Below are 57,671 nucleotides of genomic sequence, written 5' to 3' on the forward strand. Positions count from 1 at the left end.
GAAGAAGCTGACCAAGCAAGAGAACGGCAAATACACACAATTTGGTTTCAACGCAGGCACTTGGGAGTATCCGATCTACACTTACCTGTGGACTAATGGCACTGATATTGCCAATGAAGACGGCACCAAAGCTGAAGGCTTCATGAACAGTGAGAAGACGATTCAAGCGATGGAGAAATATGTAGCGTTGTCCAAGGGTGATGGAAGAGTATCCCCTACACCACAAGATACACAAACCATGGGTGGTGACTCCTCCATGTTCATGACCGACAAATTGGCCATGATGGTTACGGGTCGCTGGATCAAGTCCGATCTGGATAAATCCAACGTAGAATACGGTTCCGCGCTGATTCCTAAGGGTGCTGACGGCGAACGTGCCGGCATTATCGCAGCTGCTGGTTGGGCGATGAACTCCAAGACGAAGCATAAAGCGGAAGCTTTCGAATTGATGAAATGGTTGTCCGGAACGGACGCACAGAAACTGCGCTCCAAGAACGGATTGGTACTTCCTGCTACTGTAGCTGAACTGGATCAAGTAAAAGCTACTGAAGAGAAAGACAAGCCGGTTATCGAAATGATGAATTTTGCACGTAAACCGGTTACCATGCGTTCTGCTAACGGCCCGATTTTCAAAGAGGCCTTCACCCAGGCACTTGAGAAAATCCTGCTAGGTAAGCTGGATGTGAAGAGTGCACTCGACGAAGCGGCTAAAAACGCTGATTCCAAAATCAAATAAATAAGTTTGCGGGTGGAGCACTGATCACGGTGCTTCACCTGCTTTCCATCAAGGAGGCCGTCATGAATAATACCAAATCGGAGCGCGCGGGCTATTGGTTTATCCTACCGTGGCTGCTAGGACTGGTTATTTTCACACTTGGCCCGATGATCTTTTCGCTGATCCTATCCTTCAGCAAATGGGATGTAATCACCGGCGTCGAGTCGATTCAGTTTGTGGGATTCGATAATTTCAAAGCCATTTTTCACGATGAATTGTTCTATCAGTCTTTAAAAGTAACCTTTATCTTCGCACTCGTCTCTGTGCCTCTCTTCCAAGTGGCATCGATTCTAATTGCCTTGCTTCTAAATATGCGTTCACGCGGAATGAAGTTCTTCCGTCTGATCTTCTTTATGCCTTCTGTAATTCCTGCTGTCGCTACCTCCATGATGTGGGTGATGATCTTCAATCCGGAGTACGGGATTCTGAATAAGGCATTGGCTTGGTTCGGTATTCAAGGTCCGGCTTGGCTGCAGGATCCTAGCTATGCGCTGGGCGCCCTGATCGTAATGGGTCTATGGGGCGTGGGTAACACAATTATCATCTATCTGTCGGGTCTGCAAGGGGTACCTGAGGACTTGTACGAGGCGGGTCAACTGGATGGTGCGGGTCCGTTCCGCAAATTCTTCAGTATTACGTTGCCAATGATTACGCCGACTGTATTTTTCAACCTGATTATGGGGATTATCGGCGGGTTCCAATATTTCACCCAAGCTTTCGTTATGACGAATGGTGGACCACTGAACTCGACCCTCTTCTATAATCTTTACCTGTATAACAAAGCATTTATGGAATTTGACATGGGTTATGCGTCCGCGCTCTCCTGGATTCTGTTCCTGATCATTATGATATTCACGCTATTGGTCATCCGCAGCTCGTCCTTCTGGGTTCACTATCAGGGCGATGATCAAAAAGACTAAGGAAGGAGAAGCCAAGATGCAAAAAATACAACCTAGATTCAATCTGTCCCAACTGATTGCGCTGTTACTGTTGCTCGCTGGTTCTGCTATCGTGCTAGTTCCGCTGCTGTGGACGATTTCGACATCACTCAAGACGCCGGCCGAAGTGTTCGGTTCTGCTTTCTGGCCGACTAAATGGCAATGGTCCAACTATGCGGATGCCGTGACGGCGATTCCGTTTTTTAAATTCCTGGGCAATACGCTTATTATCCTTATTCCAGTTATGATCGGTACGGTGTTCACATCGGCGATCAGTGCTTATGGCTTCGCCCGGTTTAACTTCCGTGGCAAAAGAACGCTGTTCCTCGTACTGCTTGCGACAATGATGCTGCCGAGCCAAGTAACCTTGATTCCAACCTTCCTGTTGTTCAAACAAGTAGGGCTCACGAACTCGTTCTTGCCGCTGGTCCTTCCGGCGTTCTTCGGTCAAAATGCATTTAATATCTTCCTTGTACGTCAGTTTATGCGTGGAATTCCGCGTGAGCTCGATGAATCGGCTTATGTGGATGGTGCCAACCGCTGGCAGATTTTCACCCGGATTATGATGCCGCTGTCCAAAGCTCCGCTGGTTGCCGTATCCATCTTCACCTTTATGGGCGTATGGAATGACTTCCAAGGTCCGTTGATTTATCTGAACTCCAATGAGAAATATACACTCGCACTGGGACTTTCCATGTTCAAGGGCTTGTACAACGTAGAATGGAACATGCTCATGGCGGCGACGATTCTCATCATGCTGCCGGCGTTGATCTTGTTCTTTATCGCACAGAAATATTTCATCGAGGGCATTTCTATCTCCTCAGCCGTGAAGGGCTAATGGGGCTAAAGTGTTATCGCATGACCTACAGATAAGGAGATGAGTACCTTAATGGCTAGAACTACTAGCAAGCATCCATTCAATCTATACTATAACGGTGGAGAATACGTCAAAATCTGCGGTACGCAGGACGGCTATTTTCCTGATTTCGGCCACCATGTTGCCAATGAGATGGGCGGCGTCTGGCTGCACCCGATCAAGCTGCTGGATGGCTTCTGGCTGAAGCTTACGGACAAGAAGCGGAATATTTCCGTCTGGTCCCGTGCGGATGGCTTCACAAGCGAACCTTGGGGCAGCCGGTTCCAATATGATCATGGCCTGAGCTACATCCCGGTATCCATGGAGCGTACACAGTTTGCTCCTGAGCATGTAAAAGGGATGACGGCTGCTTATGAAATTAAACACTACGGTGATGAAGAATTGCAGCTTCAGGTGGAACTTCTGTTCCGTACCGATCTGCGCCCGGTGTGGTACTCGGATGAGGTTGGTATTCATGATGGTACTGCGGACGAAGCGACCGTGCTTAACCCGCGTGAAGTGCTCGTGAAGGACTCCAGCCATGAATGGTACACACTGGTTGGTACCGATCTTCCTGGTGATCAAGTTGAGACTCGTCCGGATCTGTATGGACCTGAGTTTACTGCCGGAGCAGGATGCGGTATCGCTTTCCGTACGGAACTGAGACTTGCTCCAGGCGAGCATCGTCGTTTCAATCTGTTTGTCGCTGGGTCCCATACTTCCCGTGAAGAGGTTGAGGAGACTTATCGTCATCTATCGGCTCATTATGCAGGTCTGCTGGCTGAGAAGCGTGAGGTATATAATGCGATTGCAGATCGGGCGAAGCTGACCATTGAAGGCGAAACCGAATGGAATGAAGCTTTTACTTGGGCAAAATGGAACAACCAATGGCTGATCCAAAAGGTGGATGGCATCGGACGCGCCCTGACTGCGGGTGGACCGACGTATCCATGGTGGTTCGGTTGTGATAATACTTATTCCTTGCAAGGGGTACTAGCGATTGGTGATCCACAGCTAGCCAAGGACACACTGAACCTGTTGCTTCAGAAGTCAGAAGAAGTTAACGGCAATGGTCGTTTTATTCACGAAGTGACGACGCTTGGAGCGGTATCGAACAAGGGGAATACACAAGAAACAGCTCATTACATTGCATTCGTATGGGATCTGTTCCGCTGGACCGGGGACGAAGAACTGCTTCGCCGCCACTACGATTATTGTGTCAAGGGTATCGACTGGCTACTGGGCGAAATGGACCCTGATGGCGATCTGTTCCCTTCTGGATACGGCATCATCGAAATTGCCGGATTGAACATGGAACTGATCGACAGTGCAGTGTATACAGCACAGGCGCTGCGGGCTATGACTGAAATGAGCGGGTATTTGCAAGATAGCGAAGCGCAGAACAGATATAGTGAACTGGCCCAACGCTGCGTAGATGCCGTGAACAAGTACTTCTGGCAAGAAGAAGAAGGCTTGTACGCCGATGCTGTCGCTCCAGCTGCTGATGTTGCGCCAAAAGTAGACTACATGGTCTCCTTGGCAGAAGGACAAGGGATTAACGACTACCGTGAATATGTAGACGGACTCTTGGCTGCCTCCGGTGAGGATGCATCTGCTGACCGTGGTTGGTTGCTGAACAAGAACTGGGTTATTGTGACCCCGATGGAAGCTGGCATCGCTGAGCCTGATAAAGCTCGCCGGGCGCTGGACAACATGCGGAATGATACCTTCATTGGAGAATACGGCACGTACTTGTCTGGAATGTATCAACAGGGAACAATGACGATTTCAACAGGTGTGCACGCAGTAGCGGAAGTTGCCAACGGCAATCCGGACGCAGCACTGGATCTGTTGAACCGGATGAAACGCAGCTTCTCACGCGTAATGCCGGGTTCTTTCTCCGAAATGTCACCAGATTACGGTTGTGTAGTGCAGGCTTGGACCATTTATGCTATTGCGGTACCGTTTATACGTCATTTCTTCGGCGTAGAGCCTTTTGCTGCTAATCAAGAATTGACAATCAAACCACAGCTGCCTGCTGCCTGGAACGGCAAAGCTTGCTCGCTCGAACATTTCGTAGTGGCGGATGCAGAATTCGATCTTACTCTGACCCAAAACGATGGAACGCTGAAGGCGGTCATCCATAATGAGGCGGGCTGGAAAGTAACAGTAGATTGGAACGGCGAGACCGTAACTAGCAGTGAGAAACATATTAAACTTGAACTATCCGCAAACTAACCTATAACCTATATAAAGAGAAAAGAACATAGAGCTGGGAGATGGAGAATAATGAAACTGGAAGCTGTTATTTTTGACCTGGATGGTGTCATTACTGATACTGCAGAATACCATTACGTAGCGTGGAAAAAGCTTGGAGAATCCATCGGGATTCCATTCGAGCGTGAATTCAACGAGACCCTTAAGGGCATCAGCCGCGGCGAATCCCTGGAGCGGATTCTGCGTCTGGGCGGTAAGGAAAATTCCTTCACGCCTGAACAAAAGGCCGAGCTGGCCCATCAGAAGAACGAACATTACGTCTCCCTGCTGGTAGATCTTACGCCAGCGGATACTTATCCTGGCATTGCTGAGCTGCTGAAAGAGCTAAAAGAGCAAGGCATTCCGGCTGTTATCGCTTCGGCGAGCAAAAACGCGCCGCAAATCCTGAGTTCCCTTGAGCTGGATAGCTTCTTCCAGTACGTGGTACCACCGGATTCCGTACAGCATGGTAAGCCTGCACCAGATTTGTTCCTGGCTGGAGCAGAGAAGGTTGGCGCGAATCCTGAGTTTTGTATCGGCGTTGAGGATGCTACAGCAGGTGTTGAAGCCATTAAATCAGCTGGCATGAAGGCCGTTGGTATCGGCGAGCGTGAAAGCCTTGAAGCGGCTGGAGCCGATGTAGTGCTTCCGGATACGACAGGTCTGAACCTGGCGTTCCTGAACAAGGTGCTGGAAGGTTAAGGCATAATCCGCAAGCTACCAGCGTTCGTATGATCCTGTGTGGCGGGAGAATTGATATAAGCCAGCGAGTCCTTTGGGACTTGCTGGTTTTTTTGTGGTTTAAAAAGTAGGAGAAGACTCATGTATTATTTTACAAATAATCCTTATTAAGCTGAGAAGAATAAGGAAAATATAGTATTATACTAATAGAGTTATTCTTCTAATGTTCTACAAGATATGGCTTGCTAGAACTATTATAGTGATTAGCTATATAAGTGAAATTAAATATCAAACAGAAATTAGGCGTTATTTTGTTGAATTCTGTTGAAGATTACTCTCTAGAAGGTGAATTTTCTGTTCCCTATAATTTAATTAAAGTCCCTGTCGTATAAAAAGTAAAAAAATGGTTCACTTCCCCGATTAAGAGCATTTTCGCACCTTATTTCGCTTTAATATGGGGAAATAGGTAAATTAAGGTCATTTTTGTATCTTATTTTCTGAAAATTGAGCTAAAATTCCTATTATGGAATATTTAATGTACAATATTGTCGTTAATTCCCACTAACCGGTAGCTGCAGAGTATTTTAGGTACAAAAATGCCTTTAATTACACTTTAGTATAGTCATTAATGCGTTCCATATATTATTTTTAAAATTGGAGGTTTTATTTTGCAAGGAATTTTAATAGTCGTGATCATTGCCGTATTATTATTATTGGGACTTCTCTTGTTCAAATTTATCAGCCCCAACAAGCGCAAATCCAAACCATTTATCATAGAAAAAGTAACGGATTTAAAGTCAGTTACTATTGCTGATATTGATAAGATGGAGGACGGAACGGGATTTGAAATGTACCTCTACAGGCTTTTTTTAGAGTTAGGATATACGGGTGTTTATAAAACCTTAGGAAGCCGTGATTTTGGAGCTGATGTAATTTTCACAGATCGTCTTGGAATCAGAAATGTTGTCCAGGCAAAACGCTATTCTGTAGATCATACTGTGGGTGTCAGTGCTGTCCAAGAGGTCTATTCTAGTATGAGGTATTATAAAGCTAAAAAGGCTATCGTAATTACTAGCTCTAGGTTTACAGAACCGTGCGAGACGCTGGCGGGGATTAATCATGTAAAGCTCCTGGATCGTTCAGATTTGGTAAATATGATCGAAGCCTTCAAAAGAGATGATCTAAGAGAGGCTCGAAACATGATCGAAGCGGAGCCGCGAATGATACTAGAATCTTGGAGTGAGGCTAATAGCACTGAGCTGCATGAAATTCGTAAGGATTATAAGGCTGAGAAACATATTAACAAAGTAATGGGAGAATAGAATTCAATATTGTCCGGGATGGGGAACATGCCACATACATAACAATAAAATGAAGTCGAGAAATAAGAGTATTAAGCTCCGTATCACATTTGAAAAGAGGCGATTATTTCATGGCAAACCGTCGTTCATATCAGATTACCGCAAGCGCTGCACGCAAAGACTGGTCCGAAGTTCCGGCACTTTCGGTAGAACAATACCTTTGGCTGGATAACGGCTATGCGCCTAAGGTTGAAGTCAGATCGTATTACACCCCTGAGCGGCCGTACGTTCAATTCAAGGTAGATGAGGAGCATCCGCTGGTTCGCTATTATCAACCTAATGAGCCTGTGTATACAGATAGCTGTGTCGAATTCTTCGTACAGCCGCTGCCCGGCAGCGACGCCCGGTATTTGAATTTTGAACTGAATGCGGCAGGGACGCTGCTGCTTCAGCTTGGCGAGGGACGAGATCGGAAGTATCTGGAGGGTGCACTGCCTGCGCTCTTTGAGATTCAGACTTCTTATGCAAATAGGGAACAACATCCTGAAGAAAGCGGCTGGGAGCTGGAATTCTCTATTCCTTTTGAGTGGCTGACGGGAATATTCCCAGATTTCACAGCCAGTTCTGGGCAAGTCCTGCGTGGAAACTTCTACAAATGCGGGGATGAGGCAGAGCTTCCTCATTATGGTTGCTGGAACAAGATGGATTCCGTTACGCCAAATTTTCATCTGAGCACGAGCTTTGGAGAATTGATACTGGAATAGGGCTATAGAACAACGGGTACCTTCCTGAAGAGGAAGGTACCCGTTTCTTTTTGTGTGGGGAGTAGTGTAGGTGGCTGTAAGCACCGTCTGTGCTGGGATTTTTATAACGCTGGATTGTATTATGAAGTGTTCTACTAGAACATCGATTAGGCTAAGTTCGGACTTTCCAACGCGCGTGTAACTAATTGGAGTCCCGATATTTGGGGGCAAGGGGTTGAATATAAGCTCACGCGGAGCAGCGGAGGGCCCTACGGGATTCTGGAGAAACGGCAGTGTTCGCCTTTAAAGTCTGATTTCAACCGCTAATCCCTTTCCAATTCAGAAATCAGACTTTAACAGCGATCGTAAGAACCCTTCGAGCCCGTAGCGCCTTCACGTACGAGCATTCAATGAGTCACTATATAAGCACATAAGTGGCCCTCAAAGGACCATGAACCCCGACAACGAGCTGCATTTCAATATCGGCTGAATTGGAAGGCCCAGAGATGAAATTAATGGCTGAGCCCATAGGCTCACCTGCTTCAATTCGCCGGTTGAGATCTGCGGCTGCCTGAGTGGAGCGAAACACGAGCCTTTCTTTTTCAATAATCGCGATATAGTGGGTAGGCAGAAAATGGAGGGAGCGGCCTTGATCGGGGCGGCTCTCTACGACAATTGTACCTGATTCGGCCAATGCATAGTCAGCGAAAACAATAGCCGTATTGGCCGCTTCGGAGCGGAGGAGATTATCCTCCCGTCCTGCGGCTTCTTTCCAGACGAACGAATTCGGGAAGCTTAGCCCGTAATGTAGGAAGCGGTCATCTCCAGATGTGATTACAGCGCCTCCGCCATTCGCGCGAATTAGATCATCCAATGTTGTTTGCAAAATCTCTGGGGCCGATTCAATTAACTGCGTGTGGATAAAATAGCACTGCTCCTTAAGAATCTCTACTAAATCGTCAGTTGTTAAACTGCCATAGCTGTCGGGGATCAACGGTCGCAGATCAGGCCGCTGTACGTTATAGACACGTTCCCGTCCAAGCTTGGCGGCGATTGTATTTAGAAAAGACTCCTTGCCCGATATCGTCATTGCTCAGCACCGCCTTTGCGTTGGTCAAGCCAAGTCCGGAAGCTATCTTGCTGCTTAACCGGCTGACTAAGGTCACGAGCGTTGATCCAGCCGCGGACTAGTCCCGGTCCTCTTATAATTCGTCCATGCCTGCTCAGCAGCTGGCTTGCCGGATTCGCAAACCGCAGAGCTTTGCCGAACAACGTCTGAGAAGACAGGAGACGGCTTGCCGTCTTCATCTGGATTCTTTCCGCACTCCCGGTTCTCTTTTCCTCCACAATTTTCTGGCGGTGCAAGATTAGCTGCTCATGAAGCGGGATTTTAACCGGACACACATCTGTACATGCTGCACACAAGCTGGAGGCAAAAGGAAGCTCTTTGTAGTCACCGTATCCGCCCAGCAGCGGGGTGATTACAGCTCCAATCGGACCTGGATAAATAGACCCGTAGGCATGACCGCCAATATGACGGTAGACCGGGCAGACATTAAGACAAGCGCCACAGCGGATACACTGCAGGGCTTCGTTGAATTCGCTTCCCAGAATCTCGGAGCGGCCGTTGTCCACTACAACTAAATGGAACTCTTCGGGCCCATCCGTCTCCCCGGTTACCGAGGGACCCATTACAGTAATATAACTGGTTAATTTCTGTCCTACAGCACTTCGACAGAGCAGATTATCCAGTATCTCCATTTCCTCAAGCGTGGGAACGATTCGTTCCATCCCCATCACAGCAATATGCGTTTTTGGTATGGCGGCTGTAAGATCGCCGTTGCCTTCATTGGTAACCAGATTAATGGCTCCCAGGTTCGCGATGGCAAAGTTGCAGCCCGTGATCCCGACATCTGCTTCCAGAAACTTTTGCCGCAGCACCGTCCGGGCGAATCTGGCGAGATTCTCGGGATTTTCATCACCTGTATAGCCTAGCTTTTCTGTGAACACCCTTTGAATTTGAGACCGGTCTTTATGCAACGCAGGGGCCACAATATGGGAAGGCGGGTCCCAATCATCAATTTGCAGAATATATTCCCCTAGATCAGTCTCAATCAGCTCGCAGCCGGCATCCATCAGGACGCGGTTCATTTCAATTTCTTCGGTAACCATCGATTTGGATTTGACAATTTTTTTAGCCTTTTTTTGCATGACGATGTCCCGGATATAGCTGCTGGCTTCCTCTTTTGTTTTGGCAAAATAGACATGCCCGCCCTTTTTCTCTACGTTATCTGCCAACTGCTCCAAGTAATAATCCAGATTCTTCAGCGTATGCTGAGGGATTTGCTGACCGATGGAACGCCACTGTTCCCAGTCTCCAAGAGCGGTGGCGGCTGACAAACGCCTGGTCTTCAGGCTGTCCTGGGCTGAACTTACCGCGCTTCTCATGAAGTGCTTCCCGAGGCCTTCTGAAGTCCGTTCGCTGAATTCCCGTTTATCTGTTTGCAGGCTCATTTCTCCCGTCCTCCTTTGACAGCAGCAGTAGCATGATGATGGTTCAGCACTTCTGCAATATGCATTATTTTCACGGGTTCTCCCTTACGTGACAGCCGGCCACCGATGTTAAGAAGGCATCCCATATCTGCACTGATCAGAATATCTGCTCCGGTGTCCACGACACAACCACATTTTTCATCGACCATTTGCTCGGAGATCTCAGGCATTTTAACAGAAAAGGTTCCACCGAATCCGCAGCAATTATCGCTGTTTTTGAGCGGTTCCAGTTGAAGTCCCCTAACCTTGCCAAGCAATTGATAGGGGGTTTCCTTCTCACCCAGCAGTCTTGTCATATGGCAGGAACGGTGGTAGGTGGCTGTCCCTTTAAGCTTTGCACCAACATCGGTAACGCCAAGCACCTTTACGATGAATTGGGTAAACTCATATGATTTTTCTTTCAGGGCAAGCGCTTTCAATTCCCAGTGTGGATCACCCTTGAAAATCTTCGGGTATTCATGAAACATAGCGATACAGGAGCCGGACGGACCCACGACATAATCGGAGTTTTCGAAGGCAAGCATCATGTTCTTCATAGCAAGCTTGGAATCTTCAAGATAGCCGCTATTATAAGTAGGTTGACCGCAGCACACTTGCGAAGCCGGATAATGTATTTCACAGCCCAGCCTTTCGAGAACTTCAACCATAGCTATTCCGACATTCGGAGTCATAAGGTCCACTAAACAAGTCGAAAAAATACTGACTTTCATGCCGATCCCTCCCATTGCAACCTTGATGTGAATAGCTTAACTCAGGAAGTCAATGAAAAACAACATAAAAACAAATAAAAAAAGTGAACTTTGTTGACAATAAATATTGATAGCGTTTACACTGAAAAAGGATAAAATGGATAATCTACCTTGAGGGGGAGAGTCAGTGGAAAAGCATTTGATGTATATCGACGGCCAGTTTGTGGAATCAGAAGGCAAAGAGTGGATGGATGTAACCAATCCAGCAACAGATGAAGTCATTTCACAGGTTCCCAAAGCTACAAGGAATGATGTGGTGCGTGCCATTAACGCAGCGGAAGCAGCCCAGTTAGCCTGGGAGGAGACGCCTGCGGTTGACAGAGGAAAGTACCTTCATGCCATTGCCGATGGGATTCGGGCAGAGGTTGATATCCTGGCCAGACTGATCTCCGAAGAAGTAGGTAAAACCTTGGAATTGTCCACGGTAGAGGTTAATTTTACAGCAGATTATATGGATTATATGGCAGAATGGGCACGTCGCTATGAAGGAGAAATTGTTCAGAGTGATCGTGATAATGAGAATATTTTTGTTTTTAAAAGAGCGATTGGGGTAACAACAGGCATTCTGCCATGGAATTTCCCTTTCTTTCTTATTGCTAGAAAAATGGCACCGGCGTTGATCACCGGCAATACGATTGTCGTCAAGCCTAGTGCCGAATCTCCCAATAACGCGGTGGCTTTTGCCAAAATTGTTGATCACATCGGTCTTCCTAAGGGTGTGTTCAACCTTGTGACCGGTAAAGGCGGAGAAGTCGGTAATGAATTGGCCAGCAACCCTAAAGTGGGCATGGTCAGTCTAACAGGCAGCGTGCCAGCAGGACAAAAAGTAATGCAAGCGGCAGCTGAAAATATCATCAAGGTGAGTCTTGAGCTTGGCGGTAAAGCCCCTGCCATTGTTATGGATGACGCTGATCTGGATTTGGCAGTCAAGGCGATTGTAGACTCCCGTGTGATCAATACAGGGCAGGTCTGTAACTGTGCGGAGAGGGTCTATGTCCATGAGAAGATCAAGGACGAATTTACTTTCCGTCTGGTTGAGGCGATGAGCGCAGTGAAGTATGGTGATCCGCTGAAAGACAAGGATATTCATATGGGGCCATTGATTAACAAGGCGGCGCAAGAATCCGTGCAGCAAAAAGTGGACCGCGCAGTAGAAGAAGGCGCCAAGATCGCCTTGGGTGGTAGTAAGGTAGAGGGAAGCGGCAGTTTTTTCGAGCCTACCGTCATTACTGATGCTACCAATGATATGGAAATCGTGCAGGAGGAGATTTTCGGACCGGTTATTCCTATCATTTCTTTCGCTAACCTGGATGAAGCGATTACGCTGGCCAATGACAGTGAGTTTGGACTGACCTCATCCCTATATACTCAAAATCTAAACGTCGCTATGAAAGTGATTAAGCGTCTAAAATACGGGGAAACCTATATTAACCGCGAGAACTTTGAAGCGATGCAAGGCTTCCATGCAGGGTGGCGGAAATCCGGCATCGGCGGTGCGGACGGCAAACATGGCTTGAACGAATATTTACAGACCCATGTAGTGTACCTGCAGTACGACAAATCTATTAACTGATCAGCTAAAAATAAGATACGCAAGTAACCGATACGGCCCGAAAGGGCCTTATCAGTGTTATTAGATCAGCCAGAAATTTCTGGCTGGTCTATTTTATTTTACTGTTACTTTCTTTTATTCATCTTATTGCTAGCAGAAAATAAAGTCCTAGATTGTCGCTGTTTTATTCGCTTGTCGGCCATCTTGCGGTTGATCCCGATTGGAATCAGAAAATATAGAAGATGAGACCTTTGCCCTCGGCTACAGTTTGGCTGTAGAAACGCCGGATTTCGTTAAAATGCTGAAGCATGTAGGCAAAGAGCTCGTCCCTGTCCTCGTTTGAAACAGTGTCAGGCTCAAGAGGATATACCTCTTCCTTGACCATGGCCGGGAAATCATACCGCAAGCAGAGCTGCGTTTCATCTAACTCAGACATAGCTTGAAGCGCTTCTGCAACCTGCTCGGCGCGTAAGGAAAATGCCCGGAATGAGCCAAAATCAATGCCTTTGCCTGACATCAGCGGAACAACATAGCCAAGAGGGGGATATCCATCGGAAATATCTCCACACAGCAAGTAGTGAAGCGCCTCCCAGGATCTATCAATGTCCAGCCCGGGATAATCGTCACCTTGCTGCTGACCGGTATTCTTTTAAAATAATAGAAAATATCAGGTCCTGTTATCCCTTGTCCCGCTGGAACTTGGTCGTTTCCCGGTCATAGTGTGAGATGGAGCCGTCGAACCCGACAAGTCGGACATAACCTTCTGAGAACTTGTTAATCCGTCCAAAGCCTACCCGGGCATACATTCCGTCAGGGTCGAGCTGCAACGCGGAGACAAAGGTCTGGGATAGGGCGGCTACGAAAAAATCAATATTTTTAACCAAAGTGTGTGGCATAACGTTCTTCCTCCGTTGAAATGGTAATTCGGCTAAACCGTGTGCTGCTTGTTCTACTATAATAGCATGAGTTGAGCCACTTTGTGATAAGGTAGGACATATTGGAAGACAAATGTCAGCAAGAGAAGGGGAACGTACATTGAACGATCAACTAGAGAACGCGAAAGCATTGTTCATGGAATACTGTGGCAGCTTGCCAGATATGCACCGGGGTGGCCGGTATGCGGAATACAAAACCTATGGCGTGGATATCGCGACAGAGCAGCTATGGTTCAAGGAAATGGTAGAGCAGTTGAGCGGAGAACTGTCCATTCGGGATTGGGAAGCCGTGTCATCTCTGAGCTTAGTCTCCAAGCATTATCAAGAGAGCAGAATCGTCGAGAATGTGGTTTCTTTTGCCGCCCGCAATATGATGAGTGCCGATAGCGTGGTCCGATTGTTGTTCGTTGAACGCTTACTGGAGATCATCCGGTTACATAAAAAAGAAATCTCCCAAGAGCTTCTGCTGCAGGCCTGCAAGACGGCTGCCGAACTGCTTGAGGCGATTATCGCTGGGCCGTTGATCGTGGACCCCGGCCATGAACTGCCACAGCTGAAGCTGAAGGATAAACGGGGACTGAACCAGCGGGCCAAGCAGAACATGGATTCTATTGAAGAGATTATGAATTGAAGCAATTCGAAGTCAACCAAGAATGGTACCTGAAGCGGCATGGTTAACCTGACATAAAGCTGTCCAGTTACGTATGCTACAATTTCTCCAATGGGCATAATGGATGGACCAAACGTTCATGCCAGAGTGCGGACAAGTTATAAATTCTATGGGGGGCAAAAGAATGGCCGAGCCTTTAAAAGCCATGTACAATAAGGAATTTCTAAGCAGCTTTGGCGTCAAAGTACAGCGCGCCTATTCGTCGTTTGACACGGAAGGTTTCATCGCCTTGGCGATGACAGAGCCGTGGGAGGAGTTGGAGTTGAAGACACGGATGAGGCGTATTACGAAGTCACTAGGAGAGTATCTACCCAAGCGCTATGAAGAAGCGTTGCGGGTTTTATATGAGATTGATAAGGATTGTGTCGGGTTTCCGTATTTGATCTTCCCCGATTTTGTCGAAGTGCATGGACAAGCCCCGGAGCATTGGGAGTTGTCCATGGCGGCGCTGGAGCGGTTCACGTCAAAATCATCGGCAGAGTTCGCTGTAAGGCCGTTTCTGCTGCGCGAGCCGGAGCGGATGATGGCGCAAATGCTGATCTGGTCCAGGGATGAGAACGAGCATGTCCGCCGTCTGGCCAGCGAGGGCTGTCGGCCGCGTCTGCCGTGGGGCCAGGCGCTTCCGATGTTCAAACGCGATCCGGCACCGGTGCTTCCTGTGCTGGAGGAGCTGAAGGCCGATCCTTCTCTCTATGTTCGCAAAAGCGTTGCAAATAATCTGAACGACATCGCCAAGGATCACCCGGCGCTGGTACTGGAGATTGCCCAGCGCTGGAAGGGTCGGCATCCCGACACGGACTGGATCGTGCGGCATGCTTGCCGCTCTCTGATCCGTAAGGCTGATCCTGGGGTGATGGCCTTGTTCGGCTATGCCGAATCGGAGGATTCAGCGCCACTTGTGGTGGGTGCCTCTCTGAGCGCTGCAGCAGAAGTGCTGAAGATTGGCGAGAGCGGCGAACTGACGTATGAGCTGCGTGTCCGCGAAGGAGAGTCTGTCCGTATTCGCATCGAATACGGGATAGACTTTGTGAAAGCGAGCGGGAAGACTTCCCGTAAGCTGTTCCTTTTGTCCGACAAGACCGTCCCCGGCGGGACAAGGCTGGCGGGGACGCGTACGCACCGCTGGGCCGACTTGACGACCCGCCGTCATTATCCGGGGGAGCATCTAATTACCCTCTTGGTGAATGGACGTGAAGCCGCCACCACTCTGATTAAGCTGGGATTGCCCGGAGAAATGGAAGGGGGCGTGTAACGATGATTATCAATAACATGATGATTCGGCTGAAAGATCGGAGTCCTGAGAACATTGCGAAGACAAGAGAGGTTCTGCTCAGTATGAGGGGACAGATCGAGACTTTACGTGACCTGAAAGTGGACATAGATATTCGTCACGAGCAGTCTTCCTATGATTTGATGTTTGTTACACAGTATGATTCCAAAGGTGATTTCGATGCTTATATTGCACATCCCGTTCATGTGGAGGTCTCCCAGTACATCGGAAGTGTAATGGATACAGGGGCCTCTGTATGTTATGAATCCTAAATCAAAAAAACCTTAATTAAATAGCAGTAAGGTGAGAGGTTCCCCCGATGCCGGTTAACGGTTGGGGGAGCCTTTTTACTGTGCTTAACTATTGGTTGCGACATGCTTGCGTCATATTTCGACAAAATATTTATTTTTGAGACTATTAATTTTAAAAGATTATGTTATAATCGTAAACATTACGATTAAAGCAAGGGGATGTGAGCGTGATGATACGCTATCTGTTTCAGCGGCTTCTGCATATCCTTCCGGTGCTGCTCGGCATCTCCTGCATTACCTTCACGCTGATGCACTTGACGCCGGGCGATCCCGCAGAGATTATGCTGCGAGCGGACGGCATCAAGCCCACGGCAGCTGCGATCGAGGTTACACGCCATACACTGGGCCTCGACGGGCCGGTATACATACAGTATGGGCATTGGCTCAGCCGTGTGCTGCATCTGGATTTGGGTTCATCCTATAGCAGTGGTCGGCCTGTCCTGACGGAGCTGCTGAACCGTTTTCCGGCTACCGCGTTGTTGGCGATTTGCGGGCTCGCTGTTGCTTTACTGCTCGCGCTGCCGTTAGGTATCCTCTCGGCACTTTATCCTAACCGCTTGATTGACCGCTTAGGTCGGATCTTCGCATTGCTCAGCGTATCTATGCCTGGCTACTGGCTTAGCCTGCTGTTGATATACTATGGCGCAGTTAAGCTGAGGCTCTTCCCGGTGATGGGAATGGAAGGGGGCTCTAGTCTGGTTCTGCCTTCATTGGCGCTGGGCTTCGGTATGGCGGGCGTCTACATCCGGCTAATCCGCGCAAGTATGCTGGAAGCGCTGAGCCAGTTGTATATTAAAGCGGCCAGAGGCAGGGGGGTGTGGGAATGGTCTGTGATTGGCAGGCATGGGCTCCGCAACGCTCTGTTGCCCAGTCTTACTTTGCTAGGTGTCCAGATTGGCGGGCTACTGGGTGGTTCGGTGATTGTGGAGACTGTATTCGCCTGGCCGGGCATCGGCCGATATGCTGTTGAGGCGATTTTTGCCAAGGATTATATCGTCATACAAGGCTATGTATTATTGATGGCGGTTGTTGTGGTGCTGGTAAATCTGGTTGTGGATGTAGGTTGTCTGCTGCTGGACCCGAGAATCAGGCTGCGTTAAAGCCGGAGAGAGGAGAAACTGCAAATGATTACTCTGCACTTGCCCAAGGGAAATCGTGTGGCCTTGGTTGGAGGCAGCATTGTACTGATATTTATTGTAATTGGAATCTTCGCGCCCTATCTGTCCCCGTCCGATCCGGTGCAGATTCATATGGATCACAGGCTGAGCCTACCCTCCTGGCAATATCCGCTGGGCACCGATCATCTGGGCCGGTGTGTCTTGTCCCGTCTGATCTATGGCACACGTACTTCTTTATACTACGCCCTGATAGTATTGGGTGTGGTATTCGCAATCAGTGTTCCTGTCGGCCTAATCGCCGGCTATGCTGGAGGGAAGCTGGATCAGCTGATTATGCGAATCATTGATGTACTACTGGCTTTTCCCAGCCTTATTCTTGCGCTGGCGGTGACAGGGATGCTGGGGCCAGGCCCCGTGAACCTGCTGATTGCATTTGCAGCCGTCTGGTGGACAGGTTATGCGCGGATTATCCGTGGCATGGTACTGCAAATCAAGGAGCGCGATTTCATAATGGCGGCAAAAGCAGCAGGTTCATCGCATCTACAGATTATGGTGCGGCATATTCTAGCGAACGCAGCCCGCCCGATTCTTGTCTTAGCCTCCATGGAGGTGGGGACGATCATTCTGTCGCTGGCCGGAATGTCCTTTCTCGGACTTGGTGCTCAGCCGCCGACACCGGAATGGGGCGTGATGCTGAATGACAGCCGAACCTATATTCAGACCGCACCACGTTTGATGCTCTTTCCCGGCCTCGTAATTTTGCTCGTTGTTGTGGGCTTCAATCTGCTGGGCGAGGGGCTGCGCAGAGCAGATGGCCGAATGCATGAATGAGTTCCGGGAGAGGAGGAAGACATTGACGAAAGAGACGTCCGCCATACTCCGGGTTGCGCAGTTAACTACCCGGTTTTATACACCGGGCCAGGTCATTACCGCGGTTGATAGCGTCAGCCTGGAGGTGAAGCCGGGGCAGATTGTTGCCCTGGTCGGTGAAAGCGGAAGCGGCAAAAGCGTCACAGCCATGTCGCTTCTTGGTCTGGTTGACCCGCCCGGCGTGGTGGAGCAGGGCGAGATTTGGCTCGGCGGCGTCAATCTCCGGGAATGCACGCCGCGCAGGCTTCGGGCGCTCCGGGGAAGTCAGATGGGGGTCATCTTCCAGGACCCCATGAACGCCCTGAACCCGGTGCTGACCATTGGTGCGCAGATGATCGAGACGATCAGGCTGCACCGCCGGGTGTCCCGGGCTGAGGCGAAGGAGCTGGCCCGGGCTCAACTCGCCCGGGTCGGCCTGCGAGACCTAGATACGCTGATGACGCAATATGCGTTCCAGATCAGCGGTGGAATGTGCCAGCGGGTGATGATCGCGCTGGCGTTAGTCTCCCGGCCTCGCCTGCTTATTGCTGATGAGCCAACAACGGCGCTTGATGTAAGAGTGCAGGCCGGTATTCTGAAGGAGTTAGACCGGATTAGGGTCGAGGAAGGTCTGGGAATTCTCTTGATTACTCACGATTGGGGCGTAGTCGCCGAATTGGCAGATGAAGTGTATGTGATGAAGTCAGGGGAGATTGTGGAGTCCGGGAATGTATTCGATATTTTCGAGAATCCCCGGCATCCGTATACCCAAGAGCTTATAAACAGCAGATAACAACTGATATTAATTATTTTTGAGATTCATAGGGGAACAGGCATGCAAGATTTGGAAAAGTAGGAATGGCCTGAAAGGAACGACAGGAACGACTAGCACGCTGGCACGCTGGAGCGACAAGAACGACAGGAACGCTAGCACGATGGCACCACCGGAAAAAGACCGCTCGATAGCTCAAAAGCTGATCGCATTTATAAATTATATGTGGTTCTGAGTAGTGGAATTGGAACTGCTGTACAGAGGAGGACATTGGGGCAATGAAACTGCTAGAGGCTGTAAGCCTTAGCAAAACCTACACTAAAGAGCGGGGCTGGTTCACCACGCAGGCCCCGGCGATGCAAGCAGTACATAATGTATCGCTAAATCTGGCACAAGGCGAAACCCTCGGGTTAGTTGGAGAGAGTGGGTCTGGCAAAAGTACGCTCTGCCGTCTGCTACTCGGTCTGGACAAGCCCACTTCCGGGAGGGTGCTGTACCGGGGGCAGAATATCACGGACCTCAGCCTAAAGCAGATGCGGAGTGTCCGGCACAGAATGCAGATGATTTTCCAGAATAGTCTGTCGGCCTTCAACCCGCTGTTTACTGTCGAACAGATTATCGGCGAACCGCTGAGAAATTATAAAGTGGGAACTGCTGAAGCACGTAGGGAAAAGGTGCTAGATAGCATGGGGCGGGTGGGCCTATCCAGCCAGTATATGAGGAGGTATCCGCATGAACTGAGCGGCGGGCAGCAGCAGCGGGTTGGGATTGCCAGAGCCATCGTGCTTGGGCCGGAGCTGCTGATCTGTGATGAACCCTTTTCCAGTCTGGATGCTTCCTTGCGGAGACAAATGCTGAATCTGTTGCTGGATCTGAAATCACAGCTGGGCCTATCCTATGTATTCATTACACACGACTTGTCACTGGTCGACCGCTTCTGTGACCATGTGGCGGTAATGCACCAGGGGCAGATGGTTGAATGGCAACGTAGTGACTGCATCCTGCAAAACGCTGTTCATCCCTATACCCGCTCTCTGCTGGAGTCCGTGCCAATTCAGGACCCGAGATTAAGACAAGTGGCTTTATTTTGAATAGAGAAGAGGAACAAATGATATGAGCAAGATGCCAAAGAGAAAAGATGCACAATGGAGCAAAGTATTTCTGGCCGCGGTGACGACGGCAGTTCTGGTTATAGCCGGCTGTAACAGCAACAACAGCATTGCCAACAAGGATAATAGCAGTAATGCTGCCAATGGAACAGCGGCGAATGCAGCAACACAACCTGTCAATAAATCCGCTGATGACAATAAATCCATTACCGTGGCAATAGCCGCAGATGCCGGGATTGATCAGTTGGACGCCGGTGCCTATAAAGGCTCAATGAATGTACATGCCATGATCTATGATGGGCTGGTTGAATACGGAGAGAAAGGCGAGATTTTACCGGCACTGGCGGAGTCTTGGGAGATTTCGGAGGATGGCAAGGTCTATACCTTCCATTTACGCAAGGGTGTCAAGTTCTCGGACGGTACGGATCTGAATGCAGCCGCGGTCAAGTTCTCCTTCGAGCGCTGGATCAAGGACCCTGGTAATTCCCTGAATATTGCAACAGCCATGCAGTCGCTTGAAGCTGTGGATGACCTGACAATCAAGATGACATTCAATAAAGCTTATTATCCGTTCCTGACGGAGCTGTCCTTCGCAAGACCGGTCCGGATCATCAGTCCGTCTGCTGTCGAGCCTGCTGGCGATCCGGGTGGAATTTTTGTTAAGGCGATTGGAACCGGGGCATGGATGGCGGAGAGCTATAAAACCGATCAGGAGGCGGTGCTCGTCAGAAACCCTTACTACTGGGGGGAGAAGCCGAAGCTGTCCAAGATTATATTGAAGGTGATTCCTGATCCACAGTCCAGAGTACTTGCGCTACAGAACGGTAGCGTGGATCTCGCTGGAGGCCAGTTAGGCAAAATCCCGGTGGAGAGTCTGCCTGTCCTGCAAAAAGATTCTACATTGAGCGTACAAGAGGCGCCGGGCACGAATTCCCACTTCCTCGCCTTCAACGGCAACAACCCTGTTCTTCAGGATGTGAACGTGCGTCAAGCGATCAATTTGGCGATCAACAAGAAGAGCATCGTTCAGGATCTTATGGGGGGAATAGGCAAGGAAGCCAAAGGATTGTTCCCGCAGACCGTTCCTTATGTGACAGAAGATAATAGCACTTGGTACGGCTTCGAGCCGGAGCAGGCCAAAACACTGCTGGCTAAAGCAGGGTATAGCGACACTGACGGTGATGGAATTGTGGACAAGGCCGGAGTTCCGCTGACACTGAACTTTGTGCTGCAAGAATCCGAATTTCCGGAATGGAAATCCATCGGGGAGCTGATACAGTCGGAGCTTAAGGTCATCGGCATTGACGTGAAGCTTCAGGTGCTGGAGCCGAATGCCTACTACGATGCGCTGTGGAAAACGAAAGATTATGACCTGATCATCTATCGTACCTATGACGATGCGTATAATCCACATGCCTTCCTTTTGTCGCTATTCCATAAGACAGGGAATGCCCCTGCTGTCGTCTGGTCCGATGCCAAGCTGGAAGCGCTTATTGACAAAGCTGTAGGTACAACTGATCTGACGGAGCGGCAGACCGCTTACGATGACATTTTTAAAACGTTGTACCAGGAGGCGATGTTCGCCGCGGTGTACTTCCCCGATGATATTTTCGTCGTCAATAACAGAGTGAAGAACTTCAAACTAGGCTACACCACCTTTACCCCGGTCTTCTGGAATCAGCTGGACGTGGGTGAATAATCAATGCTTAAAGAGATTTCTAAGTATTGGACCGTCAGCTCCGAGGGCTATGACAAGGTCATCCGTGCCCAGTTCCGCAGTGCTAAAGCAGTGTCCATTTGGAAGGAGCTGCTGGAAGAAGGGTTACAAGGCAGGCAGGAACAGCGGGTGCTCGATGTGGGTACAGGCCCTGGTTTCTTCTCCCTGCTGCTGTCGCAGATGGGGCATCAGCCGACGGCGGTGGATGCTTCGCCAGGGATGATCGAGCGGGCTTCGGCCAATTTTGATCGCTTCGGATACAAGGTCCCAGCTTTTGTTGGGGATGCAGCTAATCTAGTGCAGATCGCCGACAACAGTTTTGACGCGGTAGTCTGCCGGGATGTGGTGTGGACCCTGCCGGAGCCGCAGAAGGCGTATACCGAATGGCACCGGATTCTGAAGCCGGGCGGAGTGCTGATTGTTTTTGACGGGAATTATTTGTATCAGGAGAAGCGTTCCCTGTTCCATAAGCTGTGGTATGCCTTATCCTGGACGTTGATTCTACTCACGGAAAAAAGAGTCCGGCGTCGCAGCAGTCGTGATACAGCATTGCTAGGGGGACTGCCGTTCGTTAATGTCCTCCGGCCTGAAGCGGATGAAACGGCTCTCCGACTAGCCGGATTCAAAACTATCGGCATTCGCCGCAACTTCATTCCAGCCCGCCGGCAACCACTGAATCATTTGAAATATGGAGTTCAGAACGTACAACGTTTTATGATAACGGCCACAAAGGAGTAGAAATCCATGAGTATACAGCAAGAAGTAAAGACCTATTGGGAGGGCGAGGCTGAGCTATACAGTGAAGGCATTCGAAAGGAATTGAGTGGTTTTCAAAGAAAGGCCTGGCTGGACCTTATTCTGGAGCATGCCCCGCAGAAAGAGACCTTGAAAGTGCTGGATATCGGTTGTGGTCCCGGATTCTTCTCCGTGATCCTGTCGAGCGCGGGTCATCTCGTTACCGGGATAGACTGTACGGACAATATGCTGGAGCAAGCACGCAGTCATTCTGATCGTGAAGGTGTTACGGTTACATTCCGCAAGATGGATTCGCATGTACTGGATTTTGCGGACGACAGCTTCGATCTTCTGGTATGCCGGAACGTCACCTGGAGTCTGGCAGATCCTGAGGCGGCGTATAAGGAATGGAAAAGAGTGCTGAAGCCGGGTGGGCGTCTCCTGGTCTTCGACGCCAACTGGAACCGTCATCTAGTGGATGACGAGATGAAGGAGAAGCGTGAAGCGGATTACCGCGACTATGAAGCGAAAGGCTGGGGCAGTCCGCCGCGACACATAGACTGGGAGGAATCCGACAGACTCAGCAGACTTCTGCCACTGACCCGGGAATGCCGGCCGGCATGGGATGTGCGGACGCTGGAGAAGGAAGGCTTCACCAAGGTGTACAGCAAGGAGAACCTGTCGTCCATTGTGATGGATGAGAAGGAGCAGCTCCTGACCCGTTCCACCCCGGTCTTTATGGTACGTGCGGAGAAATAATCCCGCTGGTTTAGCCCTGACAAATTTAACGAATTCATCAGCTAAAGGAGTATTCATATCCAATGAACAAAAGCAGTTCTGCCGGACGGCTTCCGAGGGCCAAAGGAATAGACATGGCCACCTGCTATATGCCCAAGGAATGTGCCAGAAAAGTCCGCCATCTCGTCTTGCCTTCGGTGAACCAGAAGATCGTTGAAGAGTTTATTACGATTCTCGGCATGCGTGAGACCTTCGAGGAGCATGGTGTTCCTATTCCGAACAAGATTGTGATGTACGGTCCCCCCGGCACCGGAAAGACGCTGACCGCCTTTCATCTCGCGAAGATGTTGGAGCTTCCACTCATTTTGGTCCGGCTCGATGCGCTTATTCACAGCCATCTGGGTGAGACCGGCAGCAATATCCGCAAAATCTTCGAGTATGCCAAGCTGTCGCCCTGTGTCCTCTTCCTTGATGAATTTGATGCGATTGCCCGGACTCGGGAGAGCGGCGATGAAGTTAAGGAGATGGCACGGGCAGTCAATACATTGCTGCAATGTCTGGATGACTTTGGAGATAGCAGTATCTTTGTAGCAGCCACCAATCTGGAAAAAGAGTTGGACCGCGCCATTTGGCGGCGATTTGACACCAAAATGACTTATTCTCTCCCCGATAACGAGAGCAGAGAGCAATATATCAAGCTGCTCATCGGTGAATTCGGACAGGAGGAGGGTTTGGCTGAGCTTGCTTGTCAGCGGTTGACCGGCTGCAGTTTTGCCGATATCGAGCAGATTATTCTAAAAGCCAAGCGCAAAGCGATTATCGCAGGCCTTCCGCTATGCTGGCAGCATGTCTCGGTCTCCTATGACGAGTATAACCCGGCTGTCCATTAGCATCTGAACATCATCGCTAGCGGTACGGCAAAGAGGCCTTTCCAGTAAGGGTGATTCCCTTTTGGAGAGGTTTCTTTCAATTGGGTTACAGTTTATTACTGAAAAAGAATACACTTTTGTGACCTTTTCCACACTCTTCCTATTATACAATGTGAGGTAGTAGTTTAGTATAAATGAACAAAGGTGGAATTGCAGTGAAGAAAACAACTAAATACAGTAAATGGGCCGCGATGCTCTTGACCAGTGCACTTAGCCTGACCCTGACCGCGCAGGCCTTCGGCGCGCCGCTTCAAGCCGGACTGAAGCCAAGCTGGACTTCAGCGTCTCTGTTCACATCCTCGGTTCTGGTTCCGAAAGATGCAGAATCCGTTATCCATGATGTTAAGGCCGTTCCTGCGAAGAAGCAGGTGTACGTACATATGGGACAGAATGTGCCGAATACCACCAGTAAGACGAAGCAGCTCTGGTACGTCGATACGTTAAAAGCACTGGATGCCGATACTGGTAAGCAGAACTGGGAATATGTATTCCATGATTCCAAAGGGCCTTATACAACTGCTGGCAGCTCGGTCTTCAACAGCAACGGAACTGCCTATGTCTATCAGGCCTTCTCGGACAAGACCTATAATTTGTACTCGGTGAACAGCTCTGGCAAGCTGAACTGGGTTCAGTCCCTGACGGGACCTTCCACCATTTCTCTGATGAAAGACGGTACCATTCTGGCGGCATCTCCTAGTGCGCCGGACAGCAAGGGGATCGTTAAGACCACGCTTACCCAATTTGACGGCAGTGGCAAAGTGACCAAACGTCAACAGGTGCCAGGCAATTTGCTCACCGCTCAGGGAGACCGGATTATCCTGTCCACCAGTCCATTAGTCAAGAACAGTGCCGGTATTTGGCTGGACAAGCTGAATCCGCGCCTGGAAGTCTATGATTTGTCTTTCAAGTCGCTGTACAGCTACCAGGTACCGGCTGGTGCCAACATATACGGAGACGGCAGTCCCGGGCAGATGGTATTGAATGATGGTACGGTGATCCTCCGGACCAATGTTAATGGAACAGGGAACAAGCTTCAGGCGTTCAACTCGCAAGGTAGCCAATTGTGGGAGCGTAATATCCCTGGTAGTGCACTTACTCAATCGACAGGTAGCGGTTATGTCGTGTTTGCTAACGGGACGATGAACCTGTATGATTTGGAGAAAAACACAGCTACTCGTACTTTTGACGAGGAAGAAAGCAAATATACCGTAATTACTCACACAGGAGACGGGAAGCTAAGTGTTAACCTGAAAGATAATACGTATCTGCTGAATTCTACGTCGCTGGAAGAGATCCTGTCCTTCAACAGTGGCGGCCTCAATCCGCTGATGACAACCTATGGAGATAATGCTGTATATGCTTCTTCAGCGGATGGCAAGTTGACCAAATTGGCTGTAAAAGCAGGGAAATAAGCTGGCAGATGGTATGAAAAGGTGCGGCGCAAGCTGAACATTTGGAGTGCTATTCGCTTTTAGCTACGGAATAAATCGGAGTTATAGTAGTGAAACTAGTAAAGAGGGGTGAAGTACCCCTCTTTTTTGTTATGAAAAAGACATTTTTCTATGATAAGCCTCGTCAAGAACTTGTTTTAACCCTTCGGCTCGCTTCTGAATAAACGTTTCCCAGAATGTCTGACCCCGCTGGCTCAATTCCTCATCCGTATAGCTTCCTTCTTCAAATTTGCCCCAACAGCCATCTTCCGTAAGTTTATCCCAACCCATGTAATCAGCAAAGATACGATTTTCCTGAGGAACGTCTGAGCCCATAGAACTCTTTTTAACAAGATCAGGACAGAGCCACATCGCCGTGCATACAGACAATAGCCCACCATGCATCTCATTTAAACCTTGAAATCCGGCCGTATGTATAGCTTCTTCCCAAGCGCTATGAGTATTGTGATTCGGGGCAATTACAAGAATATGCGGGTATTTATAATTAATATGTTTGATAAATGCGGCTTCCCAGTAGGAGCCCCCATGCCCGGTACAAACTACAAACTTATTGAAATTTTGTCTTGTTAAGTTGACTATTATCTCTTCTAGCATTGCCGTTAAGATATTGGGGCTTACGGTCACTGTCCCTTTATAGTTGGCATGTTCTTCTGAAGTGTTGAAGGGCAGTGTCGGTAACACGTATGCATTTAATGCTTTACCGTAAGCCTCGGCGTATAGATCTGCTATAAGCGTATCCAAATGCATCGGAAGAAAAGGACCGAACTGTTCGGTAGCCCCTATGGGTATAATTACGGTGTCAATCCCGCTGCTGGCTATCTCAGCCGTTGTGTTTGTATAATTTAGCATGTACATCTCCTGATTCTATAGTTATTAATTTCTAATGTACCATAATATGGATGTATTGAGATAGTAGATTATAACCAAACACCCACCTATGGTGAGTACTTAGAAAGTTATGAATATTTACCGTTCGTTCTACAAATGTTAAAATAGTCTTAGAAAGGAGCATGATTATGGCCCGGAGCAAAGAATTTGAGATTGACGATGTTCTCGAAAAAGCGATGAATCTCTTTTGGCTGCAAGGTTATGAGAAGACCTCCATGCAAGACCTGGTGACTGGGATGGGGATTCATAAGAGAAGTATGTACGATACATTCGGAGACAAGCACTCCTTATATATGAAAGCCGTTGAACGGTATGGAAGAAGCGCCGCCGAGCGGATGAAGGAGCAGGCGGAGGCGCAGCCTACAGCGAAGGGGGCGATCCGCAGCATGTTTGAGATGGTGCTTCGGAACGACACTGGGATGCCCAAAGGCTGCTTGATGGTTAATACGGCGGTGGAACTGTCGCTGCATGATCCCGAGGTCGATTCCCTTGTACAGGATAGCTTTCTGTCTAGTGAACGGCTATTGGAGAAGTTAGTGTCAAACGGACAGGCCAGCGGGGAAATCTCGCAACGGTTGGAGGCCCCAGCCCTGGCTACTTATCTTCACAATGCGCTAATAGGTCTGCGAGTGACGGTCAAGACGGGACTAGATCCCTCGAGACTGAAGCAAATCGTGGATCTTACACTAGCTGCTTTAGATTGAGAGAAATAGCTTCAACTAAGGAAGCGAATGAATTACAATAAGGCTTTGAGCAACGTTGAAAGGAGATTCATCCAAGTGGCTAAGCAGAAATTTTATGTAGTGTGGGAAGGCAAGCAGCCTGGAGTCTATAGCACCTGGGCCGAATGTCAGGCTCAGACTGATCATTATACTGGAGCGAAATATAAATCCTATGAGTCCAGAGCGGCTGCGGACGCTGCCTACAAGGCGGGCTGGAAGGGCAATTGGGGCACAGGCGCTTCAGCAGGTGGAGCGAAGCCAAAGGCGGGTAATTCATTCAGACGCAGCGCCGCTGTGGAAACCTCGGAGGAAATTGACTACGACAGTATTTCGGTGGATGTCGGTACTAGAGGCAATCCCGGTCCGGTGGAGTACAAGGGCGTGGATACACAGACTGGTGATGTTATTTTCTCCTGTGGACCGATCCGAAAGGGAACGAACAATCTCGGTGAATTTTTAGCGATTGTGCATGCCCTTGCCTACTTGAAGAAGGAAGGGAGCAATCGAACGGTTTATAGTGATTCTGTGAATGCCATCAAATGGGTGAAGCAGAAGAAGGTAGCGACGACCCTGCCGCGCGATGCTTCAACGGAAGAAATCTGGCAGCTGATTGATCGGGCGGTGCAGTGGCTGCAAAGTAACACCTATGACAACAAGCTGCTGAAGTGGCAGACCCGTGAATGGGGCGAGATTAAGGCGGATTACGGCCGGAAGTAGCAAGGGATGTATACTGTAAATGACGGTTCTTCTATCGTCGATACGTTCACGGCATTATAATAGGGTTAATAAAGAAGTAAACCATGTATCATACAGGGTAGCAGGAGGAACAACTCATGTTCGGCAACGATTGGGATAAAGTATTACAAGAGGAAGTAGAAAAACCGTATTTTGATGAACTGCGCTATGCATTGGCGCGGGAGTATAAGACTCACACTATCTATCCGCCCAAGGACGAGCTGTTCTCAGCTTTGAAGCTGACGCCTTATGAAGGGACACGTGTGGTTATTCTTGGACAGGATCCTTATCATGGAGAGGGACAAGCCCATGGACTTAGCTTCTCAGTGAAGCCAGGCGTACGGATTCCGCCGTCGCTTCGAAACATTTATGCCGAGCTGCATGAAGATATTGGGATGTCAATTCCGACCCACGGCTACCTGAAGCATTGGGCGGAGGAAGGTGTTCTGATGCTGAATGCGGTGCTGACTGTCCGGGAGAGTCAGCCCAATTCCCATAAAGGTCTGGGTTGGGAACGTTTCACGGATGCTATTATGGAGAAACTGAATGAGAGAACTGTACCGATGGTCTTTATTCTCTGGGGGAGTCATGCTCAGAAGAAGGGCGCCTTTATCGATAAGAACCGGCATCTGGTCATTCAGTCACCCCATCCGAGTCCGCTTTCGGCGCATCGCGGGTTTCTGGGCAGCCGCCCGTTCACGCAGGCAAACCGGTACCTGGAATCCCACGGATTGCAGGGGATAGATTGGACCATATCGAATCTGTAGGGATTCGGACACAGTGAAGGGGGTGGAGCCATGCGCCATTGGGTAGGCAGACCGGTCATAATGTATTGCGGCGAGAAGCCGTACACGATCATGAAGGGTATTCTCCGTAAATGGGACCCTTCCCTGCGGATTGCGATAATCGGCCATCAGGAGATTGCGGTGCCTTTTCAGGATATTGTATATATCAAAGCCTTGGCGCCCAAGGAGAGAGCACTGCCCCCTGTTCTTCATGCCGTCGGGTATGTCATGCGGGAACGACAGCAGTTCGATAATGCGGTCTATTTCAAGTCTGCGGTGACCGTCTGGAAGGGCGATAAGTTGATTGCCCTCAATACCACCATTGTGTCACATACGAAAGGCTCCGTGATGCTGGAGGATGGTCAAAATCTAATGAAGGGCAATCACATCTTTGTAGTGCGCTCCTTGCGGGGCTGAGACAAAATCGGCTCAGGCTCAAAATATAACGATAGAATCGCTCCTGGCGGATGAAGAGGACAGATGATCCTTCAATCCAGCTGGGAGCGATTTTTTAATGGGCAGACGCTTACATCTGCTCTTCTTTAATCAGTGGTTCCTTGGTGGAGCTAGCGTCGCCGGTTCGTTCTGCAATAATAATCCCATATAGCCGCCGTACAATAATCTTGAGGATCATATACACCGGTAGTGCTATTAGCACACCAATGATCCCGTAAAAATCCCCACCGATCAGCACCAGCAGCACCGTGGTTAACGGATGCACATCTAGTGACTTTCCATACACTATTGGCGAGAGCAGGTTATCCTGAATCTGCTGGGCGATTACGATCACAACCGTTGCCCAGATCGCCATCGTAGGCGATTCGATGAAACCGACGATAATGACCGGAACAGCCGAGAGTAGTGACCCGACATAGGGGATGAAATTGAGCGGAATCGCAATAACAGCCAGCAGCAAAGAGTAAGGCAGACCGATAATCAGAAATCCTATGTACAGCATGATCCCCAAAACGACATTCAGCAGGACGCGAGTCACGATAAAGCTGCTAAGGGCACCGTCGATCTCACGCAGCATTTCTTGACCGGGCTTGCGAAATCTTCGGGGAACTAGACGCAGTAGAATCGGAGCCAGCTTGTGCCCGTCTTTGAGCATATAGTAAAGAATAATAGGCAGTGTGGCGATGATAACAACAATATTGGAGATGACCCCGATAAGATTACTGACAGAATTCGATACCCAGTTTATAGCATCATTAAGATAGGAGGACAGGCGCGTTGCGAGGTCCGAATCTCCTGTGAAAAAGCGGGACCACACTGGATTCTGCTGCAAATCATGGAACTGCTCCTGCAGACCATTCACAAGCTGTGGTGTGTTGTCGATGAAGGTCTGAATCTGCTCCTGCAATGTCGGCCAGACGAGCACCGAGAACAGCACGAAGAGGCCAATGAAGACAAGATAAATCAGCAGGATAGAGATCATCCGGTTCAATTTTCGCCGTTCCAGGAAATTCACCAGCGGCCGGAGCAGATAGTACATAAAGCCGGATAGTATCATCGGCACCAGTAGCAGATTAAGAACGGAGAACAGCGGCGTGAACAGGAAGAAGACCTTGGAGCCTAAATACAAGATTAACAAAAAAGCAATAATAGCCACGCTTGTCCGAAAATACTTGCTTTGCTGCATGGCAGCACCCCCCGATTACTTTCTATTCCTATACTTGACCCGATTCTATATTTATAAACAGAAATGGTAGGGGTAAAGCACTTGGTTGTATCAAATCATTGCAAAGCGATTGTCGATAAGAGAACGTCTATATTAAAAGCAAACTATATTCGTTGTAAAGAATTGAGTTGGAGAGGTACCTGACCGGTAAAATTTGTTTATAATCAAATTTTCTATTGTTTTTTCATAAAGGGTTATGTCAAACTTTATGAATGAAATTGTATTTCAACTTTTTCCTTTAAAAGGAGATGTTTGTAATGAGTGCTTATATGGTACTGGCGGCTTTAACTTAAGCGAATATTGGGCATAGCAATTTCAAAACTTTGATTATAGCTTGGAATGGGAAAACCGGGAATATCTCCTGTGTTTTTTGCTATGCCATAAACAGTAACCTTTCATGAATACTGCTATTAGCGGGATACGATGAAAGTCGTGTCCCTTTTTGATTATAAGCCGACTTTTTGGCTTTTCGCCCGAAACAGCAGTTTCTTAGGAGGCTGCTTGTTCGAAGTATTTTTAAGTCCAGTAACAACTTTGATTTTTAAGAGAGGATTGGTTCAATGATTGATTTGGAACAATACGGTTATATCGAGGCCGAAACGCCGCCGACAGGTTTGATACCCGGAAGGGTTACGGAAATTCAGCGAGACCAATATACCGTCATCACCGAACAAGGAGAAGTGACGGCTGTATTAAAGGGCGCGTTCTACCACACTGCAGGGACTCGAGAGGATTTTCCGTGCGTTGGCGATTTTGTATTTATACATTACAACGAGAACGGCGCTTCGCGCATTGCCAAATTGCTGCCCCGCCATTCGAAATTTTCCCGCGCTGACTATTCGGGACACGCAGCAGGGCATGTCAAAACCATACTGGAGCAAGTCGTAGCAACTAATTTTGATTACGTATTTATTGTGTCGTCCCTAAACTGGGATTTCAAGGTCAGCCGCATCGTGCGCTACCTGACACAGGCACGGCAGAGCGGCGGCCAGCCTGTCGTAATCTTAACAAAAGCTGACTTGGCCCCAGATTTCGGAGCACAGTTAGCTGAGGTTCAGAGAACTGCTCCTGATGTGCCGGTACACGTAGTTTCCAGTCATACCGGGAGTGGTTTAGAGGGGTTGAGCGAATATTTGCAACTAGGAAAAACCGTGGTATTCCTCGGCATGTCCGGCGTTGGGAAATCCTCGTTGCTAAACGCCTTGATGAATCAGGAAGTGATGACTGTCAAGGGTATCCGCGAGGTCGACAGCCGGGGCCGGCACACAACAACGCATCGCCAGCTTTTCATGCTCCCTTCCGGAGCGATGGTTATTGATACGCCGGGTATGCGTGAACTTGGGCTGTTCGGTGCGGATGACGGGATCAGCGCAGGATTTAATGATGTGGAGGAATTATTCACACAGTGTCGCTTCAATGACTGCAGCCATCAGACGGAGCCCGGCTGCGCAGTTCGTGCTGCCCTAGCCAATGGATTGTTGGCGCGAGAGCATTGGAAGCGTTACCTTGTACAGAAGCGGGAAAACAAGTTTGTGGATGATAAATCAGGGTATCTCATGGATAAACGGGCGTGGCAAAAGTCGATTGCCCTGACACATAAGGGTAAAAAGGGAGGATACAAGAAATGAACAACCATGATGAAAGGTTTGTAAAGCCCGAAATACTGGTGTTTGTTCTGAGTAAAATGCTCGATTAGACGATAGCTAGCGCAGATTATCAACTCAAAGAGTTGCTAGGCGGGACAGTAGGAGATGTTCGGCTGTAGCAGACATGGTTAAAACCTCCGGAGGGGCGCGGTGATCCTCATAGCAAAAGTTACTTGAAAAAATGTAGCGAATTTGAGTGTGGAAAAATGTTTTACTTTGCTTTGGTAGCGGCTGTCCTCGAGGTCCTTTTTATTCCCCTACCCAGTGCAGAACGATCTTATTGTTTAACGCTTGTACATACATAAATGTTTGAATGTTATTCCCTAAATAAAGCCATTGTCTCACACCCAACAGGTGATAACAGCCAAGCGACACTGAGATGAAGCGGGCCGGGGATGACCGTGACGACAGGATTACGTTGTATTTAAAAGGGGAATTTGAGCTCTCCATGTAGAAGACAGATGCATATAATAGATATCCCTAATCCGTTGTCACTCCATAATGGGCATAATGCACCCAGCTAAAAGTAAAATGAGTCAGTTTATCTTCTTCTCCGAGGCCGGCCTTTTTGTCTAGCTACTGCCTTCTTATACGATCTAATAATAGCCAGCGGGGTAACATCGGTTTGCCCTCCGGTCTCTTTGGTAATCTCCCTGGCTTTGACAAGCGACAAAAAGGCGAAGAAGTCGCCCAGGGCAGTCAGTCCGGCTCCAATGATGGCATATTCTTCGGCGCTTAGCTCGTTCGCCTCTACACCGTCACCCCCGGAATTAGAGGGGCTATTCCCTTTACTATTATTGGGCATCTTCGTTCACCCGCTTTCTCTAATGTACTATAAAATATGTCGTGAGGTGCGATAGGGAAATAGGCAATTTGGACGTAATTTAATAAAAGGTGGCGCACAGAGAATATCCTGTGCGCCACCTTTTATTTAACTTATGATTCTTGTGACCGTCGTTGAATTTTGTAGAGACATTTGCGTCCGCCTTGTGCCAGGCAGTCCGGCCGGGAAATCTCCGCCTCAAGCAGCGACTCGAATAACTGAAGCTCGCACTGGCAGGCGTGGTTGTACTGATTGGCAATCTGGGAAATCGGACAATTGTATTCCACCAGTTCGTAATCGTCCTCACCAATTTGCTTCCATTCCACCATGTAGCCATTGTCATTCTGTAGTTCGGCCAGCAATGAGACTTTCTCGTGGAAGCTCTTATTCTCCATGGCAGAAGAATAACGCTTGAACAATTTTTCTTTCCGACGTTCAAACAGTCGTTCTACCATATCCTCACCAGTCTCCTGCACCAATTCATCGAGTAGATCCAGGGCGACGGTGTGATATTTATTGGGGAAAAGCACACTGGAGCGCTCTGTCAAATGATAGGTCGCTGTTGGCCTGCCCATCGGCTGCCGGATGGTCCTCGCTTCAATAAATCCATCGCGCTCCAGGGCATCAATATGGCGACGCACCGCCATAGAAGTAATGCTGAGCCGATCTGTCAGCTCTTTGGCTGTCAGCTCATCATTGGTTTTAAATAGATGTAATATCGTCTCACGGGTGGACAAATCCTCTTTGGGTTGCACGGTCAGCTCACCGCCTTTGTCTATACCTTTATTTAGCGTGCTGCACTCGTAACTGCGGCGCATTCGTCCGAGCAGTGACCACTGTGCTCTGTTTCACAGTCCTCACAGCAAATATGCTGCAGGTGGCAAGCATCGTTGGCACAGTTGATGAATCGATCAGCTGGCTTACCGCAGTGATGGCAACGTCCGACAACGATATCCTCATCGGTATGATTGATCTGAACAGAGATCCGTTCATCGAACACATAGCATTTTCCGTCGAACAGCCGGCCCTGTACGTCTTCGTCTTTACCATAGGATACGATGCCGCCGTCCAGTTGGTACACCTGCTGGAAGCCTTCATTCATCATAAACCCGCTTAATTTCTCGCAGCGGATACCACCTGTACAGTAGGTCAGGATTGGTTTATCTTTAAGATCGCTCATATTCTCGCGGATCCAGTCCGGGAATTCCTTGAAGCTGTCTACCTCCGGTCGGATCGCGCCGCGGAAATGACCGAGGTCATATTCGTAACCGGTACGACCGTCCAGAACGATAACATCGTCACGTTGTAACATTTCGTGAAAGTCCTTCGGCGCGAGGTGCTCTCCCGTGATCACATTAGGGTCCAGTTCTTCCTCGACACGGAAGGTCACGAGTTCTTTTTTATAACGTACAAAGATCTTCTTGAAGGCATGACCATCTGCCTCATCAATCTTGAAGACGATATCGCTAAACAGCGGGTTCGCGCGCAAATCCTTCATGTATTGCTCAGTTTGGGCGATCGTACCGGATAGTGTTCCGTTAATGCCCTCTTCAGAGATGAGAATCCGTCCCTTTACGTCTAGCTCTTTGCAATAAGCCAGATGCTCCTGGGCGAATTGTTCTGCATCCGGCACTTTTACAAATTTATAGTAAAGCAGAATTGCATATTCCGATTGTGGATTCATTCTTTTCACCTGTCTCATTAGAATTACACTTCACGTGCTGTTTACTTTGACTACTAAGTAAATGTTTAACTATAAAAAGTATTGTAACATATTATTTAGGCTTGACAAGAGATAGTCTTGAAGCAGTATGGCTTAAATGCGAATCTTGACGAGAAAAACAGCACAATAAATATGTCATAATCATCGCAAATATGGGGATTTATTCACTGCTTCTTGAAGAAACCATTGCGTTACGGCAAAAAAGATTATACTTAGACAATAGATGAAGGGGTTTACCTAGTTTAGAAGGAGTATGACACCATGAAATTAATCGCCAACCTTTCTCTTCAGAAAAAAATAATACTGTTAATGCTGATTTTGTACCTCCCACTTCCGCTGCTAGGTCAATTCTGGTACGAAAAAAGCCATAAGGTCATTCGGCAAAACACCATTGAATCAAGCTATCAACTGGTTGAACAGGTGAATAGATATGTGGACAGGTATTTTCAGGACATTGAGCATCAAATGTATCCCATCCTGGTTAATGATCTGACGTTGCAATTTTTAAATGATTCTGTAAGCGGTTCCTATGATCGTTTTCTGCGCTCCAATCGCATCGAGCGAGAGCTTTTGAATCCGCTAACAAGTAACCGAGAAGGCATTCGGGGAATCTCTCTAGTCAATGGGGAGGGGAGGGCGGTATCGTCTTCCAGCTTCTCGTCTGCGGAGCGGAGATATAAGGAATATAACGCAAAGATTACGAAGACCGGCGTTTTTGAAGTTATGGGGCTGGAACAGGATGAATGGAGCCCGCCCTTCCTGTCCATTGCGCTTAAATTCAACAGCACGAATTACAGTACCAACAGCGGGCTGTTAATTATTGATTTGAAACTGGACGAGTTGATCCAGATTGCCAGGAATGTGCGGATTGGAAAAACCGGGTACGTCTGGATTGCAGACAGCAAGGGGAGCGCGATTTATCGGCCTGGCAGTCATCCCAATGAGGGACTGTCTATTGACTATGCCAAAGCTATGGGCGATAAGCGTCAGGGGACGCTGACGATGCCTGGTGAATCGGGGGACAAACTTGTAATGTTCTTTCATTCTACTACCACGGGATTGTCACTGTTCGCGGAGGTACCGCTTGCTGAATTGAACGGGCCTCTACTGCAGATTAGCAGAATTTCTACCATTGTATTGCTGCTGATCTTCCTGCTGATCATGATTATTGTCAGTGGGGTGATGTACATGCTCAGCAATTCACTGTTGACACTCTTGCGATTGATGAAGCGAACCCAGCTAGGCGAGCTGGGAGTCAGAGCGCCAGAGAACCGAACCGCAGAAATAGGTAGTTTATACAGAGGCTTCAATAAGATGGTTGATGAAATTCAGAGACTCATCGATACGGTGCACCGGGCCAAGTTGAGGGAGAAGGAGCTCGAGGTGAAGCAAAAGGAAGCGCTTCTACTAGCTATGCAGGCTCAGATTCATCCTCATTTTCTATACAATACGCTGGAATTTATCAACGCCAGTGCCATTGTTGAGGGCAACCGGAAGATTAGTCGGATGATCGTTTCCCTCGGTGATATGTTTCGATACAGCGTAAGGAACCCGAATGAAACGGTCACGCTTGCCCTGGAGCTGGGGCATGTGTCTGCCTATCTCTCGATTCAGGCCGAACGTTATGAGAGTCTTTCCTACTTTATTCAAGTCTCTGAAAAGGCGGCAGCACAGACCTCAGCAATCAACTCTATGTTACAGCCGATTGTCGAGAATTGCTTCAAGCATGGATTTGATAAATATAAAATTGTCCCTAATTACATTCGCATATCGGAAATGCAGGTCGCGGCCGGTTATTTAATTTCGATTGAAGATGGGGGCGGTGGCATGCCTCCGGGTATTATGGAGAACTATAATCGACTCTTTGATCTATCCGGAGATGAACTACTGGAACTTGAAGCAGAGAACAAGCAAAAAGGGATAGGCTTGCTGAATGTCCATACCAGATTGCGGCTGTTATTTGGTGAACCGTACGGACTGTTCATCTCCACTTCTGGTCCAGATGGGACTTGTATTGATATATTGTTGCCTACGCACATCGCGGCATTAGAGCAGGAACAACAAGGAGGCATACAGGATGTATAGAATCATCCTTGTGGATGATGAATCCATGAGCAGAAAAAGTTTGGATAAAATTCTTACTTCGGCCAATTCTCAATACCAGATTGTGGGTGAAGCCACGAATGGGACTGAAGCCCTGGAGCTGATACGGCTTCAACAGCCGCATCTGGTCATTACAGACATCAGTATGCCCATAATGGATGGAATCGAGCTGATCCAGCGATTGCGCCAGGATGGCTACGATGGTGAGATTATCATTTTGTCGGGATATGGGGAGTTTGAATATGCCCAGGCCGCCCTGCGCCATGGGGTAGTGGATTATCTACTGAAGCCGCTGAAGGAGGAACTGGTTGTAGAGCTGGTTGGTCGACTGTTTGATCGCTGTGCCAGCACCCGCCAGAAGGCGATGGTAAAAAATCAGTTGTTAGCACCGGTTATCTCAGCTGCAGAACGAATTAGCACGGCACTCTGGGCCGCGAATGCACCGGTTCTTTCCCAGGAGACTGAAAATTTACTTAAACTACTTGCGCATCAGGAACTTTCTTATGAGGAACGGCGCACGCTTTTGGAGAATGCAGCCTCATTGATCCAGAATCAGTTGGAGGACCGATTGATGATCAGCCCATGGGAGATCCCATACGATGAACCAGGGTACACCACACTGGAGTCATCGTTCAGAGACTGGCTGGAACGGAAGCTGGCGGAGACCCGGGACAAACGGAATTGGGGAAGGCGCAGTGCCACTCAGCAGGCGATGGACTATATCAATCAGCATTTCTCAGACAGCGAGCTGAGTCTGGAAAAGGTGCTGGAGCCACTGGATATTTCCACGACTTATTTTTACCATCTGCTGATGGAAGAGACAGGGATGTCCTATATTGCTTACCTGACTAATGTCCGCATGGAGCACGCTAAAGCACTGCTAACGGATACATCGCTGAAGACCTATGAGGTTGGACAGCGCTGTGGCTATCCCGATTATTCCCATTTCACGAAGCGTTTCAAGCGGATGATCGGCCTTTCGCCCTCAGATTTTAGAAAACGGATGCAACAATAATGTAACCGCTAACACTCTGTGATGAAAAGAACATAGCGAAATGAAATCTCCATTTTTTTGCCCCAGGCTATCTTCTACAATAACCATGTAGACAAGAAATACAACTAAGAGGGGGAACACTGATGAGCAGAAAAGGTAGTGTCTTGGGCACGGCTATGCTGGCATCTGTAATGCTATTATCTGCCTGCGGCGGCAATTCATCCGGCAACAATAGCGGCAATGCTGCTAGCGAGGGTGATAGCACAACACCGGCGGTGGAGAAGGTTAACGAGTTCGGCTGGAAGCTGCCACAGAAAACGACGCAGATTCACTTTTTCCAAGCAGAGAAAGGAAATCCGGATAAGATCAACAAGAAACAAGCAGCGTTCCATGATTATTTGTTGAAGGAATTTAATGTAGATATGCAAAGATCGTCTCTGGATGTCGATCCTAAAGAAAAATTGAATCTGATGTTGGTATCCGGCGATTACCCAGAGGTCATTGCGGCCATGGATGAATCCCAGATTTCCCAGTGGAAGGCCCAAGGCAAAATCATCGATCTGGCCCCACTGGTAGATAAATACGGACCGAATCTCAAGAAAGAGCTGGGTTCTCGTTATGAGACCTATCTTGATGCAGATGGCAAGCTGTGGGGACTTCCTCGTGGCTGGGGGTATCTGCCTATTCCTGATTTTACCGCTCACATCCGTTGGGATTGGTATCAGGAAATTGGTGCTCCGGAGATCAAAACGCCTGATGATTATTACAATGTTCTGAAACAGATCGTAGCCAAACATCCTACCAATGCGAAGGGTGAGAAGAATTATGCTTTGTCCTGGAATAGCGACGTTAGAATTGACAGCGCTCTCGGCTTCTGGGGCTTGAAAGATGGCTATAAAGAGGACGGGGATCACAACCTGACTCACTGGCTGAACACAGCAGAGGGCAAGGAAGGTCTGCTCTACTACAACCGCTTCTTCCGTGAGGGACTGATGGATCCAGACGCATTTATCAATAAGTTCGACGACTGGAAAATCAAGTTCTCCAACGAGCGTATCGCCGGCCATATCGGCCCATGGTGGCAATCCTGGAATGCTGGCCATGAAATCTGGCAAAAAACAGATCCGGACTACAAAGAAGACAAACGCTTCGTACAAATGGCATTCAAAGCTCCTGACGCAGAGAAAGCTTATTTGTCCGCTAAGAATACCCATGGCTGGAATTACACAGTAGTCACAGATAAAGCGAAAAATGCTGAAGAAATTATCAAGTTCCTTGATTTCACGGTTTCGCCGATCGGTACGCGTCTGATGGGCTGGGGTATTCCGAACCTGCCGGAATCCTATTGGAACTATGAAGGTGACGGCAAATGGTCGTTCAATGAGACGCAGAAGCAGACGCTCCTGGACGGCAAGTTGGATTTCGAAAAGACCGAGACAGCTAACGGCAGCAATTCCTTCTGGTTGGCTTATCCGCAAGGTCTGCTGAGTGATGATAACAAGAGCACGGCTTGGTTCGATCAGAACTTCATCGCGGATGAGAAGTGGAAGAAGCTGATGAATGATAATGTCAAAGATACGATCTATGACAATACGGAGCAGCGTGTCAGCTTCACCAATGAGAACCCGCTTACGATCAAGAATCAGCAGGTCGAAGATCTCATTAAAACAGGATTTGTTAAAGTCATTATGTCCCAGTCTGAGGATGAAGCATCCCGTAACTTCGATGAGCTGCGTGACAAGGCTAACAAGCTGGGTCTGAAGGATCTCGAGCAGTACCGCACTGAGGAATATAAAAAGAACCTCGCGCTCGTGAAATAACAAGGAGAGATTTGGAGGGAAACCTACTATGAATTACCTCAAGCGATTTTCCCGCGAACGGCAGCTGTGGCTGCTAAGTTTGCCAATCATCCTATGGGTGCTTATGTTTGCCTATTATCCGATGTATGGGTTAGTCATCGCCTTTCAAAATTATATTCCAGGGCAATCCCTTTTCGGAAACTGGATCGGCTTTGACAATTTCGTCCGGTTCTTTAACGAGCCTGACTTCTGGATGATTATTAGAAATACGCTTGTCATCAGTATGCTAAATCTGCTGATTGGCTTTCCAGCGCCGATTCTGCTGGCACTGCTGCTGAGTGAAGTGAAAAGCAAGGCTTTTAAGAAAACCATTCAGTCTCTGTCTTATGTACCCTACTTCATCTCATGGGTCGTGGTAGCAAGCATCCTGTTCACCCTTCTGGGAAGTGACGGTATTATCAATGATTTGCTCGTCCGCTTCGGCTGGATCGACAAACCGATTTTGTTCCTTGGCGAAGGTAAATATTTCTGGGGAATTCTGACTTCCGCCAACCTGTGGAAGGACGTCGGTTTTAGCTCGATCATTTACCTGTCTGCTATTGCCGGGATCGACAAGGAGCAGTATGAAGCTGGCAGAGTAGATGGTCTGGGGCGCTTTGGGCTGGTATGGCATATAACACTACCAAACATTCGTGCCACAATTGTACTATTATTCATTCTTGCGCTAGGCGGTATTCTGAATGCGGGCTTTGAACAGCAGCTCTTGCTGGGAAGTCCTAACACGAGGGATTATCATGAAGTCATCGATACGTATGTATACCGGTTCGGGGTTCAACTTGGTAATTACTCCTATGGTACTGCGGTCGGCTTGATGAAGAGTTTGATCGGATTAACTTTGGTCATAACAGCCAACCGCTTGTCCCGAAAATTTATGCAAACGTCTATTTTCTAGAAAGGAGAATGCATCCGATGACTTCACGATCGGTTCCTTGGTCACAACGCTTATTTGATATTGTAAATATTCTCGTACTGTCATTATTCGGTATTGCTGTAGCCTATCCATTCTTCAATCTGCTGGCGCTGTCGCTGAATGATGGTGCAGACGCGGCGCGTGGCGGTATCTACATTTTTCCACGGGTGTTCTCATTCGATGCCTACAAGCTGTTGTTCGAGAACAGCAAGCTACTGGAGGGCTTCGGCTGGTCCGCTCTTCGTGTAGCCGTGGGTACGAGCACCAGTTTGTTCGTCACAGGTCTGCTGGCTTATATCGTCAGCGTCCGGCATTTCTCGGGACGTAAGTTCCTCCGTGTGTTGTTTCTGGTTACGATGTACTTCAACGGGGGACTGATTCCGACTTATCTGCTCATGGTAAAGCTGGGCTTAACGGATTCTTTCCATGTGTACTGGATTCCGTCTCTAATCAGCGCGTACTATATGCTACTGATGTCTTCCTATATTTCTGAGCTTCCTGAAGCCCTGTTCGAATCTGCGAGAATTGATGGTGCTACCGAGCTGAAGATTTATATCCGGCTGGTGCTGCCAATGTCGCTTCCGGTATTTGCAGCGATCTTTATCTATTCTGCGGTAGCGCACTGGAATTCGTGGTTTGATGTGGTGCTGTACAATTCCAGCGGACATTATGACACACTTCAGGTCTATCTGCGCCGATTGCTTCTGGAAGTAGAAGCTTCACAACAAATCATGGATCAGCAACTTCTACACCAGAAGTTTAACAGTCTGTCGCCACTAACGCTGCGTGCAGCTACAACAATTGTGGTAACGGCGCCGATCTTGCTAGTTTATCCGTTCTTGCAGAAGTATTTTATCGGCGGCTTGACCATCGGCTCGGTTAAGGGCTGATATACAAGATGAACAAAAGAAAGCAACAAAAAGCAACAAAAAGCGAGAAGGAACGAAGGGGAAGGTTTGGAACTGTAGGAGCGTTAGCGTTCGCCTGAAAGCTTTCCTCAGGAAAGCTCGAATCGGAAGCATGGACTGTAGCCAGATTTCAACCGCTAAGAGCGGTTTATTAAAGAAGAAATCTGGCTACAACAGCGACCGGAAGTCCAAACATTCACCGTAGTGACGCCGAGCCTTACGTTTGCTTCTTAAGTTCATTTTATACAGCTATCACTAGGAGAGAACCCAACAGGAGGAACTATGACAAATTTGATTGATGATCTTCTCCCTACCGTGAGTGTGGTAAGCGAAGAAGATTTCTTTGAAATATCCAAGACCTTTGAACGGACTGAGGAACATCTGTTGTTCATTGGCATTCGCTTAAAGGCGAAGCGAGACGGTATCCCGCCAGTATGTACAATTAGCTGGTCGATTCCAGCCCTCGATATCCATTCGATGTGGCATCCCGGCGTGGAGCGAAATCGGGCATTCCAGATTGATTGGGGCTCCGGTTTTAACAGCCGGAACTCTTCGCAGGCGCCTGTGACGGCCTTGTTAAACCTTGCCGGAAGAAACCGTATGACCTTTGCTTTCACCGATGTCTTGAACAAGATTGAGGTGAAGGCAGGTATTCATGAGGAGGATTCCTCCTTCCTTTGCTCACTGAAGCTCTTTGAAGAGCCTGTACCTAGCCTGGAGGTATACGAGGCGGTACTGCGGATTGATACCCGAGATATCCCGTATCATGAGGCATTGGCAGAGGTTAGCCGTTGGTGGGAGGGGCAGCCGGGTCTTGAGCCTGCTGGCGTTCCTGATGCTGCCCTGCTCCCGATGTACTCTACTTGGTATTCTTACCATCAGGAGCTGACTGATGTCGCACTTGAGGAAGAATGCCGTCTGGCCCGTGAAATCGGCTGCGATACGATTATCGTCGACGATGGCTGGCAGACAGATGATAACAACCGGGGATATGCGTTTACCGGGGACTGGGAGGTCTGTGAGACCAAGATCCCGGATATGAAAGCGCATGTGGATCGAGTGCATGATCTGGGTATGAAGTATATGCTGTGGTATTCCGTGCCCTTCGTCGGTCGAAAAAGCAGGGTCTGGGACATTTTCAAAGATAAGGTTCTCAAGGTAGAGGAAGGACTAGATGCTGGTGTGCTGGATCCACGCTTCCCTGAGGTGCGGGAGTACCTCCTGCACATTTACCAGCAGGCGGTGACGGAGTGGGGCATCGACGGACTGAAGCTGGATTTTGTGGACAGCTTTCAGCCGAGAGACGGTGAACTTCCGGTAGAAGGGGGCGGCCGTGATTATCGTTCCATTCCGGAAGCGGTAGACCGGCTCTTCACCGACATCATGCAGTCGCTCAAAGCGATCAAGCCGGATATTCTGATTGAGTTCCGTCAGAGCTATATCGGACCGTTAATGCGCAAGTACGGCAACATTTTCAGAGCGGGGGATTGCCCTAACGATTCTATTCAGAACCGTGTGCGCACGCTTGATCTTCGGCTGCTGTCCGGCGATACGGCTGTGCATTCCGATATGATTATGTTCAATCCGCGTGAGGACACTGCCAGCTCAGCTATGCAGTTCATCAACAGTCTCTTCTCTGTGCTGCAAATTTCTGTGAGACTCGCAGAAATTGGAGAGGAGAAGCTGGCGATGCTGCGGTTCTGGACCGACTTCAGCCGGGAATACAGTGATGTGCTCTTGCGTGGAACCTTGTCTCCGGAGCACCCGGAACTGCTGTATCCGCTGGTGACGGCGAGCAAAGACAACGTTCAGGTGATCGCTTGTTATGCTGAAATGGTTATCACGCCGGAGGGAGCGCCTGAGCGATTGGCGATTGTCAACGGAACTTATACCGATAATGTAGTCGTCAGATGGACGTCCGATCCTGCTGTGTATGTGGCCGTGATTAAGGACTGCCGCGGGCAAGTCACGGAACGGCTGACACTGGAACTACGGGAAGGGCTGCTGGAGGTGCCGGTGCCACGCGCGGGCGCAGCCATTTTGACCCGACTACAAGCATAAAAGTAAGAGGGAGTGCAGATATCTGCATTCTCTCTTTTTTACATTGGCTTAACAAACCGAAGCGTATTTCTCGAAATAATGCCATTGTTAGCGCATTTCGATGTATTTTTTAACGTTTTTTAAAATATAATGGGAGAAAAAGAGAAAGGGCGAAATGATCATTTTTACACAAAGGTGTTTAGAGTCTCTTCTTCGCGTGGTATAATGTAAACAGAACTTATCAAATTAAAGAAAGGATCAGGATACCATGTGTCCCCGAAGGACGAATCCCCAAAGGACGATTTGGAAACGTTATGATCTGTCTTATACTTAGCTTCCCTGTCGAAGATGCGCGTACCGTTAATTGACGAAGCCGCCTCTACGAGGGAAGGGAGTAGCATTATGCGAAGGAGCAATACCTCCGGTTCAACCCGTCGTAGAGGTTGGTGGGACGTTTAGCCGCCATTTACGATAAGGGGAGACCAGTATGAGGAAACACAATCACGGAGCAGAGCTTCTGCTGCGGTTGACAGTCATTTTGTTAGGAACATTGCTGCTTGCATTTACGTATTATCACATTAATTATCAGAACCATTTGACCGAGGGCGGATTCGTAGGATTATCGCTGCTTGGTAAATATGTATTGGGCATTTCGCCTTCACTTTCTATTTTGATCCTAGACATACCAGTACTTCTGATTGCCTGGTTCTTCAAAGGAAAAGCGTTTGTCTTGAACACATGTGTCTCTGTAGGAGCGTTCACACTCTTCTACGGACTGATGGAACATTACTCTGGATGGGTCATCAATCTGCATGATAATTTGCCGGTTGCGGCTCTGTTATCAGGAGTACTGACAGGTCTGGGAGCTGGAATGGTGCTTCGCGCAGGCGGGGCGAGCGGCGGTGATGATATTTTGTCGCTGCTGATCAGTGAATGGAAAGGTATTAAGGTTGGCACTGTATTTATTCTGATGGATGTTATCGTGCTGGCACTGTCCCTCTTCTATATGCCATTGAAAGAGACACTATACACGGTTATGGCTGTCGTTGTGGCAGGTTATGTAATTACCTTTACAACCTCTTTTGGCAAAGGAAAGCTGGCGAAAGCGCCAAAGCCGAAATTGCCAACACCGCTGGGCAACCCCCAGAATGTGCGATAATTGGAATGCAAGGCTGAGGATGATCAGTCAGCTATGGATATAGACTTATTAGTGAGAGACCGGTCAGAATTTCTGGCCGGTTTTTTTAATCGCTACATAAGATGAACTTAAGAATTAGGTATCGAGAACCGGCCCATACCCTGTCCCTAGCATAATTTATCGACTCATAGTGTCAGATTCTTAAGTTGACTCCGTGTATAGGTTGAACACCATAGCTTTCTGCAGAGAGTGTGATTTTAAGCGATTTAGAGGTCTTGTATTCTCTGGGAAACACATAACTTCTTCTTGCAGAAAACGGCGAAGTAGTTTCCTCTTAAAGATAGCATGTGGTAGAACAATTTGAAACTTGGATAGTTTGAGGTAAGAAGACCCATAGTCCCTTTGCCACGTCGGAAATTCACGAGAGACTGGCTAAGCACCACCGAAGCTCTACTTAAGCGCAGATTCAGATGTAAGTTCAAAAGCTTGGATTAACTTCAGCCGGTCAAACTAGGGATGTATCTGCAAAGGAAGTAGGTTTTAATCCTTTTCTCTGGACAAGAACTCGATTTCTTTGCCGAAAATGGACAAGAATATCGTAACAGCGCTGATTAAGGGATTATTTAAATACGCAGTTTTCGAGAAAATCGCTTGGAGGAAGTTAATACATTTGAGAGTACGAAATCTTAGAATCAACTATTACTTAAAAATGGACATTTAATTATGCCGGCATTTACACATTCGGCGTAGTTTTTTAATTTTGTATATATGAGTTTTGATCTAATGAGTGCTGATTAATGTAAATACAGAGCTGTTTTGAAAATTGAAATCTAAATTCGATTATATTCATGAGATATCTCATTTTGAGGTGTCTTTTTTCTTTGAAACTTACATTCCGAACAGATACGACTATGAAAATAGGTTTGTGTCATTGAATTGTAGGTCAGGTAGTGAATTGCGTTTTGATTAGATAATTGCATTAGCCCCGTCCTAATTCGCTAGTGAATGTTCGAAAATACATATACAATATCCCATTTCAATAAACGCGGATCTTTCAATTAATAGATTATATTATTATTTATTGAAAAAAATGGAATTATGACTAAAAACTATGTGAGATAACTGGAACGTGTGGTAAGAAAGTTAGTTTGCCTCAGCTAAATTGGCGGGGTGGAACCTTACAAAGATAATTTAATAACTCATACAAAAAGTGTTAATAGTTTGAAATCACATACAAGTTCGTCATAATCATCATGCAATAGCACCTTTTATGTTTCACAAGCAGTAATTGTACTGCGTATGAATAGAAAAACATCCCACCTTTGAATTTGAATGGTGGGATGTTTATTTGAAATTCTGGTTTTACATTTAATTAGTCCCCATTAAAAAGTGAAAATCATGCTTAACACTAAAACGATGAGTTGATTTTCCATATTTGTTGAATTTATATCGAATATATCTTGAAACATCCTCTTCATGTGTTGACAAGATAATTTGCTTGTCATCAAACTCATTTCTCAATAACTCTGTAAGTGAGGCCATGTTAATTTCATCCATTGCTTGAACAGGATCATCAATTAATATTAGCCCTAAGCCAGTATTTCCGTAAACCTTATTAAGAGATAGAGTAAAGGAGAGGACTAGTGCAGATAGTTGACCTGAACTGAAATAATTTACTGCGTCATGTTCACTAAAATCATGGGAAACAAACTTAATAGTTTTCGCTTCTCCATTTTTACTTTCTTTGATAAAGATACCTAGACCCTTCTGATAATATTGGATTATTTTACCACTATAAATATAAAAAGGAATTTCTATATCTTTCATAATTTTATTCCAATGTTGCTTAATTGCTCTATCGTATTCATCAATAATTTTTTTCAATTCTATGTTTTTCTTTACTATAGCATCTCTTTTATCTTGTAGTTGTTTAAGAGCTATTGTAACTTTGGATAGTTCTATGGCTCTTGACGAAAAGAATATATGATCAATATATTTGATTTTATTAGTGATATGATCTTGCTTGATTTCCAACACCTGATCGCTGTTTTCACTAAAGATGTCCTTATATATTCTTTTGAAGTCAATGTGTTGTGAGCCTTTAGAGTCATAATTATCTTCAATTTGATACCTCAATTTAAGGAGCAAATCCGTAATTTCACCGACAATGGTTTGAATATTTTCTATGAGTTGTCTGTCTTTTGAGCAAACCTCTATTATTGAGATATTTTTCTTAACGCACCATGCAACAAAATTTTCATATTTGCTTTTATTTACTATATTTTTTTTAAAACGTTCTATAAAATCATCGTCAATTAAATTTTCCTTCTTATTAAGATACTCACTAACCCAAAATAGAGCATTAGTCAAATGATTATCAAACAAAGTGTTGAATAACTCATCTAACCGATTGTTGGTGGACGTATATAAGGATATAAAAAGATCTTGTTTTTTGTTGATTTCCCCAAGTAATTCTTGATAATCAAACCAAGCTGCGCCACAAAGCGGACAGTTTTTTGCATCTATTGTATCGTGTTTATCCAAGAGTTCTTTAAATTTAAGAGAGACTTGATCTCGTGAAAGATTTAATTCTCTTATTAAGTTTTCAAGATCACTAGCATTGGATTTTTCAATTTGTATTTCCTTAAGTAATGCATTAATGGTTTCTAAATTAAGAGGAACATCAAAAAATTTAATCATATCATTTGTAATAGATTTCACAGGATTTTTTAAAAATGAATCTCGAGAAAATTTTGTTCTAAAATCTTGTAGTGATTTCTGTTTTTCATGTAACTCCTTTATCGCTTCATAGCTTTCTAAGTGATGATAAAATAAAATGGTTTCCTTAATTAAATCTTTTTGTTTTATAAGATTATCTATTTGTGTATTGCTTTTAGCTTTGATAAACATGTCGAAATGCCTCGCGAAATCGCCAATTAATTTAATTTCATCAATAATGTGATTATAGGCATCGCGGTTTGTAATTGTAGGGGACTCAAGATCCCAAGGTTTTGGGTTTTCAAGATTACTTAATAGTTTAAAATATGGTTGAAGGTTATCATTACTAGTATTAGCAGATGGGACAATTTCATTAAGTTTTGATATTTCGCTATTTTTCTCTTTTATTGATTTGTTTACCTTAGTTAATTCTTGTCGTAAAGTTAAGTGTAAATCATTAATTGACTTTCTTTGGTCTTGTTCTACTTTGGTATCAAATAGATGAGATATTGCATCCATACGATCCTTGGCCTTTTGTTTCAAAAAATAAGTATTATCTTCTTGCTGTACATAATAAAACAAATTATAAAAACGATTTATATCTTCTACACTAAATAAATCATTAATATAAGCCTGATCAATAGGAATATATTTACTTTCTTCACATTCAAATGATTCTAATAAAAATGTATCAAAGTTAAAAAGATTATCCGCCTTGTATGATTTTTCTGCTTCATTAAATTTTTTAGAAATAGTAAAACATGAGCCGTCGCTTTTGTTAACGAATTTGATTTTCAGTTCACATTTTTTACTTGGATCTTTACGTAACAAGTCCTGTTTGTATGTTATACGACCATCGTCCAACAAAATTCTTTTTATTTTCCCAGTGAGAACTAATTCAATAACATCGAAGATGGTAGTTTTACCGAATCCGTTAGGCCCATCAAGCATGATTAAATCATACCCGTTCCAACTTAAAGATTGAGTTAATTTGTCAATTAATTTAAAATTTTCAATATGGATTCTCTCTATGTGATAATTATTCATTATTTTTCACTCCAAGCCATTGAGATAACAAACGTGCTTTTTGTTCAGGTGAAAATGTTGAAGAATTCAGGCTCACTTGTAATGAAAGTGCACTTTTTCTAGTATCATTAAGTCCGAATTTATTCAAACGTTCATCTATATCATCAGATAAGAGGTTGAGTTCCTCATTAAGGCCCCTATAATTTATAAAAGGCAATTTTATGAATAATCGAGTTGTTAAGCTATACGCAGTAAGTTCAAAAGGGTATTTTTTAAAGTCATGAAAACTATCTCTGTTATTAATGAGAGAATATAAAAAAGGCAACAGGTCCTGATCTTCTCGCAATTGATTAATTTGCTCTACTTCAACATCACCATAAACTAAAACGAGTGATCTAAATTGATAGGGGTTTTCTTCAAGTTCGAAAATATTTCTGTTGAGCTTTTCATTGATTGATAAACTTGCTCTTTTCAGAGCAATAATAATAGTAAGGTTTTTATCCATTCGACGATCATAACCTTGATCTAAATTTTTCATTGCACTGTAATATTGATGTAATCGATCACTCAATTCATTAAATTTTAAATTTTCCTCATCCTCAAAAACAACTAGGAAATAATTAGCTTTATTCATTTCAGTACTGGAGGCTAAAAAACCAGACTGCTCTTCTAAAAATAAGGGCTTGATAATATTAAAGTTGCTTTTGTTAAATAACTCGGATAAAAGTTTTTCCATTATTTCAGTTCCTCCCTGGCTATGTTAAAAGGAATCATTCGAATTTGTTTGATTCTCATGAATTTTTCATACTCAAGGCCTTCGCCATTAATTTCATCGATTTCTGGGATTTCCTTTGTGTATCTGAAAGCTGTTTTTTCTAGAGATTCCATAGACAGATAAGATGAGATCATTACATCCACCTCATGTAGATCATCGATGTCTGAATTCAGTATTATTAGTGATGCAATTCTTCCTTTCTCATACTCATCAATTTCGTTGTCATCAAAAATAGTAGTTGGCCTGTCATTTAGAGTTGTAGGTAAATAAGTTATATTTTGTTGAATGCTGTTTTTTTTCATAAACATAAACTTATCATCTTGTAAAGGTTCACTAAAATTAAATAGTGATTTTAGAAAAGGATCGTTAAGTCCTTGTGTCGGGATTAAACCATGAAAAGTACTTAAATTAAGTTCAGATGCATGTACATTAGGACTCCATTTTTTACAGAGTCTTAAAAAAGACAAATCATCCATTCTCATGATTTCCTTGGAAAAACTAACTATTCTTTGATAAGAAGATAATTCTGAATATTGTTGTTGATGCTTATACAAAAATTGCTCGCAAGAAGAATAAAAAAGCTCTTTAAGGTGAGATATGTAGTAAGATTTTGAGGGCTCTTCATAATGTTTATCTAATAAATTTATAATGTGTGAAAAAGAGATCGTTCTATCTATATTGGCAATCCCTAACTGTAATGATTCATGTCTTAATGTAATATGATGATCTATAGAGGCTAACAAAACGAAGTAAGCTCTCTCTACATGTTCATTACCGCGTGAGAGGCCGCGTTTAGAATAATACAATCGTATCTGGTTTAATATCATTTGTTTAATATCACTTAGGTTACAAAATGCTTCATTATCGTATACATATAAGTCAAACTTGTTGAAAGCGTTGTCGTAACCGTTGCAATCATTAATGTATGCATAATAGTCATAAGGACTAAATAAGGTTTCTGAATTGGAAGTTGAAGGAGCAACAGCATTAGAGTATGCTTCTTTCAATTTTTCTTTAATGGGGAGTTTTTCTGAAGTATGCAGATAACATTTTTTAATACTTTCAAACATAAGACTTTTACCTAGTAGAGTCCATACTGCATCTTTGTATTCACTGGGGGCAGTTGAACTATATGTCTTTACTTGGTGAATTTGTATGGGTGATTCGTTATGTATTATAGAGAAATCCTCTAGATATTCTAGTTCTAGCATGTATTCATTTGAGTTGGTCTCGTTAAGTAAAAGATCATTAATCATTGAAAGGGTGGAATACAATGCAACTTTTCCTTGGTGACTATACCCGTTCCAACTGTTCATGGCATCGTGATAGGCTGTTTTCATAATTTAATACCTCGACTATTTGGTTTAATTGGTACTATTATACTATATGCATTCTACAAAAAATCACATTTTCCTCCCTTTATTTTGAACATTAGGGGGTTTTTCTTTATTGAGAATTCTTTGACTGGTTATAATCTAAATTTATTTATTGAGCTAACGATTATAGAGGGGAGATATTAAAAGAAAATAAACTATTAGGCCACTGAATATGTGGTTGGGAATCGACTTGGAAATCGTAGTGAATACCGGAATACATAGCTCCAAAGACGCCTGTGTAAGCCGGAAAAACCTATTCTAAAACAGCTGGGAATTGTAGTTTAGTCTGCTCATACATCTTTGAAAGAGACTCATATTGTCAAGAGTTGGTTTACTCATATTATGAAAGGGTAGGATAGTTCTAGTGTGTGATATTGTACGCATTAGTAGTGTATATATTTCTAAGTAAGAAAGATTCAATGTTTTCTGGGGACTGTGCATATGTAAAAAGTTACTTTATCGGAAATATCCGGTGAGGTCGCTCTTTTGTTTACTGTCCTTATTGATGGATGCAATCGTTTCAAATACCCGCGAGTACACATCCTTAACGTTCGTATCATTCACAATGTTATTATAAAGTCCACCCCCCAATCCTGACGCGCCATGACTGGTGGATCTCCACCGGGTTGATCCTCAGGGTGCAGCAGAAATCCGGAAATATACATACCGGTATCTATGTCTGCAAAAGTATCATATTCCACATCCTCAACGGCATAAATCGCGGTTGGCTTCTTGGATTCCACGAAGAAGATGGGAGGCCCCGTCTCCATGTACATTTTTGCATATTGACCTTTGGCGGCTTCGCGAAGATGTTCCTTTATAATGAAGACGGCGTCATAATGGGACGCAAGCTCAGCCCCTCTTTTCAAATCCTCAAAAGTAATCTCTGTGAAGGTCACATGCCTTTCTCTCAAGATCGGCGGGTCGCCAATGACTGCCAGATTTAAGCTTTGCCCACGGTATATCGGTGTATCAACCGATTGCTGAATCATCTCAAACGTACAGCCAGCCAGCAGCACAACCAGCGATGCCAAGAAAAGTATAAGTTTACTTGCTTTCATAGCATTCATATTCCTAAAAGCTCCTATCCAGTTATTGTTGTAATGATATTCCATTATTTCACTTAAGTTTATAGGATACTATAGAATGTAATTGCCGCGTATGCTATAGAGCTGAATTTGACGTACATCCCCGGTGCTGTATATATTAGGTGGCAGACCCCGAAGACTTGAGTCCATAGGGGCGATTGGAGGCACGAACTAAGGATGTTCAAAATATTCATTATTGAAGACGACCAAGGGCTGGTAGCTCTGCTCCAGGACTACTTACATAAATTCGGTTATGAGACACAGGCCGTGCACAATTTCGAGACGGTACGCGAGCAGTTTGAGGTGTTCGCTCCGCATCTGGTGCTGCTGGATGTCAACCTGCCTAAATTCGACGGGTATTACTGGTGCCGCCAGATTCGTGGCATCTCTACTTGCCCGATATTGTTCATTTCGGCAAGAGCGGGCAAGATGGATCAGGTGATGGCACTGGAGAACGGCGCGGATGACTACATTACGAAACCCTTCGATTATGAGATTGCTATGGCCAAAATAAAAAGTCAGCTTCGGCGCGCCTATGGTACTTATGCGAGCAACCTTAATGACCGGATTCTTACCGTCTCCGGTCTGACGCTGGATGTGGAACGGCTGGTATTGTCCCGGGGCGATGACCGAACGGATCTCAGCCATACGGAGGTCAAGATTTTGGACGAGTTGATGCAAAAAGCCGGAGCCATCGTCACCCGTGACCGCTTGCTGGAGAAGATATGGGATGATCAGGTGTTTGTCGATGACAACACGCTTAACGTCTACGTTACCCGGGTCCGTAAAAAACTAGCGTTGCTCGAGATCCATGACGGCCTGCAGACCGTGCGCGGTCAAGGCTACCGTCTGACGCCGAACTGGGGGAATTGGGAGTGAAGCTATTTTTACGGGAGCAAAAGACATTGATCCTCGTATATCTGACCCAACTTGCTGTCATTACACTGGTGTACAGACTGGATGGAGGCAGTGACGTCAGTGTCAGTGTATATGCTGATATCCTCAGTACTTGTCTGCTGCTTGCCTACCTCGGTTTCCGTTACATCTCCAACCGTACCTTCTACGAACGGATGACTGCACGGCCTTCCACGCTGGACGAAACGGGCGGCCCGTCACAGGATACGCCGCTGGCTGATAGCTTGCGCGGGCTGTTAACCCATCAATTCCGCCTCTATAAGAATGATCTGCATAGTTACCGCCATAAGCTGGAGGAGCATATTCATTTCATCAATCAATGGGTTCATGGCATGAAGACCCCGTTGTCCGTCATTCATCTGATTATTCAAGATAAGGATGGCCCACCTTTCACAGCGATTGGAGACGAGTTGGACCGTTTGCGGAAAGGACTAGAGACTGTGCTGTATACAGCACGACTGGATACGTTCGAGCATGATTTCTATGTCGAGCAGTTGGAACTGCAGACAGTCCTGCGACGAATTACCTCAGAGCAGAAGCGACTGTTCATTCGCAGCCGTGTGTATCCGTCTATAATGGTAGACGACAATATTGTGGTGACTTCGGACGAGAAGTGGCTGTCCTTTGTGCTGACCCAAGTTATTACCAATGCTGTCCGGTACACGGTAAAGGAGGGAGCAGTCATTCATTTTGCAGGTTATTTGCAGAATAATAGGGTAGTACTGGATATACGTGATGAAGGGGTAGGCATTCCGCCGGGCGATCTGCCGCGGGTGTTTGACCCTTATTTTACTGGCGTAAACGGCCGGAATTTTCAGGAATCCACCGGGATGGGGCTGTACCTGGTTAAGCAGATTTGTACCAAGCTCGGTTATGAGGTAAGTATCATTTCAGAGGTAGGGAAAGGCTCAACCGTACGGATAGTATTCTAACCACCTTACAATTGTGTAAGGTAACTGTAAGTTTCAGAAATAGCTGGGGCCTGTGACGTGTTTGTATAATAAAAGCATTCCAGGCCACGGAAGGAGCGGCGGCACTTGCCCATACTTGAAGTCAATAATTTATCCAAAATTTATGAGGGCCAAGTGTCCACGCATGCGCTGAATCATATCCGGTTTGCTGTGGAAAAGGGCGAATTTGTCGGTATTATGGGACCCTCAGGGAGCGGGAAAACGACCCTGCTGAACGTGATCGCCACCATCGATCAGCCTACTTCCGGTGAAGTTTCGATTGGTGGACGAGACCCTAATTTGCTCAGCAGACAAGAGAAGGCCTTGTTCCGCCGTCATGAGCTGGGTTTTGTATTTCAACAGTTCAATTTGCTCGACACGCTCACCGTGGAAGAGAACATCATTTTGCCGTTGACACTGGCTGGCGCCTCTGTCCTGGAGATGGAGAGCAGGCTGCTGCAGGTATCGGAAGCGCTCGGTATCGGACATTTGCTCAAGAAGCGGACATACGAGATTTCCGGCGGACAAATGCAACGGACAGCCATCGCCCGCGCTATGATCCACCGACCTACGCTGATTCTGGCTGATGAACCTACAGGCAACCTGGACTCCAAAACATCGGGCGAAGTAATGGGTATGCTGGAGCAGATCAATGCTTCGGAGGGAGCGACAGTACTGATGGCTACACATGATGCCGTGGCTGCGAGCTTCTGTCACCGGGTGATTTTTATCAAAGACGGACGATTCCACAGCGAGATGTACCGGGGCAGCAGCCGGGCCGCTTTCTTTCAGAATATCATTGACATGCTGTCGCTTCTGGGAGGCGCGGGCCATGACCTTTCGGCAATTCGCTTATAGAAATGTAATTCGTAATAAGCGGAAGTACGCCGCCTATTTTGTCAGCAGCTCGTTCTCGGTGATGATCTTCTTTCTGTGCGCCCTGTTTATTTATCACCCGGCTCTGTCCAAGGATCTGATTTTCAGTACCGCAACGCAAACGATGATGGTGGCTGAAGGGTCTATTTTTGTGTTTTGCTCCCTTTTTGTCCTCGTATCGGTGGGTTCGTTCCTGCAATCCCGCAAGAAGGAATTCGGTATTCTTCTGATGCACGGGATGACGAAGCGACAGCTGCACCTGATGGTCTTTTTGGAAAATATGATGATCGGCAGCGCGGCAATTTTCACCGGTACCGGGCTGGGCTTGTTGCTTGGCAAGCTGTTCCTGATGATCGGCTCCGGCTTCCTTGGCATTCATTCGCTTTCCTTTCATCTGCCCTGGCAGGCCCCGGTGCTGACCATTTGCAGCTTTGTGCTGTTGTTTGGTTTGATCTCATTGTGTACTTTTGCGCTAACCGGCCCTGAGGACCCAATGCCGCTGTTCCAGGGTGAAGGCAAGCATGAGGAAGAACCTAAGGTCTCTGTCATACTTGTGCTGCTGTCAGCAGTGTTCCTGATCGCTGGCTACGTTATGGCCGCCACAGTGCGCGCGGCGTTGGTAGATGTCATTATGTTCCCTGTCGTGGTCATTACGGTCGTTGGAACCTATCTGTTTTATACCCAACTGAGCATCTACATTGTGAAGCTGCTGAAGAGAACCCGGCGTTTGTATTGGCACCGGATTAACCTGATCGCACTCTCAGGCCTGTCCTCCCGCTGGAAAGAGAACGGACGCATGTTTTTCATCATCACGATTATTTCGGCTGTGTCTTTCACTTCTGTTGGTGTATTTGCTTCCATTCAGACGTTGACTCGGGAACTGAAGCTAAATTACCCGGCAGCTGTAGGCTATGTGGCTAAAGGTACGGAAGACGCGGCAGAAACAGAGCAGCACCTGGATAGTATTCGCAGGGAGCTCGAAGGCCGTGGTCTGACCTTTGATACACTTAGTATTCCAATTAAATATGCAGAAGTGGAATCACAGACCGGACCGGATCGGACACGGCTGCTACCCCTGATCTCATACAGTCTTTATAAGCAGGCGCTGCTGAAGGCTGGATTCCGTTCGTCCGAAAGACCGCTTGAGGGTCATGACGGGCTGGTCATGATCGCTTCCCAGCGGGATCGCAGTCTGACTAGCGAGCGAGTCAAGGCTACATATACACTGCGGCAGGGAAACTCAATTCGCGAGGTCGGCTACACGGAGGAAGTACCGATTGCGAACCATCTGCTCCCGGCACTGGACGGCGTCGACGGGGGTGACTTTAGCGGCATTGTGGTCAGTGATGAGTTGTATGCCGCTATCCGCCCCGTGCAGAATGATAAGTATACGGGATTCTATGTATCAGATTTGCTGCGGACGGTTGGGATTGCGACCGATCTTTCCGTCAAGGGTAAGAGGACATACACGGCTGATTATCCCTATGCCATTGCAGTCAGTGGCACATTGTTTGAGATTCACAAGACTCTGTACAGTACAATGCTGTTTGCTTCTTTGCTTGTGGGCACCGTCTTTTTCATTGCAGCTGGAAGTTTTCTTTACTTCCGTCTGTACATGGATCTCGATTATGATCGTCTGCAATATTCCACCCTGGCCAAGATGGGATTAACGGACCGGGAACTGGACCGGATTGTGACCGTTCAGCTGTCCCTGATGTTCTTTGTGCCGATTGGACTGGCTATGCTGCACAGCCTATTTGCTTTTATTGCCCTGCAGCGCCTGTTCTACTTATCGATCGTGATCGAGACTGGAGCGGTGCTGGCGGTTTATTTTGTCGCGCAGGTATTATACTTCTTTTTCATCCGAAGTCGTTACCTACGCAATCTGAAGAAAAATTTAAGGAGGATCTGACATGGACCTGCTCATGATTATTAAAGCAATTATTCTTGGCATCGTCGAAGGTATAACCGAGTTTGCTCCTGTATCCTCTACAGGCCATATGATTATCGTGGATGATATGTGGCTGCAATCACAGGCGTTTCTGGGCCAACATACAGCCAATACTTTTAAAGTTGTTATCCAGCTAGGCTCGATCCTGGCAGTTGTGGTTATTTTCTGGAAAAGATTTTTTGATCTGCTCGGCCTGAAGCGGTTTAGCCGTAAAGAAATGCAGCCTGTGCCGGATGGACAGCCACAGCAGCCTTCCGGTGAAGGAGGGCATCTGAAGCTTCGTATGGTGCTGATCGGTCTGATTCCTGCCGCAGTCCTGGGCTTACTGACAGAGAATTATATTGATGACCATCTGTTCTCGACGGCAACTGTATTGATTGGTCTCGTTATTGGTGCGGTATTCATGATTTGTGCCGACCGTTTCGCACCGAAGAAGGTCCAGACCGAAACGGTCGATCAAGTGACCTATAAGCAGGCGCTGGGTGTCGGGTTGATGCAGTGCTTTGCCCTCTGGCCAGGCTTTTCCCGCTCTGGTTCCACTATCTCCGGGGGCGTACTGCTGGGGATGAGCTACCGGGCAGCTGCTGACTTCACGTTTATTATGGCCGTGCCGGTCATGGCGGGAGCTACGCTGCTCTCTTTAATGAAGAACTGGCAATACTTCACGATGGAGTCCTTGCCGTTCTTTATCGCGGGCTTCATTAGCGCCTTTGTCTTCGCGTTGCTGTCGATGCGTTTCTTCCTGAAACTGATCAATCGGGTCAAGCTGATGCCCTTCGCTATCTACCGGATTGTGCTTGCGGCAGTGGTGTATATTATTTTCTTCTAACTGGCTATAAGGATTCCGTATAACTGTTACACTCATAATCTATTGCGGTTTACTTGGTATTCCAGTATGATGACGTTATATTCATTCCCGAAACTGAATAACGGATACAGGTGCCTGCCGGATGCTAGACATACCGGATGGCTTAATAGGGAAGTTCGGTGCAAGACCGACGCGGTCCCGCCACTGTAACGGAAGAGTCTTCAGCAACCCTCGTCACTGGCAGCATATGCTGTTCGGGAAGACGGCTGAAGATGTAGACGCCGCAGCCAGGAGACCTACCTGTTTCGACAGCACAGCTTTACCTACGGAAGATAGGACGGTGTTAGACCAGCTACCAGTATGTATAATACTAGGGCGTCTTTCCCTCTGACTTCTTTCAGGGAAAGACGCCTTTTTTGGGTATAAAACATGACGCATATAGATTATTAGTGAGATAAGGGAGGAACCTAGGAATGACGCAAACAGTAAAAGTAAGTAACCTCGGGTACCCGAGAATCGGGAAGAACCGTGAATGGAAAAAGAACCTGGAGACCTTCTGGTCCGGCCAAAAAGATGAAACTGAATTCCGTTCCGAAATGGAAAGAATCCAGCTTGAGCATTTGCAAACACAAAAAGAAGCCGGTATTGATCTGATTCCGGTCAATGATTTCACATTCTACGACCATGTGCTGGATGCAGCCGTAATGTTCGGCATCGTGCCTCCACGGTATGAATACGATGGCGGAGACATCGGCCTGGATCTTTACTTCGCAATGGCTCGCGGTAACGCTACTGCCACTGCATGCGAAATGACCAAATGGTTCAACACGAACTATCACTATATCGTTCCAGAGATCGGCAACCAAACGCCGCGTCTGACTGAGAACAAGCCGCTTGCCGCATACCGTTTTGCCAAAGAAAAAGCAGGGATCGAAGGGAAGCCGGTTGTCATCGGCCTTTACACCTTCCTGAAGCTGTCCAAAGGATTCCAACCCTCTGAAAAGGCTGAAATCGCGAAGCGTTTCCTGCCTGTATATGTACAACTGCTTCAAGAGCTGGAGCAAGAAGGCGTGAAGTGGGTACAAGTAGACGAGCCTGCAGTTGTAACTGGGCTTACAAATGAAGATATCAGCCTGCTTGAGACGATTTATGCAGAAATCGCTGCTGCTGTGCCAGGATTGAACATCATCCTGCAAACCTACTTCGAAGCTGCTGAACCGCTTGA

51 protein-coding genes, 1 pseudogene and 1 riboswitch (2 of these 53 only partly in view) are annotated in these 57,671 nt (G+C 46.9%); of the genes and pseudogenes, 38 read left to right on the forward strand and 14 right to left on the reverse strand.

The features are described from left to right. The 7 genes from ACFVRY_RS13400 to ACFVRY_RS13430 form a co-directional block, all read left to right on the forward strand. A protein-coding gene (locus ACFVRY_RS13400) for an ABC transporter substrate-binding protein (protein ID WP_387500679.1) crosses the window boundary here: on the forward strand, positions 1 to 736 show its 3' portion. Its footprint begins 569 nt before the window's first position; 736 of the gene's 1,305 nt are visible here — the last part of the coding sequence; its start codon lies beyond the left edge, outside the window; its stop codon occupies positions 734 to 736. A 62-nt stretch (positions 737 to 798) separates the two neighbouring features. Then, complete coding sequence (locus ACFVRY_RS13405) at positions 799 to 1,695, forward strand: carbohydrate ABC transporter permease (protein ID WP_387500680.1); 897 nt, start codon at positions 799 to 801, stop codon at positions 1,693 to 1,695. Positions 1,696 to 1,711: 16 nt separating this feature from the next. Then, the gene (locus ACFVRY_RS13410) at positions 1,712 to 2,551 is read left to right on the forward strand and encodes a carbohydrate ABC transporter permease (protein ID WP_387500681.1); all 840 of its coding nucleotides are present in this window, start codon (positions 1,712 to 1,714) and stop codon (positions 2,549 to 2,551) included. 51 nt (positions 2,552 to 2,602) lie between these two features. Beyond that, positions 2,603 to 4,807, forward strand: a complete 2,205-nt coding sequence (locus tag ACFVRY_RS13415) for an alpha-L-rhamnosidase-related protein (RefSeq protein ID WP_387500682.1) — start codon at positions 2,603 to 2,605, stop codon at positions 4,805 to 4,807. Positions 4,808 to 4,858: 51 nt separating this feature from the next. Further along, positions 4,859 to 5,527: a beta-phosphoglucomutase gene (gene pgmB / locus ACFVRY_RS13420; protein WP_387500683.1), complete on the forward strand. Its 669-nt coding sequence runs from the start codon at positions 4,859 to 4,861 to the stop codon at positions 5,525 to 5,527. A gap of 647 nt (positions 5,528 to 6,174) precedes the next feature. Continuing rightward, on the forward strand, positions 6,175 to 6,828 hold the full coding sequence (locus ACFVRY_RS13425) for a restriction endonuclease (RefSeq protein ID WP_387500684.1): 654 nt from the start codon (positions 6,175 to 6,177) through the stop codon (positions 6,826 to 6,828). A 110-nt stretch (positions 6,829 to 6,938) separates the two neighbouring features. After that, positions 6,939 to 7,571 (forward strand): carbohydrate-binding family 9-like protein, encoded by a 633-nt coding sequence (locus tag ACFVRY_RS13430; protein ID WP_387500685.1) that lies wholly within the window; start codon positions 6,939 to 6,941, stop codon positions 7,569 to 7,571. Positions 7,572 to 7,968: 397 nt separating this feature from the next. Here the strand turns inward: ACFVRY_RS13430 and ACFVRY_RS13435 are convergent, their stop codons facing one another. The 3 genes from ACFVRY_RS13435 to ACFVRY_RS13445 are packed head-to-tail and all read right to left on the reverse strand — an operon-like array spanning position 7,969 to position 10,813. Beyond that, entirely contained in the window at positions 7,969 to 8,640 is a 672-nt protein-coding gene (locus ACFVRY_RS13435) for a LutC/YkgG family protein (RefSeq protein WP_387500686.1), read from the reverse strand. Continuing rightward, positions 8,637 to 10,064 (reverse strand): LutB/LldF family L-lactate oxidation iron-sulfur protein, encoded by a 1,428-nt coding sequence (locus tag ACFVRY_RS13440; RefSeq protein WP_387500687.1) that lies wholly within the window; start codon positions 10,062 to 10,064, stop codon positions 8,637 to 8,639. Before ACFVRY_RS13440 ends, ACFVRY_RS13435 begins: the two co-directional genes overlap by 4 nt. Then, positions 10,061 to 10,813 carry a (Fe-S)-binding protein gene (locus ACFVRY_RS13445; RefSeq protein ID WP_387500688.1) on the reverse strand — a complete coding sequence of 251 codons (753 nt, stop codon included), beginning with the start codon at positions 10,811 to 10,813 and terminating at the stop codon, positions 10,061 to 10,063. Before ACFVRY_RS13445 ends, ACFVRY_RS13440 begins: the two co-directional genes overlap by 4 nt. Before the next feature lie 166 nt (positions 10,814 to 10,979). On the opposite strand from ACFVRY_RS13445, the gene aldA reads away from it, so the two are divergent. Continuing rightward, on the forward strand, positions 10,980 to 12,425 hold the full coding sequence (gene aldA, locus ACFVRY_RS13450) for an aldehyde dehydrogenase (RefSeq protein ID WP_387500689.1): 1,446 nt from the start codon (positions 10,980 to 10,982) through the stop codon (positions 12,423 to 12,425). Between the two features lie 205 nt (positions 12,426 to 12,630). Here aldA and ACFVRY_RS13455 read toward each other — a convergent pair. Both ACFVRY_RS13455 and ACFVRY_RS13460 read right to left on the reverse strand, forming a co-directional pair. Then, positions 12,631 to 13,017: pseudogene (locus ACFVRY_RS13455) on the reverse strand (YfbM family protein); the annotation flags it as partial. A gap of 64 nt (positions 13,018 to 13,081) precedes the next feature. Beyond that, positions 13,082 to 13,300: a hypothetical protein gene (locus ACFVRY_RS13460; RefSeq protein ID WP_066363946.1), complete on the reverse strand. Its 219-nt coding sequence runs from the start codon at positions 13,298 to 13,300 to the stop codon at positions 13,082 to 13,084. A 139-nt stretch (positions 13,301 to 13,439) separates the two neighbouring features. Here ACFVRY_RS13460 and ACFVRY_RS13465 point away from each other — a divergent pair, with 139 nt between their 5' ends. The 12 genes from ACFVRY_RS13465 to ACFVRY_RS13520 all read left to right on the forward strand — a co-directional run bounded on the left by ACFVRY_RS13465 (position 13,440) and on the right by ACFVRY_RS13520 (position 24,969). Continuing rightward, positions 13,440 to 13,970: a hypothetical protein gene (locus ACFVRY_RS13465; RefSeq protein ID WP_387500690.1), complete on the forward strand. Its 531-nt coding sequence runs from the start codon at positions 13,440 to 13,442 to the stop codon at positions 13,968 to 13,970. 163 nt (positions 13,971 to 14,133) lie between these two features. Continuing rightward, positions 14,134 to 15,261 (forward strand): DNA alkylation repair protein, encoded by a 1,128-nt coding sequence (locus tag ACFVRY_RS13470; RefSeq protein ID WP_387500691.1) that lies wholly within the window; start codon positions 14,134 to 14,136, stop codon positions 15,259 to 15,261. 2 nt (positions 15,262 to 15,263) lie between these two features. After that, the gene (locus ACFVRY_RS13475) at positions 15,264 to 15,551 is read left to right on the forward strand and encodes a Dabb family protein (RefSeq protein ID WP_387500692.1); all 288 of its coding nucleotides are present in this window, start codon (positions 15,264 to 15,266) and stop codon (positions 15,549 to 15,551) included. Positions 15,552 to 15,760: 209 nt separating this feature from the next. Next, the gene (gene nikB, locus ACFVRY_RS13480; RefSeq protein WP_387500973.1) at positions 15,761 to 16,690 is read left to right on the forward strand and encodes a nickel ABC transporter permease; all 930 of its coding nucleotides are present in this window, start codon (positions 15,761 to 15,763) and stop codon (positions 16,688 to 16,690) included. Between the two features lie 24 nt (positions 16,691 to 16,714). After that, entirely contained in the window at positions 16,715 to 17,539 is an 825-nt protein-coding gene (nikC, locus tag ACFVRY_RS13485) for a nickel transporter permease (RefSeq protein WP_387500693.1), read from the forward strand. Between the two features lie 22 nt (positions 17,540 to 17,561). Further along, positions 17,562 to 18,350 (forward strand): ABC transporter ATP-binding protein, encoded by a 789-nt coding sequence (locus ACFVRY_RS13490; protein WP_387500694.1) that lies wholly within the window; start codon positions 17,562 to 17,564, stop codon positions 18,348 to 18,350. A gap of 257 nt (positions 18,351 to 18,607) precedes the next feature. Continuing rightward, on the forward strand, positions 18,608 to 19,420 hold the full coding sequence (locus ACFVRY_RS13495; protein WP_387500695.1) for an ATP-binding cassette domain-containing protein: 813 nt from the start codon (positions 18,608 to 18,610) through the stop codon (positions 19,418 to 19,420). A 31-nt stretch (positions 19,421 to 19,451) separates the two neighbouring features. Further along, the gene (locus ACFVRY_RS13500; RefSeq protein ID WP_387500696.1) at positions 19,452 to 21,137 is read left to right on the forward strand and encodes a nickel ABC transporter substrate-binding protein; all 1,686 of its coding nucleotides are present in this window, start codon (positions 19,452 to 19,454) and stop codon (positions 21,135 to 21,137) included. A 3-nt stretch (positions 21,138 to 21,140) separates the two neighbouring features. Further along, positions 21,141 to 21,893, forward strand: coding sequence for a class I SAM-dependent methyltransferase (locus tag ACFVRY_RS13505; protein WP_387500697.1), 753 nt, complete (start codon positions 21,141 to 21,143; stop codon positions 21,891 to 21,893). 6 nt (positions 21,894 to 21,899) lie between these two features. Further along, on the forward strand, positions 21,900 to 22,649 hold the full coding sequence (locus ACFVRY_RS13510) for a class I SAM-dependent methyltransferase (RefSeq protein WP_387500698.1): 750 nt from the start codon (positions 21,900 to 21,902) through the stop codon (positions 22,647 to 22,649). A 62-nt stretch (positions 22,650 to 22,711) separates the two neighbouring features. Continuing rightward, positions 22,712 to 23,518: an AAA family ATPase gene (locus tag ACFVRY_RS13515; RefSeq protein ID WP_387500700.1), complete on the forward strand. Its 807-nt coding sequence runs from the start codon at positions 22,712 to 22,714 to the stop codon at positions 23,516 to 23,518. Between the two features lie 194 nt (positions 23,519 to 23,712). Then, complete coding sequence (locus ACFVRY_RS13520; protein ID WP_387500701.1) at positions 23,713 to 24,969, forward strand: outer membrane protein assembly factor BamB family protein; 1,257 nt, start codon at positions 23,713 to 23,715, stop codon at positions 24,967 to 24,969. 129 nt (positions 24,970 to 25,098) lie between these two features. Here the strand turns inward: ACFVRY_RS13520 and ACFVRY_RS13525 are convergent, their stop codons facing one another. Beyond that, positions 25,099 to 25,857, reverse strand: a complete 759-nt coding sequence (locus ACFVRY_RS13525; protein ID WP_387500702.1) for a creatininase family protein — start codon at positions 25,855 to 25,857, stop codon at positions 25,099 to 25,101. A gap of 167 nt (positions 25,858 to 26,024) precedes the next feature. On the opposite strand from ACFVRY_RS13525, the gene ACFVRY_RS13530 reads away from it, so the two are divergent. From ACFVRY_RS13530 to ACFVRY_RS13545, 4 genes are all read left to right on the forward strand, one after another. Beyond that, a complete protein-coding gene (locus tag ACFVRY_RS13530) occupies positions 26,025 to 26,600 on the forward strand; it encodes a TetR/AcrR family transcriptional regulator (RefSeq protein ID WP_387500704.1) in 576 nt (191 codons plus the stop codon). Between the two features lie 75 nt (positions 26,601 to 26,675). Beyond that, positions 26,676 to 27,335, forward strand: coding sequence for a ribonuclease H (rnhA, locus tag ACFVRY_RS13535; RefSeq protein ID WP_387500705.1), 660 nt, complete (start codon positions 26,676 to 26,678; stop codon positions 27,333 to 27,335). Between the two features lie 116 nt (positions 27,336 to 27,451). Further along, positions 27,452 to 28,120 carry a uracil-DNA glycosylase gene (gene ung, locus ACFVRY_RS13540; protein ID WP_387500706.1) on the forward strand — a complete coding sequence of 223 codons (669 nt, stop codon included), beginning with the start codon at positions 27,452 to 27,454 and terminating at the stop codon, positions 28,118 to 28,120. Positions 28,121 to 28,150: 30 nt separating this feature from the next. Continuing rightward, a complete protein-coding gene (locus tag ACFVRY_RS13545) occupies positions 28,151 to 28,555 on the forward strand; it encodes a hypothetical protein (RefSeq protein WP_387500707.1) in 405 nt (134 codons plus the stop codon). A 109-nt stretch (positions 28,556 to 28,664) separates the two neighbouring features. On the opposite strand, the gene ACFVRY_RS13550 is transcribed toward ACFVRY_RS13545, so the two are convergent. Beyond that, positions 28,665 to 29,780, reverse strand: coding sequence for an AI-2E family transporter (locus tag ACFVRY_RS13550; protein WP_387500708.1), 1,116 nt, complete (start codon positions 29,778 to 29,780; stop codon positions 28,665 to 28,667). Positions 29,781 to 30,433: 653 nt separating this feature from the next. On the opposite strand from ACFVRY_RS13550, the gene rsgA reads away from it, so the two are divergent. Then, complete coding sequence (rsgA, locus tag ACFVRY_RS13555; RefSeq protein ID WP_387500709.1) at positions 30,434 to 31,447, forward strand: ribosome small subunit-dependent GTPase A; 1,014 nt, start codon at positions 30,434 to 30,436, stop codon at positions 31,445 to 31,447. Between the two features lie 559 nt (positions 31,448 to 32,006). Here the strand turns inward: rsgA and ACFVRY_RS13560 are convergent. The 3 genes from ACFVRY_RS13560 to trhO form a co-directional block, all read right to left on the reverse strand. After that, on the reverse strand, positions 32,007 to 32,270 hold the full coding sequence (locus tag ACFVRY_RS13560; protein ID WP_387500710.1) for a hypothetical protein: 264 nt from the start codon (positions 32,268 to 32,270) through the stop codon (positions 32,007 to 32,009). 131 nt (positions 32,271 to 32,401) lie between these two features. After that, positions 32,402 to 33,106 carry a helix-turn-helix transcriptional regulator gene (locus ACFVRY_RS13565; RefSeq protein WP_387500711.1) on the reverse strand — a complete coding sequence of 235 codons (705 nt, stop codon included), beginning with the start codon at positions 33,104 to 33,106 and terminating at the stop codon, positions 32,402 to 32,404. Beyond that, on the reverse strand, positions 33,076 to 33,972 hold the full coding sequence (trhO, locus tag ACFVRY_RS13570) for an oxygen-dependent tRNA uridine(34) hydroxylase TrhO (protein WP_387500712.1): 897 nt from the start codon (positions 33,970 to 33,972) through the stop codon (positions 33,076 to 33,078). Before trhO ends, ACFVRY_RS13565 begins: the two co-directional genes overlap by 31 nt. Positions 33,973 to 34,272: 300 nt before the next feature. On the opposite strand from trhO, the gene ACFVRY_RS13575 reads away from it, so the two are divergent. The 7 genes from ACFVRY_RS13575 (at position 34,273) to ACFVRY_RS13605 (ending at position 43,984) form a co-directional block, all read left to right on the forward strand. Then, positions 34,273 to 36,096: a sensor histidine kinase gene (locus ACFVRY_RS13575; RefSeq protein ID WP_387500713.1), complete on the forward strand. Its 1,824-nt coding sequence runs from the start codon at positions 34,273 to 34,275 to the stop codon at positions 36,094 to 36,096. Next, positions 36,089 to 37,129 carry a response regulator transcription factor gene (locus ACFVRY_RS13580; RefSeq protein WP_387500714.1) on the forward strand — a complete coding sequence of 347 codons (1,041 nt, stop codon included), beginning with the start codon at positions 36,089 to 36,091 and terminating at the stop codon, positions 37,127 to 37,129. The genes ACFVRY_RS13575 and ACFVRY_RS13580 overlap by 8 nt, the downstream gene beginning before the upstream one ends. 122 nt (positions 37,130 to 37,251) lie before the next feature. Next, positions 37,252 to 38,928 carry a type 2 periplasmic-binding domain-containing protein gene (locus ACFVRY_RS13585; RefSeq protein WP_387500715.1) on the forward strand — a complete coding sequence of 559 codons (1,677 nt, stop codon included), beginning with the start codon at positions 37,252 to 37,254 and terminating at the stop codon, positions 38,926 to 38,928. A gap of 28 nt (positions 38,929 to 38,956) precedes the next feature. Beyond that, positions 38,957 to 39,859: an ABC transporter permease gene (locus ACFVRY_RS13590; protein WP_066363875.1), complete on the forward strand. Its 903-nt coding sequence runs from the start codon at positions 38,957 to 38,959 to the stop codon at positions 39,857 to 39,859. A gap of 17 nt (positions 39,860 to 39,876) precedes the next feature. Continuing rightward, a complete protein-coding gene (locus ACFVRY_RS13595; protein WP_387500716.1) occupies positions 39,877 to 40,767 on the forward strand; it encodes a carbohydrate ABC transporter permease in 891 nt (296 codons plus the stop codon). A gap of 300 nt (positions 40,768 to 41,067) precedes the next feature. After that, on the forward strand, positions 41,068 to 42,846 hold the full coding sequence (locus tag ACFVRY_RS13600) for a glycoside hydrolase family 36 protein (RefSeq protein WP_387500717.1): 1,779 nt from the start codon (positions 41,068 to 41,070) through the stop codon (positions 42,844 to 42,846). Positions 42,847 to 43,312: 466 nt separating this feature from the next. Continuing rightward, positions 43,313 to 43,984: a YitT family protein gene (locus ACFVRY_RS13605; RefSeq protein ID WP_066363870.1), complete on the forward strand. Its 672-nt coding sequence runs from the start codon at positions 43,313 to 43,315 to the stop codon at positions 43,982 to 43,984. Positions 43,985 to 45,331: 1,347 nt separating this feature from the next. Here the strand turns inward: ACFVRY_RS13605 and ACFVRY_RS13610 are convergent. From ACFVRY_RS13610 to ACFVRY_RS13625, 4 genes are all read right to left on the reverse strand, one after another. Further along, positions 45,332 to 47,728, reverse strand: a complete 2,397-nt coding sequence (locus tag ACFVRY_RS13610; protein ID WP_387500719.1) for an ATP-binding protein — start codon at positions 47,726 to 47,728, stop codon at positions 45,332 to 45,334. Beyond that, positions 47,721 to 48,443: an ABC-three component system middle component 1 gene (locus tag ACFVRY_RS13615; protein ID WP_387500720.1), complete on the reverse strand. Its 723-nt coding sequence runs from the start codon at positions 48,441 to 48,443 to the stop codon at positions 47,721 to 47,723. Before ACFVRY_RS13615 ends, ACFVRY_RS13610 begins: the two co-directional genes overlap by 8 nt. Next, positions 48,443 to 49,822 (reverse strand): ABC-three component system protein, encoded by a 1,380-nt coding sequence (locus ACFVRY_RS13620; RefSeq protein ID WP_387500721.1) that lies wholly within the window; start codon positions 49,820 to 49,822, stop codon positions 48,443 to 48,445. Before ACFVRY_RS13620 ends, ACFVRY_RS13615 begins: the two co-directional genes overlap by 1 nt. 596 nt (positions 49,823 to 50,418) lie before the next feature. Beyond that, positions 50,419 to 50,928: a hypothetical protein gene (locus tag ACFVRY_RS13625; RefSeq protein ID WP_387500722.1), complete on the reverse strand. Its 510-nt coding sequence runs from the start codon at positions 50,926 to 50,928 to the stop codon at positions 50,419 to 50,421. A 195-nt stretch (positions 50,929 to 51,123) separates the two neighbouring features. Between ACFVRY_RS13625 and ACFVRY_RS13630 the strand changes: the two genes are divergently transcribed. The 6 genes from ACFVRY_RS13630 to metE form a co-directional block, all read left to right on the forward strand. After that, on the forward strand, positions 51,124 to 51,825 hold the full coding sequence (locus tag ACFVRY_RS13630; RefSeq protein ID WP_387500723.1) for a response regulator transcription factor: 702 nt from the start codon (positions 51,124 to 51,126) through the stop codon (positions 51,823 to 51,825). Further along, a complete protein-coding gene (locus ACFVRY_RS13635; RefSeq protein WP_387500725.1) occupies positions 51,822 to 52,793 on the forward strand; it encodes a sensor histidine kinase in 972 nt (323 codons plus the stop codon). The genes ACFVRY_RS13630 and ACFVRY_RS13635 overlap by 4 nt, the downstream gene beginning before the upstream one ends. A gap of 105 nt (positions 52,794 to 52,898) precedes the next feature. Next, on the forward strand, positions 52,899 to 53,669 hold the full coding sequence (locus ACFVRY_RS13640; RefSeq protein WP_387500726.1) for an ABC transporter ATP-binding protein: 771 nt from the start codon (positions 52,899 to 52,901) through the stop codon (positions 53,667 to 53,669). Then, positions 53,644 to 55,599 (forward strand): FtsX-like permease family protein, encoded by a 1,956-nt coding sequence (locus tag ACFVRY_RS13645; protein ID WP_387500727.1) that lies wholly within the window; start codon positions 53,644 to 53,646, stop codon positions 55,597 to 55,599. The genes ACFVRY_RS13640 and ACFVRY_RS13645 overlap by 26 nt, the downstream gene beginning before the upstream one ends. A 1-nt stretch (position 55,600) precedes the next feature. After that, positions 55,601 to 56,467: an undecaprenyl-diphosphate phosphatase gene (locus tag ACFVRY_RS13650; protein WP_387500728.1), complete on the forward strand. Its 867-nt coding sequence runs from the start codon at positions 55,601 to 55,603 to the stop codon at positions 56,465 to 56,467. A 91-nt stretch (positions 56,468 to 56,558) separates the two neighbouring features. Next, positions 56,559 to 56,764, forward strand: a riboswitch (cobalamin riboswitch). Between the two features lie 155 nt (positions 56,765 to 56,919). Next, positions 56,920 to 57,671 carry the beginning of a 5-methyltetrahydropteroyltriglutamate--homocysteine S-methyltransferase gene (gene metE, locus ACFVRY_RS13655; RefSeq protein ID WP_387500729.1) on the forward strand. Its footprint extends 1,546 nt past the window's final position, so the window shows 752 of its 2,298 coding nt (coding positions 1–752); the start codon lies at positions 56,920 to 56,922; the stop codon falls past the right edge of the window.

This window comes from Paenibacillus sp. NPDC057934 (assembly GCF_042887565.1).
Lineage (GTDB): Bacteria > Bacillota > Bacilli > Paenibacillales > Paenibacillaceae > Paenibacillus_AQ.

Excerpts from the sequence above, each read along its gene's own strand:
- ACFVRY_RS13435 (WP_387500686.1), bottom strand. The coding sequence starts at position 8,640 with ATGACGATATCGGGCAAGGAGTCTTTTCTAAATACAATCGCCGCCAAG.
- ACFVRY_RS13530 (WP_387500704.1), top strand. The coding sequence starts at position 26,025 with ATGGCCCGGAGCAAAGAATTTGAGATTGACGATGTTCTCGAAAAAGCG.
- ACFVRY_RS13600 (WP_387500717.1), top strand. The coding sequence starts at position 41,068 with ATGACAAATTTGATTGATGATCTTCTCCCTACCGTGAGTGTGGTAAGC.
- ACFVRY_RS13560 (WP_387500710.1), bottom strand. The coding sequence starts at position 32,270 with ATGCCCAATAATAGTAAAGGGAATAGCCCCTCTAATTCCGGGGGTGAC.
- ACFVRY_RS13545 (WP_387500707.1), top strand. The coding sequence starts at position 28,151 with ATGCGCCATTGGGTAGGCAGACCGGTCATAATGTATTGCGGCGAGAAG.
- nikB (WP_387500973.1), top strand. The coding sequence starts at position 15,761 with ATGATACGCTATCTGTTTCAGCGGCTTCTGCATATCCTTCCGGTGCTG.
- ACFVRY_RS13500 (WP_387500696.1), top strand. The coding sequence starts at position 19,452 with ATGCCAAAGAGAAAAGATGCACAATGGAGCAAAGTATTTCTGGCCGCG.
- nikC (WP_387500693.1), top strand. The coding sequence starts at position 16,715 with ATGATTACTCTGCACTTGCCCAAGGGAAATCGTGTGGCCTTGGTTGGA.
- ACFVRY_RS13410 (WP_387500681.1), top strand. The coding sequence starts at position 1,712 with ATGCAAAAAATACAACCTAGATTCAATCTGTCCCAACTGATTGCGCTG.
- ACFVRY_RS13595 (WP_387500716.1), top strand. The coding sequence starts at position 39,877 with ATGACTTCACGATCGGTTCCTTGGTCACAACGCTTATTTGATATTGTA.
- trhO (WP_387500712.1), bottom strand. The coding sequence starts at position 33,972 with ATGAATCCACAATCGGAATATGCAATTCTGCTTTACTATAAATTTGTA.
- ACFVRY_RS13585 (WP_387500715.1), top strand. The coding sequence starts at position 37,252 with ATGAGCAGAAAAGGTAGTGTCTTGGGCACGGCTATGCTGGCATCTGTA.
- ACFVRY_RS13430 (WP_387500685.1), top strand. The coding sequence starts at position 6,939 with ATGGCAAACCGTCGTTCATATCAGATTACCGCAAGCGCTGCACGCAAA.
- ACFVRY_RS13470 (WP_387500691.1), top strand. The coding sequence starts at position 14,134 with ATGGCCGAGCCTTTAAAAGCCATGTACAATAAGGAATTTCTAAGCAGC.
- ACFVRY_RS13590 (WP_066363875.1), top strand. The coding sequence starts at position 38,957 with ATGAATTACCTCAAGCGATTTTCCCGCGAACGGCAGCTGTGGCTGCTA.
- ACFVRY_RS13645 (WP_387500727.1), top strand. The coding sequence starts at position 53,644 with ATGACCTTTCGGCAATTCGCTTATAGAAATGTAATTCGTAATAAGCGG.
- ACFVRY_RS13525 (WP_387500702.1), bottom strand. The coding sequence starts at position 25,857 with ATGCTAAATTATACAAACACAACGGCTGAGATAGCCAGCAGCGGGATT.
- ACFVRY_RS13610 (WP_387500719.1), bottom strand. The coding sequence starts at position 47,728 with ATGAATAATTATCACATAGAGAGAATCCATATTGAAAATTTTAAATTA.
- ACFVRY_RS13440 (WP_387500687.1), bottom strand. The coding sequence starts at position 10,064 with ATGAGCCTGCAAACAGATAAACGGGAATTCAGCGAACGGACTTCAGAA.
- ACFVRY_RS13495 (WP_387500695.1), top strand. The coding sequence starts at position 18,608 with ATGAAACTGCTAGAGGCTGTAAGCCTTAGCAAAACCTACACTAAAGAG.
- ACFVRY_RS13565 (WP_387500711.1), bottom strand. The coding sequence starts at position 33,106 with ATGCGCCGCAGTTACGAGTGCAGCACGCTAAATAAAGGTATAGACAAA.
- ACFVRY_RS13620 (WP_387500721.1), bottom strand. The coding sequence starts at position 49,822 with ATGAAAACAGCCTATCACGATGCCATGAACAGTTGGAACGGGTATAGT.
- ACFVRY_RS13575 (WP_387500713.1), top strand. The coding sequence starts at position 34,273 with ATGAAATTAATCGCCAACCTTTCTCTTCAGAAAAAAATAATACTGTTA.
- ACFVRY_RS13475 (WP_387500692.1), top strand. The coding sequence starts at position 15,264 with ATGATTATCAATAACATGATGATTCGGCTGAAAGATCGGAGTCCTGAG.
- ACFVRY_RS13515 (WP_387500700.1), top strand. The coding sequence starts at position 22,712 with ATGAACAAAAGCAGTTCTGCCGGACGGCTTCCGAGGGCCAAAGGAATA.
- ACFVRY_RS13550 (WP_387500708.1), bottom strand. The coding sequence starts at position 29,780 with ATGCAGCAAAGCAAGTATTTTCGGACAAGCGTGGCTATTATTGCTTTT.
- ACFVRY_RS13615 (WP_387500720.1), bottom strand. The coding sequence starts at position 48,443 with ATGGAAAAACTTTTATCCGAGTTATTTAACAAAAGCAACTTTAATATT.
- ACFVRY_RS13445 (WP_387500688.1), bottom strand. The coding sequence starts at position 10,813 with ATGAAAGTCAGTATTTTTTCGACTTGTTTAGTGGACCTTATGACTCCG.
- ACFVRY_RS13460 (WP_066363946.1), bottom strand. The coding sequence starts at position 13,300 with ATGCCACACACTTTGGTTAAAAATATTGATTTTTTCGTAGCCGCCCTA.
- ACFVRY_RS13505 (WP_387500697.1), top strand. The coding sequence starts at position 21,141 with ATGCTTAAAGAGATTTCTAAGTATTGGACCGTCAGCTCCGAGGGCTAT.
- ACFVRY_RS13630 (WP_387500723.1), top strand. The coding sequence starts at position 51,124 with ATGTTCAAAATATTCATTATTGAAGACGACCAAGGGCTGGTAGCTCTG.
- ACFVRY_RS13415 (WP_387500682.1), top strand. The coding sequence starts at position 2,603 with ATGGCTAGAACTACTAGCAAGCATCCATTCAATCTATACTATAACGGT.
- ACFVRY_RS13625 (WP_387500722.1), bottom strand. The coding sequence starts at position 50,928 with ATGAATGCTATGAAAGCAAGTAAACTTATACTTTTCTTGGCATCGCTG.
- ACFVRY_RS13605 (WP_066363870.1), top strand. The coding sequence starts at position 43,313 with ATGAGGAAACACAATCACGGAGCAGAGCTTCTGCTGCGGTTGACAGTC.
- ACFVRY_RS13580 (WP_387500714.1), top strand. The coding sequence starts at position 36,089 with ATGTATAGAATCATCCTTGTGGATGATGAATCCATGAGCAGAAAAAGT.
- pgmB (WP_387500683.1), top strand. The coding sequence starts at position 4,859 with ATGAAACTGGAAGCTGTTATTTTTGACCTGGATGGTGTCATTACTGAT.
- ung (WP_387500706.1), top strand. The coding sequence starts at position 27,452 with ATGTTCGGCAACGATTGGGATAAAGTATTACAAGAGGAAGTAGAAAAA.
- ACFVRY_RS13650 (WP_387500728.1), top strand. The coding sequence starts at position 55,601 with ATGGACCTGCTCATGATTATTAAAGCAATTATTCTTGGCATCGTCGAA.
- ACFVRY_RS13405 (WP_387500680.1), top strand. The coding sequence starts at position 799 with ATGAATAATACCAAATCGGAGCGCGCGGGCTATTGGTTTATCCTACCG.
- ACFVRY_RS13510 (WP_387500698.1), top strand. The coding sequence starts at position 21,900 with ATGAGTATACAGCAAGAAGTAAAGACCTATTGGGAGGGCGAGGCTGAG.